The sequence below is a fragment of the Rhizobium johnstonii 3841 genome (assembly GCF_000009265.1).
Classification (GTDB): Bacteria; Pseudomonadota; Alphaproteobacteria; order Rhizobiales; family Rhizobiaceae; genus Rhizobium; species Rhizobium acaciae.
In genome coordinates this window covers 57,672-115,342 of sequence record NC_008382.1, presented here as the reverse complement: position 1 = coordinate 115,342, position 57,671 = coordinate 57,672, and the positions used below count along the sequence as shown (strand labels likewise).

Below are 57,671 nucleotides of genomic sequence, written 5' to 3'. Positions count from 1 at the left end.
TCTCCTGTTCGAAGCCGCAACGGTTATCCTCACGCGAAGCAGTGCTGATAGCAGCCTGCGTTCTTGGGGGGTGAAGCTGAGGGAAAGACTGGGGTTCAAACGTGCCGCAGTCGCAGTTGCGCGCAGACTGTCTGTGATTATGCATGCGATGCTCAAGACTGGTCAGCTTTTTGATCGGGCGATTGGAATGGATCCGGCCAAAGGTTAGCTGTTCCGAACGCGTCCTAGTTTAATCCGAATACTTTCCGCCAGTGTCCTAATGGACCGGCGTCAGAACGTCCCTGCCGGGACGTAGGCACGGTGATTCCGCGCGTTGGGGTGCAACCGCATAAAATGGCGAATTGCGTCGTCCACATTGGAACACTAGACCTGCGAAGGGCCTGTCGCAAATTTTTCCGCTTAACCCTATGTTGACCATCCGCAGAGAATTTGCCGCTCCGAAAGTTGCGGAGCGAACCGATGATTCTGAATGCCATAGCCGAAAAGCTGAAGCGCCAGTCGAAGGATGATTTCAAAGGCAGGCATTTCGAGGCATGGCTGATTGTACAGGCGGTCGCTTGGTACCTTCGTTATCCGCTCAGCTATCGGGATATCGAGGAGATGTTCGGGGAACGCGGCTTCGTGGTCGATCACAGCACAATTAATCGGTGGGTATTGGCCTACGCGCCGATGATTGAGAAGCGGCTGCGTCAGTTCCGCCGGCCACATTGCGGCTCTGTTCGCGTCGATGAGACCTATGTCAAGATCCGCGGCAAATGGCGATACCTATATCGGGCCATCGACAAACACGGCAATCCGATGGACTTCCTGTTGACGGCGAAGCGCGATCTCGACGCCGACAAACGGTTCTTCCGCAAGATGCTCAAAGACGAGCCCTTGTTGTCGCCGAATAAGATCGGGACGGACGGGGCCAACACCTTCCCGTCAACGATCAAAACGTCGGTTGATGATGGGCTTCTACATCCGGACCCCGTCCACTATGTCACCAAGCACCTCCAGCAAGGCATCGAAAGTGACCATTTCCGGGTAAAGAAGAACATGCCAAAAATCGGTGGCTTCCAATCTTTCAACACGGCGCGGCGAACCATCGCGGGTTTCGAGGCGATGCTGTGGCTGAGGAAAGGCTTCGGCCTCTCGGGCAGTTGGACCATTAACGATCAGAACGATCTGCTTGCGCGCCTCTTCGGACTGCAGAAAGTTAACAAAGCATGAAACTGAAGATGCTCAAGGGATAATCGCGCGCTCCGAAAATGTTTGCGACAGGCCCCAAAGCCCACATGCGGCGCAAGTGTTCGCAAGAAAACTCGCCGACATGCCGAGGCTGGGTGCCCATGCCGGATATAAGCGACGATCGCTGTTCCTACGCCGTGACGCAGCGGCATAGTCGCTTGCCGCCGTCCCTTTCCGTGTACGAGGATCGTGCCCGCCTGCCAGTCGATATCGTCAAGATTGAGGGTGGCAACTTCGCTGGCGCGCAAACCGAGCTTGGCGAGGATCATCAGAACGCCATGGTATTACGCCGCCTGAACGGCCCCGGCTTGTCGCTTACGAGCCACCTCAGCTCAGCCAAGAAGAACATGCGAAAGCACGGTTCGTCATCGCCGGGTCCCGTGATTTGGTTCGTCGGCAGCGACCGGATGGAGACGCACCGTCACCCAAGTTTGCGGATTGTCATATCAATGCTCGACTGTGCTGCTTACAAATTTGCCGAGGGAACGTAAATCTTCCATCGCTGCTTCGAGATTGCGCAGTGTCAGCCGCATGGACGAGTTTGCTGCGGCATTACGGAGATTCAGATGCAGCATTCCTCGATCCTTCATCGCGGCGAAAGCGTCCCTTTCGTGCATCGGCGTATCTGCAAGCGGCAGAGTACTTAGCATCTCCGATATTAGCCGCTCCGAGGAATTTAGCCGGTTGGCCGGCACACGTTGGCGCAGAATTGCGGCTGGTATGGCAAGGTTTTCACCAATCAGCAATTCGATGATGTAACGAAATGTGGCAAGTGCCTCGTCGGCATCGAGGGGAGTAAGCATTGTCGGGATCAGCAGGAGATTAGAACTGGCGATCACTGTGTTATTGAGCTCGCTGGATCCATGGTGAGTTTCCACTAGGCAATAGTCGAACCCGCGGCCTGCTGCCTCTTCGTAGGCGACCTCAAGAAGCGGCAACTCGTCCGTGATGAAGATCTCACAAAGTGGATCCCAGGCGTTACGTCGCGTCGCATTTTCTTTCCATTTGCTGAGTGGCCGATTTTCGTCGGCTTCGAAAAGTGCAATTGTCTTACCATCTGCGGCAAGTGCCGAGCAGAGGCCCATCAGCGCTGTTGTTTTCCCAGCGCCTCCTTTAAATGAGCAGCAGGTTACAAGTTGCATTGAAAACTCCTTGGTGCGGCCGCGTCTTCCCCACGAGAATTTGTATGCAAATTGGTCGTTCTATACAAAAACGACCGCCTGAAAGATTGTGAATACAGCACGCAAAAGCGAGAATTATATTGCAACTGTAACCGTACATTCTTGGATGTCGGGGGGCGGTTTGTTTATATCGACAACCGCTCTTCGTGAAAGATGGGCGTCTGGATGCAGTAAGCTGTTTGCCCTAACCGGCGGTCCGCTTGAGACTTGTACTATGACCTATGATGAAAAGCCGGCCTTATCTGAGCTCTTCGCTGCTCCGTCGCACGGGCACAGTCGGCGAGTGGATCCCAATGGCTACAAGGTTGGATCCATCCGGGCGGAAGTTCGCCGAAACCAACGTTCCAGGCAGAAAATCCTACAGCAGGCCATGCGAAGAGCGCAACGGCATGCACGACGATCCAACCGGCCACTGGAACCAATATCAGGAATAGCCACGCCGACGTTGCTCGCGGGCATTCTGCATCAGTCCCCAGGGCGCGGAGGTCATGAGGAATGGACGGGAGCACGACTCGGAAATTGAACACGCTGCTGTTTGCCTTCCTTCTTTCGCTGATAATGGGACTTTTGTTCGCGAGTATTTATGCAAGCTTCTATCGGCACGGCATCAGCCGCGAAACTATCAATCGCTTCGACATCTTCTCCTTCTGGTACGAAACGCCCCTATATGTTGGCTACGCCACACCGGTGTTCCTCCGTGGCTTGACCATCGCCGTCAGTACTGCCGTACTCGCTACAATGGCGGGCGCCGTTGTAATCCTACGAAAGCCGCATCATCACGGCACGGCGCGCTGGGCCGCGCGGCAGGAACTACAGCGAGCGGGCTATATCAGGCCCTTTCGCAACATAACCGGACCGATCTTTGGCAAAACGGTTGGGCCGCGTTGGCCGGGTCGATATCTAACTAACGGCGAACAGCCGCATAGTCTCGTCGTGGCCCCGACGCGCGCCGGCAAGGGCGTTGGCGTGGTCATCCCGACGCTTCTGACCTTCAACGGTTCAATTCTGGCGCTCGACGTGAAGGGGGAGCTATTCGAGTTCACTTCGCGCGCCCGCATGACGCGGGGCGATCGGGTTTTCAAGTTCGCGCCACTCGACAGTGCGGGACGGACCCACAGTTACAACCCTGTGCTTGACATCGTCAACATGCCGCCGGAGCGCCGTTTCAGCGAGACGCGGCGGCTGGCCGTTAACTTGATCGTTGCAAAGGGGAAGGGATCGGAAGGCTTTATTGAGGGCGCCCGAGACCTTTTTGTCGCTGGCATACTCGCCTGCATCGAACGCGGTACGCCGACGATCGGTGCCGTCTACGACCTATTCGCCCAGCCCGGTGAGAAATACAAGCTTTTCGCCCAGCTAGCTGGGGAAACGCAAAATCAAGAGGCACAGCGAATCTTCGATAACATGGCCGGTAATGATACAAAGATCCTGACTTCCTACACCTCTGTCCTTGGTGACGGCGGCCTGAATCTCTGGGCGGACCCCTTAATCAAGGCAGCTACAACGACGTCGGATTTTTCAATTTATGATCTCCGTCGCGATCCCACGTCAATTTTTCTCTGCGTTAGTCCAAACGATCTTGAGGTAATCGCCCCCCTCATTCGGCTGTTCTTCCAGCAGGTGGTCTCCATTCTACAGCGGACACTGCCGAAGAAGGACGAAATCTTCGAGGTGCTGTTCTTGCTGGATGAGTTTAAGCATCTCGGCAAACTCGAAGCCATAGAAACTGCGGTAACTACGATTGCTGGCTACAAGGGGCGCTTCATGTTCATCATCCAGAGCCTCTCGGCTTTGACTGGGGCATATGAAGAGTCTGGTAAGGAGAATTTCTTAAGCAATACTGGCATACAGATCTTTATGGCCACTGCCGACGACGAGACTCCAAACTATATTTCGAAAGCCATCGGCGACTATACGTTTCGAGCCCGCTCCACCTCCTTCAGCCAGCGCAACATTTTCGATACCAATATTCAGCTTTCCGACCAGGGCGCGCCCCGGTGATGTCACGTTGTGAGCGGCTTAACGGTTGTCGGATAATGGGTTGGGATGAACAGTCCTGCCGTCAGCTACAAGAACCACCGCTTTCCACCGCAGATCATCGCCCGTGCGGTCTGGCTGTATTTCCGGTTCCCTTTGAGCCTGCGGATGGTCGAGGAAATGTTGTTGGAGCGCGGCATTGTCGTCTCCTATGAAACGATCCGGCGATGGGGCCGCAAATTCGGAACGGCTTATGCCAGGCAGTTGCGCAGAAAAAAGCCGTCGCGAAAGGATATCTGGCATCTGGACGAGGTGGTGATTTCCATCGGCGGCCGCAAACATTGGCTCTGGCGTGCCGTTGACCAAGACGGTTACGTTCTCGACGAGATCGTTCAAGCCCGCCGCGATACCCAAGCTGCCAAGCGATTGCTGGTCAGGCTGCTGAAGAAACAGGGCCTGACGCCGAAGCGTATCATCACAGACAAACTGCGCTCGTACAGCGCTGCAAAACGAGATGTCATGCCCGCTGTCGAACATCGATCGCACAAGGGCCTGAACAATCGTGCGGAGAATTCTCACGTGCCACTTCGAAAACGAGAACGGGTGATGCAGGGATTTCGATCCGTCGCAGGCTTGCAACGTTTCATATCGATCTTTTCAGCAATCCGAAATCTCTTCGTTCCCCCGCATTGGAAACGTTCAGCCCTTTCCACTCACATCCACCGGATCCGCGCAATGGCGCAGTGGAAAGCCGTGACCGGCGCAACTGCCTGACGTCACAAACAAGCGCCTTGTTCAGGCGTCCATGAAACAACGTGACATCGCCCCTTGATCTTGCGCTCAAGCACGCCTACTCCCTCCAGGGCATCATTGCATTGGGACCTCCAGTTCGCGTGCAGCATGCCGCTTGGCCGGGTCCACAAGCTCATACCTGCGACTGGCCAACAGCGCTTCGTAGCGTGCGCCTTCGAGGTCCCGCTCGATTGCCGCAATGACGTCTCTTCGGGACCGCTCGACTTGATCCGAGGCGAAGATTGCCGCTTCGACAGCACGGTCCGACACCGCTTCTAAAATCTGCATCGCAACGGCGCGATCGACCCTGACGCCGCCAATGCCGGTACAAAGGCCGACACCCACATGAGCATCGCCGCCGCGGCACTGATAGCGATGGGCGTTACCTTATGCGCTGCCCTAAAAGACGTGCATCATTCGGCCACAGCGACCGCATCGCATCAGTCCCGTCAAAAGGGCACGGCCGGCACGCGCTGACTTGCGATCGCAATTCTTCTTCATGTGCGCGTTCTCGGTCAGAAGCTTATGGTTCTCCTCATACTCCCGCCAACTGATGTAACCTTGATGATTGTCGCGCAACATCACGCTCCATTCGTCCCTCGGCTTGCGTACCCCCGTAGCCTTGCGAGCGCGGCCATCGACGATGCAACGCCGGGCCCCTCCAGAATCTACAAGATAGAAAGATCTGAGTTCGCAGCATGGACCAGTTAGCCAAAAACGCGATGGAATTGCGTAATAGTCGCGATCTTGCGTTACGTTTGTAGGATTCACAGAAGAACAAGTAGGGAGAGAAGCAGGGCATTCGCCTCGTTAACTATCTGAATACATGTCGAATTCTGGCTGGCTAGATTTTTCTGATTAACCAGCTGTTAACCATTAAGTACTTGCAAACGAGAGGGGTTGGGGCGGTAAATTTGACGTGATGATAGATTCTAACGTGACCGTCGCGACAAACCCAAACCGTAGGGCGTTGCCCAGCGTCTATGAAACAATTGGTGAGCAGGCTGATTGGCGATGTCACGTTGTTTCATGGACGCCTGAACAAGGCGCTTGTTTGTGACGTCAGGCAGTTGCGCCGGTCACGGCTTTCCACTGCGCCATTGCGCGGATCCGGTGGATGTGAGTGGAAAGGGCTGAACGTTTCCAATGCGGGGGAACGAAGAGATTTCGGATTGCTGAAAAGATCGATATGAAACGTTGCAAGCCTGCGACGGATCGAAATCCCTGCATCACCCGTTCTCGTTTTCGAAGTGGCACGTGAGAATTCTCCGCACGATTGTTCAGGCCCTTGTGCGATCGATGTTCGACAGCGGGCATGACATCTCGTTTTGCAGCGCTGTACGAGCGCAGTTTGTCTGTGATGATACGCTTCGGCGTCAGGCCCTGTTTCTTCAGCAGCCTGACCAGCAATCGCTTGGCAGCTTGGGTATCGCGGCGGGCTTGAACGATCTCGTCGAGAACGTAACCGTCTTGGTCAACGGCACGCCAGAGCCAATGTTTGCGGCCGCCGATGGAAATCACCACCTCGTCCAGATGCCAGATATCCTTTCGCGACGGCTTTTTTCTGCGCAACTGCCTGGCATAAGCCGTTCCGAATTTGCGGCCCCATCGCCGGATCGTTTCATAGGAGACGACAATGCCGCGCTCCAACAACATTTCCTCGACCATCCGCAGGCTCAAAGGGAACCGGAAATACAGCCAGACCGCACGGGCGATGATCTGCGGTGGAAAGCGGTGGTTCTTGTAGCTGACGGCAGGACTGTTCATCCCAACCCATTATCCGACAACCGTTAAGCCGCTCACAACGTGACATCACCGATCAAGGACCTATCCACGCTGTCAACAGCACGCCCCGTTATCGATCGTGGCCGACTCCTGCAGCTCGGGCAAGCCGCACACCAAACCACGCGCCGCCAATCGCGGCTCTCTTCCCGCTCATCTTCCTCGCCTGGATGAGATCATAGAGCCCTAAAGCCTGATCTGCTCTTGCGGCGGAGGTCTGCACGCTTTGGTGAGATCGTGGAGGTTATTATCCCACCTCCCAAGACTGCCTTGCCAGCCGTCAATCGGTGCTGGTTCCCTCTGTCCGCGATCGCCATCGAAGTTCAAGGGCACGGCGGAGTTGAAAAAGAAGATCAATCCGACCAGGTTCTGGAAGGCGCTCGATGACTTTCTTTCCAGCACCAAATACCAGCGATGCTGGGTGCACAAGACAGCCAACATTCTCAACAAGGTGCCGAAATCGGTGCAGGATGGCATGAAGGCAGTCCTGCGCGAAATCTATCTCGCTCCCAGCCGGGCCTCGGCCGAGATCGCAATGCCGTCTTCGTCGAAAAGTATGACGCGAAGTATGCCAAGGCAGTCGACTGCCTGACGAAAGATCAAAATGCGTTGCTGGCGTTCTACGATTTGCCCGCCGAACACTGGGATCATCTGCGAACATCCATCCCATCAAAAGCGTCTTTGCCACCGTTCGCCACCGCACGGTGCGTGCCAAGGGCTCACTATCCTCAAAAACCGCCACGCTGATGGTCTTCAAGCTGGTCATCGCCGCGGCCAGGACATGGCGACGATTGAAAGGACAAAATCAGTTGCCGAAACTCATCGCAAGTGCCAGGTTCCGGATGGCATCGAGATTATCGAAACGAAGCCGCAGAGCGCTGCTTGATCAGCCTCGCCACCCAAATTCCCGCATAGCTCGGTTTCGACTGTCCGATCGCGCAGGGGCGACAAAAGGGGAGCCGTAAGCTTCAATTGTAAGACAACTAACGTTGAATATGCCAGACTTACACACGATGCTCGTGGCGACAAACTCATCCAAGGCAAGGCCTATTCGCAAACCGCTGCGCTCAGTTTTTATAAAAGGGCCCTAGAAATGACCAATCGATCAGGCTTAGAGGCGAATGCCGAAGTCGGCTTAAACAACCCGACTCAGCACAACGTGGACCTGCCAGGAGATGCTCTAGCCGACGTGGCTGTTAGGCTGGTGACTGAAAGTCCTGCTCAAACAGCGTCTGATCTAACAAACTTCAAGCTGGCCGGTGTGATCGCGCGCGACGCGGTAGAGAGTAGTCATGTCGGCCCTTTCCACCGGCGCCTTACCAGACTCGGGGAGGCAGCAAGGCTTTTATTCGATAATACTATTCCTCATACAGAGCAAGTAGCACCACCCTCCAGGCTTAAGAGCACAGGGGCGATCATCGACTATCTGGCTCCGCAGCGTAGACAACGACTCGTACACCAAGTTCTCTCACTGTCGGATGAACAGCGGCAGGCGGAAGCAATGGGCCTCCTCAAGGACAAGCTGTCAATTTTCGATGCTAACGATAGAACACGCTTGATTGATCGAGCCCTGAGCCTTTTCTCCTCTGCTGAACACTCAGACGATCGGATTGGAGGCGCACAGCTCCTCGTCCACGGATATGATTTCCTATCCAATTCGCACAAAAGTCGGATTCTTGATCGTCTTCGAGGCGAAGTAACCGCGGGGGAAATCTATTGGAACGTAGAAGACGATTACAAAAACGCCCAGCGACAGAGCTCGGGTCTATCCTCGCCTGGCGCGGCTCGGTCGGCGGTCGACCATGACGACGAACTATTGAAGACCGAAGGAGCCGTGCGAAATTTGACCGCTGGCGGCTTGGTTCCTGCTGAGCGTTTGGATGACGTGGAAAGAGCGAGCGATGCTCTAGCAGAAGAATATCGAAGCTTGCGGCATGAGCTCTATGCTTCGGTCCGGGTTAGGGAAAATTCCGGTCGCAGTTGATAGGTACGAATTGCGAGCAAATTCGCCCTGATTTTTGAATTCGTGTCGCCCCAAAACCCAAAATCATCCTCCTTAGCATTCATCTGGTGGTCTCACAGATCCCAAGACCGGATTCGGCAACTTGATACCCAGCGCAATTTTGTGAAAATTCCATCAAGAAGAGCAGTGACCTGCCACTGAACTTTCATCCAGCGGCGGTTAGAGCCTCGGCGGCTTTGAATACGCCAAATGGCGCGGTGTGAGCAACCGGCGGAAACGCGAAGCTTTCATCTTGCGCAGCGTTGGAGCCGGTTGCGGCGATGGTCCCGGCATAGTCTGCCGGGGTCTGATATCCGAGCGATGAGTGCGGCCGGAAATGGTTATACAACACGACGACAGAACACCCACAGGACGGAGGTTCGTGAGCTTTTATATCCGTGGCAGGCGATGTCACGTTGTTTCATGGACGCCTGAACAAGGCGCTTGTTTGTGACGTCAGGCAGTTGCGCCGGTCACGGCTTTCCACTGCGCCATTGCGCGGATCCGGTGGATGTGAGTGGAAAGGGCTGAACGTTTCCAATGCGGGGGAACGAAGAGATTTCGGATTGCTGAAAAGATCGATATGAAACGTTGCAAGCCTGCGACGGATCGAAATCCCTGCATCACCCGTTCTCGTTTTCGAAGTGGCACGTGAGAATTCTCCGCACGATTGTTCAGGCCCTTGTGCGATCGATGTTCGACAGCGGGCATGACATCTCGTTTTGCAGCGCTGTACGAGCGCAGTTTGTCTGTGATGATACGCTTCGGCGTCAGGCCCTGTTTCTTCAGCAGCCTGACCAGCAATCGCTTGGCAGCTTGGGTATCGCGGCGGGCTTGAACGATCTCGTCGAGAACGTAACCGTCTTGGTCAACGGCACGCCAGAGCCAATGTTTGCGGCCGCCGATGGAAATCACCACCTCGTCCAGATGCCAGATATCCTTTCGCGACGGCTTTTTTCTGCGCAACTGCCTGGCATAAGCCGTTCCGAATTTGCGGCCCCATCGCCGGATCGTTTCATAGGAGACGACAATGCCGCGCTCCAACAACATTTCCTCGACCATCCGCAGGCTCAAAGGGAACCGGAAATACAGCCAGACCGCACGGGCGATGATCTGCGGTGGAAAGCGGTGGTTCTTGTAGCTGACGGCAGGACTGTTCATCCCAACCCATTATCCGACAACCGTTAAGCCGCTCACAACGTGACATCACCCAATCAATGTGACAGTACCCGCCCGCTTTCTGATTCGCTCAGCCCCCGCTGGCATGTTCAGCCAAGGGTGTGATATGCTCGCCCCATGACGAAGTTACTTGAACATGCGGTTGATACCGTCCGCGCCCTACCCCCCGCGATGCAGGACGATCTTGCACGGCTATTGCTGCAACTCATTGGCGAGGAGCAACCCGTCATTCAACTTAACCCGGAGGAAGCTGCTTCGTTCGCGGAATCCCGCGCCCAAGCTTCACGTCGTGAATTTGCGAACAACGATCAGGTACGCGCTGTTTGGGCGAAGCACAGCCTTTGATTCTCCGCTACACTCCGAAGGCACTTGCCGAGCTTGACGAAATTCTTGGCTACATTGCCGAGCGATCACCACAAGGCGCGCGCAACGTTCAGGCGCGCATTCAGGCAATCACCACGCTTTTAGTGCAACATCCCTACTCTGGCCAGCTCACCAGCGAAAGCGGCTTGCGCCGGATCGTGACGCCGCCCTACCCCTATTTGATCTTCTACGAAGTGACGGCCGAGGATGTTGTGATTATCGGCGTTCGCCATGCGGCGCGGGAGCCGGATCAGCCGCGCGGCTGATGTGCAAAATTCAAGGTGTGAGGGGGCAGATTTTTCGATTTATCCCCCAACAGCGGCAATGGCGATGTCACGTTGTTTCATGGACGCCTGAACAAGGCGCTTGTTTGTGACGTCAGGCAGTTGCGCCGGTCACGGCTTTCCACTGCGCCATTGCGCGGATCCGGTGGATGTGAGTGGAAAGGGCTGAACGGGGCCTGTCGCAAACATTTTCGGAGCGCGCGATTATCCCTTGAGCATCTTCAGTTTCATGCTTTGTTAACTTTCTGCAGTCCGAAGAGGCGCGCAAGCAGATCGTTCTGATCGTTGATGGTCCAACTGCCCGAGAGGCCGAAGCCTTTCCTCAGCCACAGCATCGCCTCGAAACCCGCGATGGTTCGCCGCGCCGTGTTGAAAGATTGGAAGCCACCGATTTTTGGCATGTTCTTCTTTACCCGGAAATGGTCACTTTCGATGCCTTGCTGGAGGTGCTTGGTGACATAGTGGACGGGGTCCGGATGTAGAAGCCCATCATCAACCGACGTTTTGATCGTTGACGGGAAGGTGTTGGCCCCGTCCGTCCCGATCTTATTCGGCGACAACAAGGGCTCGTCTTTGAGCATCTTGCGGAAGAACCGTTTGTCGGCGTCGAGATCGCGCTTCGCCGTCAACAGGAAGTCCATCGGATTGCCGTGTTTGTCGATGGCCCGATATAGGTATCGCCATTTGCCGCGGATCTTGACATAGGTCTCATCGACGCGAACAGAGCCGCAATGTGGCCGGCGGAACTGACGCAGCCGCTTCTCAATCATCGGCGCGTAGGCCAATACCCACCGATTAATTGTGCTGTGATCGACCACGAAGCCGCGTTCCCCGAACATCTCCTCGATATCCCGATAGCTGAGCGGATAACGAAGGTACCAAGCGACCGCCTGTACAATCAGCCATGCCTCGAAATGCCTGCCTTTGAAATCATCCTTCGACTGGCGCTTCAGCTTTTCGGCTATGGCATTCAGAATCATCGGTTCGCTCCGCAACTTTCGGAGCGGCAAATTCTCTGCGGATGGTCAACATAGGGTTAAGCGGAAAAATTTGCGACAGGCCCATTCGAGAACATCCGAGTGAGGCAACGGCATTATTCTCCGGGAACACTCTTGGGTGAGGCAATACGAATCTCATCGAGATTGCCGCTACGCGATCATCACCTCTCCGGCGAAGGGACTGCCGGCAACAGCCGCAATGGCTATGGCCGCAAGACGGTGCTGACGGATAGTGGCTCGCTTGAGCTTGCCATCCCACGCGACCGGCAGTCGAGTTTCGATCCTCAATTGCTGGCCAAATACCAGCGCCGCTTCCCAGGCTTCGACGAGAAGATCGTGTCGATGTATGCGCGTGGGATGAGTACGCGCGAGATCGCCGGGCATGTCCATGACCTCTATGGTATCGACGTCTCTCCCGATCTGATCTCGGCCGTTACCGATGCGGTGCTGGACGAGGTGGCGATATGGCAAGCGCGGCCTCTGGAGCCGGTCTATCCGTTGGTGTTCTTCGATGCCTTGAGGGTCAAGATCAGGGATGAAGGCCACGTCCGGAACAAGGCAGTGCACATAGCGCTCGGCGTGCGCGGCGACGGCACGAAGGAAATCCTCGGCCTCTGGATCGAAACCAACGAGGGTGCCAAATTCTGGCTTCGGGTGATGAATGAGATGAAAAACCGCGGGGTCGAGGACATCCTGATCGCCGTCGTCGACGGCCTAAAGGGCTTTCCCGAGGCTATCAATGCTGTCTTCGCAGAAACGACGGTACAGACTTGCATCGTTCATCTGCTGCGAAACTCCTTGGATTTTGCCTCCTGGAAAGACCGCAAGGACCTGGCCCGTGAGCTGAAGTCCATCTACGGGGCTATCGACGACAAGGCGGCGGAGGCAGCGCTGACGACCTTCGAGAATGGCTTCTGGGGCCGGAAATTCCCAGCCATCGCCCAGATTTGGCGGCGAGCCTGGCAGGAGGTCATCCCGTTCTTTGCCTTTCCCAAGGATGTGCGCCGCATCATTTACACCACGAACGCCATCGAAGCCCTGAATTCCAAGCTGCGTCGCGCCGTCCCAGCGAGAGGCCATTTCCCCAGTGATGAGGCAGCAACCAAATTGCTCTACTTGGTCTTGAACAGATCGGAGAAAGAGTGGAAGATGCCGCCAAGAGAATGGACGATGGCAAAATCGCAATTCGCCATTCTCTTGGCGGACCGCTTTCAGGCCGCAAGGGCGTAAGAGCTAATGTTCAACCGCACGCCCGTACACGAAATTCCTGACACTCCCGGCACTGGATGCCGATAGCGGCGAGATCGTTGCCCATACCCTGACGGATCAGGATGCTGGCGATGTCTCTCAAGTTGCGCCACTCCTCGGCCAGATTGGCGGTCCGATCGGACAGTTACAGCCGACGGTGCCTATGATGGAAAACCTACATACGACGCAGTCATCGATCATAGCGCGGCGGCTATCGTCATTCCGCCTCGCGCCAACGCGGTCGAGCCAAGCGACGAAAGACCTCCCGGCCAACGGAACCGGCATATCGCCGCAATCAACAGTGACGGCCGGATGAAATGGCAGGTCTCTAACGGCTACGGCAAACGCTCGCTGGTTGAGACGGCAATCGGGCGATACAAGTCCATCGTCGGACGGCGTCTGCGGGCCAGGTCGCTGCCTGGTCAGCAGAAGTCGCCATCGGCTGCGCCGTCCTCAACCGCATGCTTGCTTGCGCACGCCCGAAAGCCGTCCGCCGCAAGGCAGCCACCTTATAGTCAGCCGTTTCAAAGATCCACATCCGTTCAGTTCCACATCCGTCCACCAACGCCACTCCGCAGCACAACTTCGAACCCATCGACGCCAGGCGATGGCCGCGTGGGAAGCCCCTGAGTACACGGCCCGCCTGAAAAGTCCAGGCTCGGCCTCACGTGGCCACATTCACTTTTTGCTGCGCCAATTCAGGCACTGCCACTGCACCCGCAGTGTCAGTCAGCCACGAACGTCCTCATCAGCGCTGTCGGTGGGTAACTTTCTTTTCGTTGTTAAAGAAAATGCAAAGAGCCGAGCTAGCAAGTTTACGGCCGAAGGCCCGGGCACTATTGAAACCCAACGGATCAAAATGAGCGAGGGCAATATCGACCAGCCGTCGCGGCATCATGCGCGACGTCGCAACGATAGATAGCGGCTCCTCAACGGAATAGGCCTGCGCGATTTCGGCGAACGAGCCGTTGGACAGCATCAACTCGTAGTCGTCCAAAGCACGCCGCAATATCAGCTGCAGGGCCCGGGCAGGGCGAGACTCGGCACTTAACGCGTCAAAAGTCGCGGAGATGCCGCGGGCGGGAAGCGCCGCTGACAGAAACACCTGCACCTTCGGATCTTCGTCGTGGCGTTCATTCGCAAGAAGAACGGTCCTTCTCGCGGGCAAAGCTTGGGAAGGTACTGTTCTATCGCCCGTCTGGCGACTGGTCGGCTCGATTGGTGCGATCGCTACTCGCGGATTTGAGGAGGCCAGCATACTCTCTTGGAACGACCTCGCCGATTGGCTCGTCGCAAGTCGGCGCGCCTCCTGCGCCGAAACAGCCGGTTTGCGGATACCCACATCAACCCTCCAACGCCTTCTCTACGAAGGCACCGATCATGGCAAGCTCATCCAATGCGCGGCGGTTGTTACGCAACATTAGTCGCATTGCGGGAGCGTGGGACAGATTCGCCACCGTTATATGCAACATCCCCCGCTCCTTCATGGCCGCGAAGGCATCACGCTCATACATGGGCACATCAAACACTGGCAGACGCTCTAGCATATCGTAGGCGGTCTGTTGAGAGACCGTCAGTCTGCCAACGGGAACTCGCTGGCGAAGAATGGCGGTATGCGTTTGCAGTTCCTCTGCCAGTAGCAGCTCGACGATGTAACGATAAGTCGCAAGCGCCTCATCGATGTCCAGAGGTGTCAGCATGGTCGGCACCAGCAGAAAGTCGGAGCTGGCAACAATAACATTGTTCAGTTCACTCAGACCGCCATGGGTGTCGGCCAGCGCATAATGGAAGCCAGCACCTTCAGCCTGTTGATATGCGTCCTCCAGTAGAGGCAACTCATCGGCGACGAACACCTCGCATTGATGATCCCAAGCGCCGTTGCGAAGGGCGTTTTCTTTCCATTTTGTAAGGGGACGGTTTTCGTCACCTTCGAACAACGCAACCCTCCTCTTCTTGGAGGCAAGCCAGGAGCACAGCCCCATTAAGGCTGTGGTTTTACCCGCTCCGCCTTTGAATGAGCAGCAAGTAATCAGTTTCATGTCGTAGTTTTGCCTGCGCCTTGATGCTTCCATAAAATCTACAATCGTTTTGTATTAAGTACTGATTTAATCATGAATCTCGCCTGTGGCAACGAAGTTCCATCCCACAATAGTGAATGCTTCATCGCACTCAGTTACACCTGTAACAATTCGCATACTCCATTTAGCATGGATATCTCTATGATAACGTCTGCTAGTTTCCAGTGTAAAATTGCGTCGACTATTTCTACGAATGCGGGTCAGAGAAATGGCAGAGGACTACTCCCCTAACTTGTTCAGTGATGCTCCTGTTCGTAGAAGACGAAGCGCCGCAATAGTTGACCCGCTCGGCTATAAGATAGTCAGCGTGCGGTTGCGGTTGGCCGAATTTGAATCTTTCTCGGAACAATTGCTGACGCTCGGGCTGACAAGCAATTTAGCTCTCCGCATCGCAGTGCGTCGGATAGCAGGCTTCCTGGAAATTGACGCCTACACTCGCCAAGACCTCCAAGAAATCACCAGCAGCATTGGTCAAATTGCCGATGCGCTCAACGACATGAGCCGGATTGCAAGTCGCGATGGTAGAGTGGATATCGAACGCTTCGAGAGCCATAGGCAGCAGTTTGGCCAAGAATTCGCCGCCCTCGACGCCCTGCTTCGCACAATACTGAACGTTTCCCGACGGCGGCAAGATGGCCGAAGATTATTACAGGAGAGCGAACGGTGAGAGGATTTTCTGGGAACGTCGCTGTCAGGTGGCCAAGATGCCCCCGCAAGCCATCATAAGAATTGTGCCTCGAGGCGGCGCTCGTACCGCACGCCAAATCCGGGATCAGCTGAATTACCTGTCTCGCGAGGGCACCATTGACCTCCTGCGATCCTCGCGTCTTCAGAGTGTTGCGGTGCCATACGATCGCCTTTTCGAGATGGCACGCAGTTGGGCCGAGCAAACCGGCAACTATCAACCTGGCCAGCCAGAGGCAGAAAGCAACCAGGACCTGACCACGCACATAATCGTCAGCTTTCCGCGTGGAACCGATACCAACAACGCACACGCTGCGGGCCGGGCGTGGGCGGAAAACGTATTCGGTTCGGGGCGCCAGGGCGGTACATTCGACTACATCACTGCCTTTCATGTCGACCGGCAACATCCACATTTGCATGTTGTTGTCAATCGCAGGGCGCTGGAAGGCCACTGGTTGAAAATCTCGCGCCGCGATCCCCATCACAATTACAACAATATGCGCGCAGCACTTGTTGATGCCGCGTATGACAACGGTATCGAATTGGATGCGACCTCGCGTGCTGAGCGCGGCATCATGGAGCGACCGATTACCTATGCGGAGTTCCGACGCAGGCAGAGGGCTGGAGAAACAGTTGCGATTCGCCCGCACCCAGAACCCGATGTTCCCGCCACTCCCCGAGGATCATCCAGCCCCCCAAACCTTGGCGACGCCGACAGGGCCCTAAGGCCCGGCGGCGGTCCACATGGACCAAGTCACGGAGACACCCCTAGGCAAGCATCCGGGAGCAACGCTGGACCGGCCACCCGCGACAATACGGTCGATGAAGTTCGTATTGTCGACGATTTTGACTCGAGAAGACGAAGTGATTCCGATGGGCAGGGGCAAGCTGTGGGACACGGTACACAGGACGAGAGCGGTTTCGAGCAACAGCGCCAAACCCGGCGTCGTCGGCGCCCGGAGACGGAAACTGAAGACGGCGGTTCCAATACACACCAGCACCCACGGCAGCGCCGCCGCTACGCCCCCGGCATCATCGAAACCCGGGGCCAGCGAGCGGCCCGTGAACAGCGTGAAGCCGATGAATGCGCGAGGCGGGACGTCCAAAGGCCAGAAGAGCTCGATTCGGAGCGGCCGGAGAAACGTAAGCGTCGTAGCTACGCCCCCGGCATCATCGAAACCCGGGCCCAACGAGCGGCCCGTGAACAGCGCGAAGCCGATGAACGCGCGAGGCGGGACGTCCAAAGGCCAGAAGAGCTCGATTCGGAGCGGCCGGAGAAACGTAAGCGTCGTAGCTACGCCCCCGGCATCATCGAAACCCGGGCCCAACGAGCGGCCCGTGAACAGCGCGAAGCCGATGAACGCGCGAGGCGGGACGTCCAAAGGCCAGAAGAGCTCGATTCGGAGCGGCCGGAGAAACGTAAGCGTCGTAGCTACGCCCCCGGCATCATCGAAACCCGGGCCCAACGAGCGGCCCGTGAACAGCGCGAAGCCGATGAACGCGCAAGGCAGCAACACAGCCGTGAGCCCGACCCTCAAGACGTCGATCCTAATCAACCGCGGCCCCTTCGCAGGGGTCGCGTGGTCGAACGATCGCGCAAGACCCCCGGCGGTTCTCGCTGAGTACGACCACGAGCAATATTGAAACCACAGATGCCAAGGGCCTGTCGCAAATTTTTCCGCTTAACCCTATGTTGACCATCCGCAGAGAATTTGCCGCTCCGAAAGTTGCGGAGCGAACCGATGATTCTGAATGCCATAGCCGAAAAGCTGAAGCGCCAGTCGAAGGATGATTTCAAAGGCAGGCATTTCGAGGCATGGCTGATTGTACAGGCGGTCGCTTGGTACCTTCGTTATCCGCTCAGCTATCGGGATATCGAGGAGATGTTCGGGGAACGCGGCTTCGTGGTCGATCACAGCACAATTAATCGGTGGGTATTGGCCTACGCGCCGATGATTGAGAAGCGGCTGCGTCAGTTCCGCCGGCCACATTGCGGCTCTGTTCGCGTCGATGAGACCTATGTCAAGATCCGCGGCAAATGGCGATACCTATATCGGGCCATCGACAAACACGGCAATCCGATGGACTTCCTGTTGACGGCGAAGCGCGATCTCGACGCCGACAAACGGTTCTTCCGCAAGATGCTCAAAGACGAGCCCTTGTTGTCGCCGAATAAGATCGGGACGGACGGGGCCAACACCTTCCCGTCAACGATCAAAACGTCGGTTGATGATGGGCTTCTACATCCGGACCCCGTCCACTATGTCACCAAGCACCTCCAGCAAGGCATCGAAAGTGACCATTTCCGGGTAAAGAAGAACATGCCAAAAATCGGTGGCTTCCAATCTTTCAACACGGCGCGGCGAACCATCGCGGGTTTCGAGGCGATGCTGTGGCTGAGGAAAGGCTTCGGCCTCTCGGGCAGTTGGACCATCAACGATCAGAACGATCTGCTTGCGCGCCTCTTCGGACTGCAGAAAGTTAACAAAGCATGAAACTGAAGATGCTCAAGGGATAATCGCGCGCTCCGAAAATGTTTGCGACAGGCCCGGTAAGAGCCTCACTGCACGACCTCTACGATTTGCGTCTGCCGCGCGGCATCGGCGAATGGCCCGAACACCAGCGCATTGGCCTGTGTACTGCGCCAGATCTTCATTCGACGCTGCACGGTGGTCCGAATGAGGCCGTCGGGATACACGCCGGGGTATTTGACCTGCAAGCGTTCAAGCAACTCTCGCGAAGTTCGCCAAGGCTCCGCCTCGAACCAATCCTCGAGTTCGGCAGTGACGGCGAGTAGAGGATCGGGCCTCCGCCGCTCTCGCTTGGCCGCTGGCTTGGAGCGGGCAGTCGGTTTCACTTCACCACCACGCCAAGCAATCCGTAAGCCAGACAGAAAGTCTTCGAGCGGTAATGCCTCGCCGTCGGTGGCAGGCGGACCATCAGGCTTGTCAGTAATTTCGACCAATCTCTCTTGTGCCAGGCGTATGTCGCGGAGCAGCCGAACCGGATCGAGCGTCAGGTACATCGCCTTGAGCCGAAGGCATGTATCCTCCGGCGTGCGTGCGTCGTCAAGCAGCCGCTGATAGGGCGTGGCGGGACGATGATAGCGCTTGATCACCTTGGCTCCGTCACGGTGCTTTTCTTTCAGCTTGAATGATGGCTGAAAGAAATTCACGAACAACCGTGGTCTCGTCCATCGAGGTCCGGAATTCCTGGAAGATCCAGTGGACCAGATCCTTGCGCCGCCACCGAACGACACCGTCGATAGCCGGGATCGGACCACGCTCTACAATCTTGGCCAAGGCCTGGCGCTGATCATCATTCAGCTTGAGCCGATTGCCAGGAGCCTTGCCGTTGAGGAGCCCGGCAAACGCGTGTTCATTGAAACGAACGACCCAGTCGCGAACAATCTGCAAGGTCACGCCCCCGATCCGGGCCGCATCTGTACGCGAGCCGCCGTCATAAATTTCCGCCAACGCCAAAAGCCGCCGCGCTTGAGCGGCATCCTTGGTCCCTTTCGCGAACTGCCGCAGAGCAGGACCATCAAAATCATCGCGCAATGCAATCGCCGAACCCATTGCAAACCTCCCGTTTGCTCAATGGATTCAGATTTTCACCGATTCGGGAATCCCAAGAGAGTCGCACTCTGCGCTCGCTGGTATTACTACCGCTTGCGCCAACTCGGGCGCCACCGAGCCGATCATGGTCAGGCGTGCGCCAGCAATCTCGATCTCAATCCGACCTGCGGCGAAGTGGGCGGGCTCCGACGGCAAGCTCTCGGGCGACGTTCGATCGCCAACCACGGTCACCGGCACGAACATCGCCCGCTGCGCGCAGATCTTGGCCGAGCAACAGCCGAGATGTTCACATCAGGTTCCGCGCGCTTTCTGCAAGGATGCGCGCCTTCTCCTCGTCAGTCGAATTCCGCCGCTGGCGACGACCGGTGATCACCTCGATCCGACGATATTTTCCCTCATGCATGGCTTCATGTATGCCTTCATCCATGACTTCAAGCATGGCATCAGCGCGATCTCCAACCATCCCGTTCTGCTCCTATCGGTGAAGGAGCTTATCTCGCGGCCTCGATCACAAAAGGAAAGGTGGGCTGTTCGTAGCGCTCACGGTTGTACTGCTCGAATATCAGCCCGGTCGTGGGCAGGTGCATCCGCAGACTTTCCTTGGTGACTATCGCGGCATCCTGATGAGCGACGGCTATCAGGGCTGGCGCACCCTGAAGGGCGCAACGCATGTCAGGTGTATGGCTCACGCCAGGCGACGCTTCGTCAACGCCTTCAAGGCCGGGAAGAAACAAAGCCGCCCGCCCGCGCAGGCATTGAAGTTCTTCGACCAGCTCTATCGGATTGAAAGGCAGGATGCCGATCGACAACAATTTATTGGAACGCGATATCAGAGTTTTTACCACAGGAAGGAAGAGCTGGCTATTTTGCGACACGGTCGACGGGGCCAAGGCAAGCGCCGTCATCTACAGCCTTATGCTGACCTGTCGCGCCTGTGGCGTCGAGCCATTCACCTGGTTGCGACACGTCTTTACCGAAGCGCCGCAGCGTCCGGAGGGCGCCAATATCGACGATCTGCTCCCATTTAACTTGACCTTGCCCCCAAGTTTTATCCAGTTTTGAGTTCGCTCCAGCGGTTTTTGGTTGCTGTTGTTGGTTCGGTAGCGGCGGGTTGCGGTGCGGAGCCATTTCGGCTGCGCAGCACCGCATCACGTCGCGGGTTGAGTGTCTGAGCGAATTCGGCCGGTGTCAGCCAGCCAAGGCCTGAATGAGGGCGTTGATCGTTGTAATCGCTACGCCAGTTTGAAAGCGCAGACCGGGCGTGAGCAAGCGACGAGAACAGAGTTTCATTCAAGAACTCGTCTCGCAGCCGCCCGTTGAAGCTTTCGATAAAAGCGTTCTGGATAGGCCTGCCAGGCGCAATGTAATGCCAGTCAACCTTGGTCCGGTCCGCCCATTGCAGGATCGCGTTGCTGGTGAACTCGCTGCCGTTGTCGCTGACGATCATCCTCGGCTTGCCGCGCTCCTCGATAATCCGGTCAAGCTCCCGTGCGACGCGAAGACCGGAAAGCGATGTATCGGCGACGAGCGCCAGGCACTCCCTCGTGCAATCATCGACGACGGTCAGAATCCGCAATCTGCGCCCATCGGTGAACTGATCCGACACGAAGTCCAGCGACCAACGATCATTGGCCACCATCGGCACCAGCATCGGCGCTCGCGTGCCTATCGCTCGCTTGCGACCGCCGCGCTTGCGCACCGTCAGTTTCTCCTCCCGATAGAGCCGGAAGAGCCTCTTGTGGTTCACGAGGTGACCCTCCCGCCGGAGCAGCACATGAATGCGCCGATATCCGAAGCGGCGACGTTCATGCGCCAACGCCTTCATTCGCTCGCGAAGCTCATGATCATTGTCGCGCCTGGTCTCGTAACGGACCGTCATTCGGCAAAAACCAATGGCTTTACACGCCCGCCGTTCGCTCATCTCATGATGGCTCATCAGATGCGCGACAGCGTTCCGCTTGGCCGCGGGCGTCACCACTTCTTTCCCAAAAGGTCTTTCAAGGCAGCATTGTCGAGCATCGCATCCGCCAGAAGCCGTTTCAGCTTCGTGTTCTCGTCCTCAAGCGTCTTCAGCCGCTTGGCCTCGGACACCTCCATGCCGCCGAACTTGGCCTTCCATTTATAGATGCTAGCATCGCTGACGCCATGCTTGCGGCAAAGCTCCGAGACCGGCGTGCCTGCCTCGTGCTCCTTCAATATGCCGATGATCTGTTCGTCCGTGAAACGATTGCGCTTCATCCTCTGGTCCTCTCAATGGGCCAGAGCTTACTTCAAAATGGATTATTTCAACGGGGCAAGGTCAAACTTCGCCAAATCCACGGCCGCATAAGCCGCTGCGGGCGTCACAATCCAATGCGTCAACGCGCAGCAAAATGAGCGCTTACCGTCCATCATGGCTGCGATCATCGACATCGACTATCGGGTTTTCCAGTCAAGGTGCGAGTGGCACGCCGCTACTCTTCAACGAACGCGATGTTGCGAAGGTGTTGTATCGCCATATCGATGATGCCTGCACAACAATACATTTTCCGTAGCCGTTTTCGGGCTACCCGTTCGCTGGCCTATTAATGCGGCGCGCCCTGAAGCTTATCGCCCCCCGTATGAGCGTTCTCTGCCTCTCGAGGAAGACGCCAGTTCCACTCGTGCGTTACTGGGGGCCGTGAGGCGGTCCAGTAAAGCCTGTCGGTCGGCGACGAGGGTGTCGAGGTGCAGCGGCGGGCTCCCGGGCCGTTCTCCTTCAGCCAATCGCGCGGCCAGCGCCCTGGTGGCGTCCACGACAAATACCCCGCAATCGTAGCTGTTGTCCTGCTGGGCCATCCGCACTCGATCCAAGCGGGCGCCCAGACGTGCTGCCAGCCCTTGTGCGATGGCGCCGTTCAGGGTGCCAGAGGAGTCGTAATGATAGGCGACCGGCGGGCGCCCGCGTAGATCGACAAGAAGCAGCGACCAGTGGGTTCCCCCCGGGCCAGTCCCGGCATTGTTGACCGGAAGGAACACGAAGCTGGCCGTGCCGCCCCCGAAGTCGGCCCTGCCGCCATCGATGATGTCGTGGAAAATGGCGGCCGCATCGGCCGGGTTCGGAGCCATGCGCAAGAAATGGGCCACCGCCGGCGCCACCAACCGGGTCCGGGCGGCGATGTCGGGACTGGCCCTGTGCAACGCCTTGCCAAGCAGTGTGAAATCGGCCGCGATCTGCTCGTCTTCGAGCCAGAGAGGGATTGGCGCGCTCCCGACCCGCAGGTTGTCACCAATATGTTCAGCATCAAAAACCGTATGTGTGACTGATTGGTACCCCGCCTGGTGCGCGTAGAAAGTGCCAGGACCTGACCTCCGTCGGTTCCCCGTTCCAAAAGCAGCTCTCCTGGTGTCGATGGGCGACAACTCACTGACATCCGCCAGATCGGAGTCGGTTAAATCGGGAAAGTCCTTAGGGCTTGCTTGCGATGACCTCTGCGCCGACGCCGAATGCTCACCCTGCATGCCGCCAAGCGCTGCATCGTTGGCCAATCCCGCGCCTGAAGGGGGGTCCTTTTTCTCAAACGCCTCATTCAATCTGGTCCCATGCAAATTGGGTGCAGCATTGGAGCGAGATCTGGACAGCGCATCGATTGTTGCATCGATTCCTGCCAGCTCGTCCTCTGTAAAATCGGGGAAGTCGTAGAATGTTGGTTCTGACGGACTCAGCGCCGACGCCGAATGCTCGCCCTGCAAGCCGCCAAGCGCTGCATCGTTGGCCAATCCCGCGCCTGAAGGGGGGTCCTTTTTCTCAAACGCCTCATTCAATCTGGTCCCATGCAAATTGGGTGCAGCATTGGAGCGAGATCTGGACAGCGCATCGATTGTTGCATCGATTCCTGCCAGCTCGTCCTCTGTAAAATCGGGGAAGTCGTAGAATGTTGGTTCTGACGGACTCAGCGCCGACGCCGAATGCTCGCCCTGCAAGCCGCCAAGCGCTGCATCGTTGGCCATTCCCGCGCCTGTATTCCGCTTGGAAAACGGGGACACATCGACCAAAAGTTTTGGTAGCAGCAATTTAGCCGCATCAGACACCTGTTGCGGCGATTGATTTACCAGGCTAGCATAATCTGTCCTCTTCCGCTTCACAATGGATGACCGTGGTGGCTCCTGATGGGGAGTGCCCCAGGTTGTATCCTCTTGAGGAGCAAAGGTCGAATCCGATGGTCCTGTTCTAGCAATTGCAGACTTTCCGAGAAACGCCTCTTGTAATATTTTATGGCTTGATGTGATCCTCTCAAGGATATGACTGCTGTAGCAGTACGGCTCACCGAGATTTGCCACTATAAAGTCTTCATCTTGCTTAACATTTCGGACGAACATCTCGGCAATATTTCGCTGATCGTCAGCCGGAATTTTGTATGGATCAAAATCCACTTGATTGTTAAGCGCCAGGCCTATTTCCGCCTTGTAAGATTTTATTGGCAGGTTAGCGCAAGGTAGATGTCGAGCGAACCTATCGCTCTGTTCGAGCTTGTTCCAGATATTCTGAATCTCGTCCCGGTGAGTTTTTCCCAATGGCCTATTACGGGCAATCATAAGTGCCTGCATGACGCCCTGCATCTTCATCGGTCCAGTGAGATCGTTGGCTTGATTATTTTCAAAGATTGTTTCGCCGCTTCGACGAATGATTGCTATTCGATCAAAAGATTCGTAACAAACGGCCGTAGCCGCTATGAATGCCCAAACGGAATAACTAAGATCGTGCGACTTAGCATCTGGAGAGGTGATAGGGGCGATGGAGTCTCGTGACAGCCAGCGGTCATAACGATCATGCATGGCGGTAAAACTAGTGATTCTATCTGTGGCCACGATATTTAGCTCTGTCTTGTAGCCAATGTGACGAGCCCTCTCGAGAAGGATGTAATTAGGAGTATCGCGCGTCTCCAATATGATATTCGATCGATGCCGTATCGCATACTCAATCAATTGATCGCGCCAGTTCAAAACGACGAAGCGATTTATTTCCTCGACTACATGAGATCCCCGGATTCGAGCGCGGTGGTTGTCGGGAAGAAAAGACCTGAGTTCGTTCTCGCTTACCACTTGAGTGTATTCGGGATCATATTTATTCAGTAACTGCCTAATTGCGGAGGTTTTACCCGCTGCCGGTTGTCCGCCTACAACAAGAAAGATGGGATTCTGCAGCCCTCCATTTTCGACTGCCATGCTACCTAAGATTTCACGTTTAAATACTTCGTTCGCTTTCGTTGGATTCAATTTCCTCTTTTTTGCCAGGAACTTATTAAGAGCTTCGACCGATTCCTGTGTTTCCATTTTCGGTTTCCTCGTACCAATCTGCGATGGTTTAAAGTTAGCGCCACATTGCCATCGATACCGACGGGCGGATCTTATGGTCAATCTCACCACCGCTGACATCTCTGTCAATCAGCACTGACATTGACTCCCAACATTCCATGCTTAAACATGGGACTAAACAATTTAGGGCCCGTTGAGATTCAGGGTTTCATCGATAGAGGCATCATGATTCAAGCTCCTTTTGAGGAGTTTGAAGATGATTCGGACTATCTTGACGGACGCCCAGTGGGAGAGGATGGCTCCCCATTGCCTTGGCAAGGATACCGACCCCGGTCGCAGCGGCGGTGACAACCGCTTGTTTCTGGAGGCGGTTCTTTGGAAAGCCCGCACCAACAGCCCCTGGCGGGATTTACCGGATGAGTTCGGCCAATGGAACACGATCTTCAAGCGCTTCGACGACTGGTCGAGGAAGGGCGTGTTCGAGCGGATATTCGAAGCTGTGTCGGATGATCCAGACATGGAATATGCGATGATCGACGCGACGATCGTTCCGGTCCATCGTCACGGACACGGCGCAAAAGGGGGACTCAAAATCAGGCGATCGGAAAATCGAAAGGCGGTTGGACGACCAAAATCCTTGCCCTGACCGATGCCCTCGGCAACCTCGTGCGTTTTCACCTCTTGCCCGGCCAGCGTTACGATACAATCGGCGTCGCTCAGCTAATCGATGGCATCGATTTCGACACGATCCTTGCCGATAAGGCCTTCGACGCCAACTGGATCATCGAGGAGATGAACAAACGCGGGACAAAGATCGTCATCTCGCAGCGCCCGAAACGCAAACATCCCATCCAGATCGACAGGGAAGTCTATAAATGGCGGCATCTGATCGAGAACTTCTTCTGCAAGCTCAAAGAGTTCAAAGCTATCGCCACGCGAAGCGACAACCGCCTGTACAATCAGCCATGCCTCGAAATGCCTGCCTTTGAAATCATCCTTCGACTGGCGCTTCAGCTTTTCGGCTATGGCATTCAGAATCATCGGTTCGCTCCGCAACTTTCGGAGCGGCAAATTCTCTGCGGATGGTCAACATAGGGTTAAGCGGAAAAATTTGCGACAGGCCCCTTGATCTGTCTTTTGCCGATGCAGAAGATGAAGCCGTTCGACGATACGCTCGTTCAACGCCAGCAGTTCGGTCTCATCGAGCGTGTCGATATCGATGTCGGTCATGGCACGGCTCCACCCTAAAACGGCAGTCTTCTTCAAGGACGATCCCGATTATGATAGAAGCTGGTCAGCGACACAATTGCCTGACAAACCGGCATCGCCACCAAATCTGCCCCACGTACCCCGAATTTGGTAACTGGAGCAGATCTGGTGGCAGGGGGGATTGAACGAAGCCGCTATCGCGGCATTTGGAGCGCGGGATTGCATGATGCGCTTCTGATTTGAAGGATTGGGCTGTTTTAGCCCGACCTTTGAACAGGAGATGACGATGACAGAGATAAGCCCGCTACGCCGGCGCATGATCGATGACATGACGATCCGCAATCTTTCGCCAGCGACGCAACGATCGTATTTGCATGCGGTGACGAAGTTCTCGCGCTATTTCGGGCGATCGCCAGACCGTCTTGGACTGGAAGACGTGCGCGCGTTTCAGGTGCATCTGGTCTCATCGGGCCTATCATGGCCGGCCTTGAACCAGACAGTTTGTGCCCTGCGGTTCTTCTTTGGCGTCACGCTTGGTCATGGCGAGATACCGGAGCGCATTGCTTATGCCCGGACACCCGCCAAGCTTCCGACGATCCTAAACGGCGACGAGATCGTGCGGTTTCTGGAAGCGGTTCCGAGCCTGAGGACCCGCACCGCATTGACGACAGCTTATGCGGCGGGGCTGCGCGCCTCGGAAGCTGTCCATCTCAAGGTCCGCGACATTGATGGCGAGCGCGGCATCATCCGCGTCGAGCATGGCAAGGGCGGAAAGGATCGCAACGTCATGCTGTCAGCGCAGTTGCTCGCGATCCTGCGGGTCTATTGGCGGCTGGCGAGACCCGAGGTCTGGCTGTTTCCGGGCCGGGACGAGACCAAGCCCATTGACGTCCAGGTTCTGTATTCTGCCTGCCGTTCGGCGTGCACTGCTGCCGGCATCGACAAAAGGGTGACGGTACATACGCTGCGTCACAGCTTTGCCACCCATCTTCTGGAAAGCGGAACCGACATCCGCATCATTCAGGTTTTGCTCGGCCACAACAATCTGTCCACCACGGCACGCTACACGAAGGTTTCCAATACGCTGATCCGCAGCACGACCAGCCCGCTCGACCGGCTGACGCTAGAGGTGGTGCCGCCAGGCTGAGCATAGCTTCGCTATGGCGGCGGGACTGCAGGTGGCGGACATTTTTCGCCGCCACGGGGAAAGATATCGCCAAACACACGACGCTCATCTCGGGCGTGTCGAACGCCGGGTCATGAGTGCGGTCGAGATGTGCCGGACCGCTCGCCTGGGCGGGCATGTCCAGCAATGTCAGGACTGCGCGGCGTTCCGCATCGCCTATAATTCCTGCCGCAACCGGCATTGCCCGAAGTGCCAGGGACAGGCGAGCCGTGACTGGCTTGCTGCCCGGCAGGCCGACCTTCTGCCGGTCGGCTATTTCCACGTGGTTTTCACCCTACCGCAGCAGATCGCCGCAATCGCCTTCCAGAACAAAAATGCCGTTTACACGATCCTCTTTCGCGCTGTCGCCGAGACGCTGCGCAGGCTTGCTGCCGATCCCAAGCATCTGGGTGCAGAGATTGGCTTCATCGCGGTGTTGCACTCCTGGGGCCAGACGCTCCATTATCACCCGCATATCCATTGCATCGTGCCGGGCGGCGGATTGTCGGCCGACCAGTCCCGCTGGGTTGCCTGCCGGGCAAACTTCTTCCTGCCCGTGCGGGTTCTGTCACGCCTGTTCCGGCGGCTGTTTCTCGAAGAGCTGAAGCAGGCCTACGACCTGGGCCAGCTTCGGTTCTTTGGCGATATCGCCGGCCTGGCCGATCCGGCCGCGTTCAATCGCATCGTCAAAGAAGCGCGGCGTGTCGACTGGGTGGTCTACGCCAAGCCGCCATTTGCCGGACCCGAACAGGTGCTGGCCTATCTCGGGCGCTATACCCATCGCATTGCCATCTCCAATTCCCGCCTCGTCAGCATCGATGGCGATCGCGTCACATTCCGATGGAAGGATTATCGAACGGGCGGCAGGCAAAAGGTAATGACGCTTGATGCCCACGAGTTCATCCGCCGTTTCCTGCTTCACATCGTTCCGGACGGCTTCCACCGCATTCGTCACTTCGGCTTGCTTGCCAATGGCCATCGGCAACTGAAGCTGGATCTGTGCCGAAGCCTGCTCGACGTCCCGCCGCCGGAACACCCGGTCGAAGAACCGGACGCAAAGCCACCACCCTTGGCGCATCGCTGTCCCTGTTGTGGCGGAGCCATGACAATCATCGGCGCATGGACCCCGCTCCAGCCGGTACGCCGGCCAGCATGGAAAGACAGTTCATGATCATATCACGCGCAGCATCATTGCAACGATCAGCGTCGGCATGCCGGGAGCCGCGAGGCGAGTGTTTTGGCCAATGCGTGCCTGAGCGACGTAAACCGCCACAGAACCAAGGGGTCGGCCGATGCAAACCAGCCGACAGGAGCGTCAAAGACACCGCATACCGGCAAGAATCTCCTTCCAGACCTGTCCAGGTGCTCCGGCAAGGCTCGATTCTGCCAAACGCCATCCACCGCTTCGACTAAATCCCCATAGCGCCAAACAACCCGCGCCTTCGCTCAATCCGGCTTCAATGAGGTCCGATCAGTGAATGCCGCACGCATAGCGAACGGACCTCACAGAACCCTCCAGATTCCGATTTTTTGTGAATCATGATTCACTTCCTTTATGACGAAGCGCCGCCTCCCCATGGCCGAGCATGCCGATACGCTGTCGCTGAAGGCGCTGCGCGAGCTCGTGACTGGTCTGGTGGCGCGGGCCGATCGGGCAGAGATCCGGATTGAGGCGCTCGAGGCTGACAACCGAAAGCTTCGAGAAGAAAACGATCAGCTGAGGATCGAGAACACGCGGCTGAAGGTCGACAACCAGCTTCTGCGCGACGAGATTGCGCGACTTAAAAACCTGCCGCCACGCCCACCGTTCAGACCCTCGGGTATGGACCAGGCAACGAGCGACAAGACGGTTGCCGGCAGCCGAAAGCCTGCGCGGCGTCGCGGGCCGAAGGGCGACACGGGGAGCGCCACGCGCGAAGAGGTGCTGCCTGCCAGAGCCCCACCTGGATCGCGGTTTAAAGGCTACAAGGATTGCGTGGTCCGGGATCTGGTTGTGCGGGCCGAAGTGGTGCGCTATCGCCGCGAATGCTGGGTGACACCGGAAGGACGCACGATCATTGCGCCGCTGCCAGCAGGGATAAAGGGCGGCTACGGCGCCAGTCTGCGTCGCTTCTGCCTGATGCTTCATAGCCATGGGCAGGTCACAACGCAGCGATTGACGACCTTGCTGAACGATGTCGGTGTCGAGATTTCCAAACGCCAGGTCATCCGGTTTTTGACAGAGCGGCTGGACGGCTTTCATGCCGAGGATGCCGCCGTGCTGCATGCCGGCCTGGTCTCGGCTCCCTTTGTCACCGTCGACGACACAGGTGCCCGTCATGCCAACCGCAATTTCCATACGACACAGATCGGTGGCGAACATTTCACCGCCTTCCGCACGACGCCGTCGAAGTCGCGGCTGAACTTTCTGGCCCTGCTGCGCGGCAACTATCAGGACTATGTTCTCAATGATGCCGCCTTCACCTTTCTGGAAACCCGTCAGGTGGACCCCGCCCTTCTGGCGCATTTGAAGACATGTGAACCGCGGCGGTTTGCCAATCAGGTTCCGTTTCTAGAGTATCTGGCCGCCAATGGTATCAACATCTTCGACAAGGAAATAATCCGCCCGTTTGCCGAGGCCGGCATCTGGGGCGCCATCCGCCATCACGGTCTGGTCGGCAATGCGGTGATCGTGTCCGACGATGCCGGACAATTCCGTGTCGGCACCCATGCGCTGTGCTGGGTCCACGCAGAGCGTTTGCTGCACAAGCTTATGCCGGCGACGCCCGGCCAAGTGAAACACGTCGAAACCCTGCGCGAGCTTGTCTGGCACTTTTACAAGGCCCTGAAAGCCTTTCAGCGAAGACCTGATCCCCGTGCAGCCCGGGGCCTTCAGGCCCGGTTCGATCGGATTTTTTCGCTGCGCACCGGTTATGGCGACCTCGACAAACTGCTGTTTCGCCTGGGTCGCCGTAAGGCCGAACTGCTGCGGGTTCTGGAGCGGCCTGAAACCCCGCTCCATACCAATGCGTCGGAAAGAGATCTGCGCGGACTTGTCATCAAGCGAAAGATTTCCGGCGGCACGGTCAGTCGCAACGGTCGGCAGGCGCGTGACAGCATGCTCGGCCTGATGAAGACCTGCCAAAAGCTCGGCCTGTCGTTCTGGCACTATCTCGGCGATCGGCTGGGGATCGGTGACGAAGATCATCTTGTGGCACCCCTCGCCTCGATGGTTGCAGCACGCGCCTGAACGCTCTCGGCCTTTGCGCACGAGCACCCTGCGCTGCGTCAGACATGCTGATTGTGTCGGCATGGCCACCAAATCAGCCCCGCTTACCGAATTTGACCATTGTTTCCGTCGGATCGCGGCAGTTAGGCCATTGAATTATAGGCTACTAGAGCGCATAACGGTATTTAACGAGACCTTTGCTTCCGCAACCAACCATGAACCACAGCCGGCCTTCTCACCATCGATAAGTACTGGTTATCGATGGTTATTGATCTCGAGGCGCAAATCACCGTGTCAGCCATCCTAGATGACCGGAAACGCTTTGTTTTCCGGCCTTTCGAGGAGATTTCGGCTAGGTTCGGGGGAAACGTCTCTGCTCTGCAGACCACTCAGAGCAGCCCTGCCCTGCCGATGAGCGCAGAATTCTCCATCGTCTTTACACTCAAACGGGTTTTCCTGGCCCTCCCCTCCTCCGATCTCCTTATTTTCAGGCATTTCCGCCGCAGATGGCCAACAGAGCGCGTTTCATGTTGGTTACGACCGGATGCTCGTCCGATGCGGTTTTTCGAGTCTGGTGGGGCTGCATTTGGATCATAAAACACGCTTGCAACTGGTCATTTTCTCACGCATCCCTTATCTGTACAATGTACCGGAGAATGCTCGAGAAAATCATGGCAAAGCGGCAAGCCATCAACACATCGCCAGCGCCGAAGCGCCTTATCGGCTATGCACGCGTTTCGACTGACGACCAGGTCCATGACGCTCAGATGGACGAGTTGCGTGCCGCCGGCTGCGAGCGGATTTTTCAGGAGCACGGTTCGGGCGCATCGCGGGCGCGCCCGGTTCTGACGAGACTGCTCGGCGAGCTCGCAGACGGCGACGTGCTGGTCGTCGTCCGGTTGGATCGCCTCGCCCGATCGGTCAGCCATCTTCTGCAAGTGATCGAAGATCTCGAAGAGCGTGGTGTCCATTTTCGGTCGATCCGTGATCCGATCGATACCTCCACGCCACAGGGCATGTTTTCCCTCCAGGTTCTCGGCGCGGTCGCGCAGCTCGAGAGAGCGCTGATCGCCGAACGCACCAAAGCTGGCATCAAGGCGGCCAAGGCGCGCGGCAAACTTCCCGGAAACCCCGGCCTGCGAGAACGGCGACCGGAGGCGATCAAAGCGGTGTCGCAAGCACGCGAGAAACTCTATCTCGATGAACTCATCGCGTCGGCGCAGACGTGGCTGCCGTTGGTGCGGCAACTCAGGCCCCAGCACAGCTGGGACAATGTGGTTCGGGTGCTCAATCGTCGCGGCCACGATTGGACCGTCGAGCGCCTTCGCCGCGCGGTTCATCGCATGGTCCGCGAGAAGCTTGCTGAGAAGGAGCTCCTTGCCCGGTCCCCCCGTCGCGCGCCGGAGGACCACCTGATGAAGCTTGTGGCGGCTATCGCCATTGCTGACCCCGATTTATCGCTTCGCGATATTGGCGCTCAATTGGACCAGATGGGAGAACGTCCAGCGCGAGGCGGCAAGAAGTGGCAGCCCTCCTCCGTCCGCGACCTCTTGGACGAAGCGTACCGGTTTGGACTTATCCCCCGCTGAGGGCACGGTTCATCAGGCGACCGATGGCACGGTTCTTTTTCCTGCCGGTGTTCGATGGCATGTCCTTCCAAGCTAGGCTTTGAGGAGGTCCAGCCCAGCCGCCGGTAGGCGTCTATTCCCAAGAAGGTTTTTCACCAACGCTGCGACCAGTTCCTTATTTTGGAGCACCAAACCAGTTCATGTGGGTGGCACCGTCGGAACCCAATGGGACTGATCACATCGCGTTATTCTGCGCTTTGCTATTCGATCTGACCCACAAAGCTGAGACTTTTACGGCCCCCATGCTGAAATACATGGCCACGCCACGCGTCTCTTATTCTCACGGCGTGCAGCTTAATGTTTCAGACCCGAGCGAAGAAAGGCCAACCGAGGTGATCAAACGTCAGTTCGAGTTCAAGGACGGTAATGACGTGACGATCCCGGTCGCCAAGTCTGACGCGCCTTCATGATCGAGGCTTAGCAGACGAGGGTTGAAGTCGGGTCTGAGAGCGCTTCCGCTCTTCAGGACTTCGGGTACAGCACCGATCCATACCGTGCTCCTGAATTCACTGCCGCTTGAAGGAGGCGTCAGGAACAACAAAATAACAAAGGTGCGCCAGAAAGCTTTCACCGGTCGGCTCCAGGGCTCACGAGGGAGCCCTCAGTCTGAAATACTGCTGCGCCATCTGCTCCCATTGCGTCAGCTTTTCGGCGGGAAGTCCATGCAGAAGCAGGGTCGAGCGAAGCCAAGCGAAATGCTTGATGAGGTCACCGCACAGAACCTCCTTGAGGATCGTGAGCGGCGGGGCACCATCCGGATGTTCGAGATCCGGATGCGTCAGCCACCACAACCAGTGGGTCATAAGGAAAGGCGTCGTTGCTGGCGGCGCGAAAGAGCGGGCAGATTCATGAACTGCGATACCATAAGGTGGCGCGGCGGGCCCTCCCCTCGATACGCCTGAATGATTGCCGGCCCGAAAGCGACACGGCTGAGTGCCTCCTTGTGCTTTTCGCGTTTGCCGGCAGCGAGACCCGCAGCGATCGCTTCGCCGCGGTAGACCGGACCGAAGGCAATACCGCCACGAAGAAGGACCTTGTTCTGAGGGTCAGGAGTAGAAATGAATATCGATGAGAGATCGATCATCACCGACCTCACGACCTGTTCAATGTCAGATTGTGCGGGGAGAGAATGAAAACCCCGTCGTTGATTGGTAGCGTCTCGATAGATGTCTTCTTTGCTATTGCATGCTCCACCGCCATGTGGAGTCGAACCAGCGCGTTGGCGGGCTGTTTCCAGAGAAACAGACATAAGGTGTCCCGCTCCCATGAGGTCGATCCAGGCCACGTAGACATTTTCCGCGCGGGCGATCTTGCTGGAGTCGAAACGGTACCGTTCACGCTGACGTCGAGCGTAAATGCGCACTTACTCTTCGGGGCCGGGTCCGCTCCTCGGCGGCTTTTCAACAGTCATGGGTGCCTTCGATCCTCCGTGCGGTTCCAAATGACGTCGCTTTATACACGCTGCCCGAAAATCCGCCCCTGGGCATGATCACAACAACTGGCATAGGCGGTCAGGTTTAGGCTCTTCGCAGGCGGGATCCGGCTTCGTGACATTTGGGCAGAAGCAGCGATCGGACAAACACCATCAGCTATTCATGAGTGAGGAATAGCCGCGCCTTATTCTCCTCAACAACATCCGCGTTGGAGCTTGAAGGTAATCGAGCCTCAATCAGCCGAATTCCCCCAGCGACCAAGGCGTGCCGGGAGTTCGATTTTAACCAACGCAGGCGCGGCCTGCGCCGGCGGCTTCACCGATATCCGCGAAAAGTGGCTCAAGTCTTCCTTCCGACCGAGAACGGCAAAGCCGTCCGGAAAGATTGCGCCTCCGGAACGCTTCGCTGCTCGATGAGATCCGCAGGGAACTCCGGAAGCTCTCCCATGAGATCCAAATCCCTTCGCTCGACTCGATCAAAGCAAAGACACGCCGAGCAACTTCCATGTCCAGCGCCATACCATTCACAAATCGCACCGGTCCCGATTTGAAATCAGGTGCTTTTCCCCAGTGACGACCAACGGCTCCCACTCGGCGTCTTCTCCGACAATCCACGTCCGGTCAAGCCAGTCAACGGTGGTGAAGGTCTGCTCGGAAGGTCTCCAGCGGCGATCGCGCGCTGCCTCTCCGATGTCAGGCCCAAACAGGAGAGTCAGGACGCCGCAATAGCTGCCGAACCGCACGCTCCGCGGATCAGAATTTTCGGAAGGGTCCTCCCCGTTACCGGATGACGAACCTGAACTCACCGTGTGGTCGATGAATATCTCGGCCTTCTTCACCGACTTCATCCAGCTGCCGACGGCATAGCCATGCGACGCGATCCAGGTGCCGATCTTGCGGCCCAGATAGGGCTCGACTTGTCCGTGATATCCGTCCCTGACAGTTTTTGTGAAAGCGGCCCGGGAAGCTCCCTTGGTCGCTTTGGACTCTGCAAGGGCGACGAATAGATCTCCTGTGCGACTGAAGACATAGTCCGGCGACCGGGTGGTTGGCGGCTTGCCATGGACGGCGTGGTTTTCGAAATGATCTACCCAACGGTATCCATCTCGAACCATCTGAAGATAGGCGATGCCGTCACCAACGAGACCGGTCATGGCTTTTCCGACATAGTCCTTCAGGGTCCGGGCAGTATCCAACAAAGCGAAACGATCATTCTTGTCATCGACGTGCCTGGCGATGAGATGGCGGCACATCTGAACCTGAGCTCTCGCCGCATGCTGATCCATCTTCGCTCTGCTGGAGCACTGCGCCATAGCACCGTAAAGTTCGGCCGCCGTGAACAGCATTTCGGTGTTCTCGGGTGCTCGACCGACGATCAAGCGGTTCCTATTCGCAACATGACCATTGATTTGCTCAACACTCAGTTGCTTTTCCTTCGCCTTCCACATCACCCCGGTTCCCGCTGGAAATTTGTTCTTCAACGCGAATAACTCACTGTAACAGAAGAGGAAATGATGAAAAAAAACGGCTGACAAGTTATGCCTGTTCCCATGAAACAAACAGAATCGGTTTCTACGAAGCTCCTAACGTCCGACTAAGCGGTTCTTCGCTTTCCTTCGTCATTGACCTTCATAAGAGCCATCAGCATCGGCCCGAGGGAAAACTCCCCGCGCTGAGAGCGCTTGGTGAGATCCCGAAGATAACCACCGGCAGAAGTTATCAAAGTCGATCGTTCGAGAATGCATGCCATTGCCACCGCAGCATTTTCCGGCCCCATCGCGTTGCAGGCCTCCTCGTAAGCTGACGGACTGACGCCCAGCATGGAACGCACCCCGACGGCCGCTTTCATGAGCTCACGCCAGTGTTCTATGCGCCCGCCTGGACCATAATCGGCAATCTGCGGGCAGGCACGAAGAACCATTCCGAGCGGAAAGGCCTTGATCGGCTCAGGCCTAGCCTTCGGACGTCCTTCCGTCTCACTCTCGGTCTGAGCTCTTTCCGCCGAGCCTTCACCCAGCTTTTGTCCAGAGCTAGGTTCAAGTTCATGGATAGATTCGGGTTTTGAATTCTGTATGTGGCGGTCATTCTGAATGGCATTGCCAAGCAAATCTTCAGTATTTAGCTGAGTTTCCAGAATGTTGAGCGCCTCTTCGCGCAGAAGCTCCATTTCATCGAGAGTCAATTCGACCTGTGCTCTGTTCGGATAGCGAGGAAGTCGCGCGAGGATATCGATATACGCCGTTTCCACCTTACCCCAGTTACCAAACGCACCCTCCTCGACCGCAGCCGAGATTAGCTTGCGGACATCGCGTCGGCATATCGTGAGAGCTTCTTTTGCTCTCCGAAAGCGCATGCGTTCTGCGGCGACGTCCTGTGCCAAGATTGCTAGCTCGCTGGCGCGAACCAAGAGCGGGGCTAGATCAAAACCGTATGCCTGCTCGATTTCACCCTCGCGATTGCGATGTGCGTAACGCTTGCCGTTCGGACTATCTCGGCGATGGATAAGCCCGGCATCGACAAGCGCCCCAAGCTGCCGGCGGAGTGTCGATTCCGTAATCCCGTGAGCTCGTACGGATAGCTGCGCATTGGACGGAAACACGACAAGTCCATGTTCAGCGTCGAGCTCTCCATTGGGATAAAACGTCAAAAGCGCATCGAGAACGGCCAGTGCTCTGTCCTGAAGGCCGAAGCGTTCGCGCGCCTCGCAAACGTCTCGAAACACTTTCCACTTTTCAATACGTGCGTTTGGCTTTGAACCCGCGATCGCCAATTGCCCTTTCACCAAGGCAAGCTTCGCCGGCCGCCGCCCAAAGGGCGTCGTTACATGTCCCGTCTGCATTTTTCTCTCACCTTTCTTCAGGCAAAAGAAATCCGCTCACCAAATCGGTGCCAAGACTCTTGACTGTGATTCCGGGAAATGCGATTCTCAATCCTGCGAGAGATACGAGAGAGGCTTCCACGGTTTACCGTTTGGGGGCCTTTTTCTTTTGCGGTTCAGTCTCCGTTGTTTTCCTGCTTCGATCCTCTGTACTCGTCGTACAAACGATCCATTTGGGCTGAAAGCCACTCGCTGAAGGGCTTCGCTTCGACATTCGAAAGTTCGATCGCAACCTTCTTCGATTTGGCGTTCATTACAAAATTCAGTGAAGCGTCACTCGATGTCCAATCCTTCCCGGGCGCGCTGGCCTGGGGCTTCTTTGCAGCCGATTTGACCTTGTACCGCTTCAGGTAGTCATGAAGTTCATCGAACCTCTTGTCCTCAGCCAGCGCAACGAACTCCACGGCTGCCGCACGCTCGATGGCAACTTTCAAGAGGGCGGGGGCGAGAAGTAATTGGCGGAGGCTCAACCACCTGTCACGCCCAATCTTCTTGGACGCTCCGAGCACCTTGAGGATCGACGCTGGGACCGTCTCCACGACACCGAGCATCTTTGAGAGCATCGCGTCATCGATCGCGAGTGATGATCGAACCACTTCCTTCGTCATTCCGGACGCGAGCAGGTTCTGTGCAAAATACGCACGCTCGATGAACGACAGGTTTGATCGAGCGGAATTTTCCTGCCCCTGTGCGATAGCGGACGTGATGTCGTCCATTTTTTTGACAACTGCCTTGACCGGAACTCCGAGCTCTTTCGCCACCCTTAAACGCCGATGACCGAAGACAACCATAAAGCGTTGACTATCTGACGAACTGGGTCGAACCAGAATAGGCGTCGTCTGGCCGGACTCGCTAATCGCCTGCTTAAGCTCCTGGTACTCCTCGCCATCGTCGGAAAGACGATCGGCGACAAAGGAAACGTCAATTACCCGTGGATCCAGGTCCACGATCACCTCGCCTTCCATAAGCTTCTTGGTATTCTCGGCCAAGTCCTCGATCGACCGAACGACAGTCTTAGCTGCACCCGTCATACCGTAGCCAGGCTTCGTCGGTGTCTGGTTAGACGCGATTGAAGCCATGTCCAGTTTTGCAAATGGATTTTCACGTGCCATAGCCGGCCTCCAAAATCGCTTTCAACGTCAACAAAGGTTTGAAATCTCTTACAAAACTCTGCAAAAAAACGGCTGACAAGTGCGTCATTTCCGCCCCCATGCGCCGTGGATTAGTTCCATGATTTCGCCGTTGGCTGCGTTCAGGCTTTCCATGGCACGGTCGTAGGTGGAACGAACGAAATCGCCTCGCTCGACCTCATACAAGGTCTGCTTCTTTATCGAAGCATCGGAAATTGCAGTCGACTTCAGGACGTGATTTCGCAGCATTTGTTGGGCAAACATGGATTGCATGAACCCGACCATCTGCGCTTGCGGGATGTCGGTCGGCTCGAAGCGCGTAACAAGATAGCGGAACCATTCGACACGCATCTCGGCGCCAGCTTCTGCGACCGGCCCCATTATGCCGCCCAACATCATCAGGAACTGGCTCATCGACATGATGTCCAGCATCTGGGGATGGATAGTGATCAGGATGCCTGTGGAGGCCATAAGCGCCGTGATCGTCAGGTATCCTAACTGTGGCGGGCAATCTATGACGACCACGTCGTATCTGTCGTCCACCTGCTTCAGCGCATTGAAAATGCGCATATAGAACAACCGGCCGTCCTCACCCTTCTTGGACGAGATTGCCAGGGGAACATCATACTCGTATTCCTGCAGAACCAGATTTGCTGGAACCACGTCCAGGCCGGGAATGTTCGTTGGTTGGATGACTTCCGCGATAGACTTGCGCTCATCATCGAAGCGAAGCGCCTCGTAGAGAGAGGCTGTATCATCGAGTTCAGGTTGAATTCCAAACAGGGACGTCAGCGATGCCTGCGGATCGAGGTCGACCGCCAGTACGCGATGGCCGGTGAGGGCGAGGTATTGCGCAAGGTGCGCGGCGGTCGTTGTCTTTCCGCTTCCGCCCTTAAAATTCACGACCGATACGACCTGCATCGGCTCACCTTCACGACGACGAGGAACGTAGTATCTCTTGTCAGATTTTTTATTGGCCTCCAGATAGTCGCGAAGCTCCAACATCTGGTCAGCCGTATAATAGCGCCGTCCACTGACCGATTCGATCTCAGGGCCCTTCCCCTCCGAATGAATTTGTCGAAGATGGCTTTGGGTGACGCCGATGAAGTCGGCGACTTCCCCCAGTTGAAATTTGCGCAATCCCTTGCGAGCATCGGGGGGATATTGCTGGCTGCGGAGCATATGCAACGCATTTGAGATCTTTGCCCCTTGCTGGGCAATCTCGATATCAAATCGGTTGGGCTGCGAATGGCTCATTTGGCAAACTATTCCCCGGGAGACTAAACTTTCGAAAAAATGGCCCCATAGCGCCATTTTTCGCAACTATCTTCCGATTCTCGCATAGCCGCAAGAGATTTAAGGTTAACAAAGGGTTAACGCAAAATCGACGTGTTGCACGTTTGCAAATTCTTTTTCTTGCATTTTCATGTATTTAACAAGCGAAATGGCCTGCCGCGTTCATGCTCTGTTTTACTGTGAATCCTACAACTCGCCCGCCTTTATGTGGGCGCACAAGGGCGCGCTTGATCGCTCTTTGTCGCTTGTCATGGCCGACTCACGCGAGTGCGCCTTGTAGGATTATACAACTGCCGACCTGTCAAAATCTGTGCTGATTTCCCGCCGACAACAACGACGGAGAAAATCATGCAGGTTCTCGCGCTTTCGACGCCCCGGACGCTCCAGGATGCACATCTCCTACACATGCACTACCAGCTTCGTGCGCGGGTCTTTTCCGATCGTCTGGGTTGGGAAGTCGATGTATCGGCGGGGTGCGAGTCGGATGGTTTCGACGCGCTTCGGCCGACCTATGTTTTCGCCGTCGCTGGGACCGGCCAACCGGCGGGGTGCGCGAGGTTTCTTCCTACGCTTGGTCCGACAATGGTGGCCGATGTTTTCCCGTCGCTTCTCCCCGACGGTCAACTCAACGGTCATGCCGCTATGATCGAGAGTTCTCGCTTCTGCGTCGACACGACTCTAGCGGAGGGGAGGGGCAACGGCTCGGTTCATGAAGCCACGCTGACCATGTTCGCTGGCATCATCGAATGGTGCATGGCAAATGGCTATACCGAGATTGTCACGGTGACCGATCTTCGGTTCGAGCGAATCCTCGCTCGCGTCAGATGGCCGCTGCAGCGGTTGGGCGAACCCAAAAAGATCGGCGTGACGATGGCCGTGGCGGGCACACTGCGCGCCAATGCGGACACGTTCCTAAGGCTCCGCCCATGGGAGGAAACGTGTGCAATCTTTACCGGGTACTGAGCAATCAGGAGGCCATTCGCGCGATTACCAGCGCGATGATAGACAGCACCGGTAACATGGAGCCGCTTCAAGAAGTCTGGCCCGATTATATGGCGCCAATCGTCCGCAACACGCCGGCCGGCCGCGAGCTTGCCAACGTGCGCTGGGGCCTTCCGAGTTCGTCGCAGGGCCTGGAGCCCGAGACATCGGAATGACTGGTGCGACGGATACCTCCAAGGACCACCACCAACCGCCAAAACCACCGGGCATCAACCGCCGGCACTGTTTTTCGCATTTGGTTCGTCGTCATTTGGGAGGCCAGCTGTCCTAAACAGTGCCCCAATTCCTAAAATCAGTGCAGCCAGTGCGGGAACGCCCAAGACAACTCCAAAATAAATTTCCACTGGAAGGTCATGAATTCCAATAAATAGTTCCTGTCCAGCACACTTATCAGCCATGTACCCTTTGAAAGGTTTACACTTTCCCGCGTCAGGGAATAAAAAGAATTGGACTCGCGCTGAGTTCTCGCTAGACCGAACATGCCTCACGAGCAAAGACGAACTCAACGCTATTGCTGACCACCAATGCGAGATAGATCGATCCGTGTCCCCGCAGTGCCAATTTTCTTTTCGTCCGAAGGTTCTGCCTCAGTCTGCAGCAGAGCCCCGGGATCGACTGTATCCGCCTCCGATTTATCGGTCCGCGGTTCCTCTTGGTTGGCTGGTGCCCCGCCGGGATCCTCCGCCTGAAACACGCTCACGCCCTCGAACTCACCGGTCTTCCATGCGTAAACCCCATCCTCGAAAATCTGCGGGAAGACGTCTTTGCTCGTGGGGTTGCCATACCATTTCGCAACGATCCGGAGGACCTTGGCGAACATCGCCGTGCCTTTGCGAAGGTTTTGGCAGGCATCGACAAGGTCGGGTTTCAAATCCGCCGGTTCCTTCACTCCCACGCCAGCGGGGAACTGGGTCAGCCCAACGCGAACGACGGCCTGACCAACATGTTGCCGTATGATCGCCATCGCCTCCTCAGTCGATGCCGCTTTCGGAACGAGGATCAATCGGCCGCCTGATTTGACGGTGACAGCGAGGGGATCACCGGAGCCGGCGGCGGTCACGAACTGCTCGACGATCGCGGGCTTGAGGGAAGGGTCTGCGCATTCTTTTATCATGGCGGCGTCGAGCATGGTGTCCCCTTGGCACTCAGGTGTTGAAGGCTGTGACGAGTGATTTTGCGAAGAGTTTTGCCCATGCGGTGGTGACGGCGCGCTGGATGGGGACGATCGACGTCCCATCGGTCCACCAGCCGTTTCCGACGGCAATGATGAAGTCAGGATCGTGCAGCATGGACTGAAGCACCGGCCAAACGATCAGTTGTTCGTAGCAGATCAGTGGTGCAGCCCGGCCGGCACCGATGGAGACGACTGGGTTCGCGAAGAAATCCGCCCGGGCGCCGCCATTCTCCCCAAACCAGGATCGCCACGGCTGCCACATCGAACCGGGAACCGGCATACGTTCGCGATAGAGGATGCGGCCGCGCCTACGGTCGATCGCGACGAGGACATTGTCGTAACCCTTTGGATCGACCATTACTGCGCCGACGATGACCGTCGCATCGGTATCGCCGGACGCGCCTGTCCAAAGCCGCGCCACGGTCGGTGTCCAGAAACCAAGCGCACTTTCCGGCAGCACCACAAAGCGAACGCCATCGCTGGCTGCGCCACGCACCGTTGCGATCATGTCACGCTGGCGTTGAAGTCCGGCCTCACGGCCGAGCGAAGCCCCCATTTCCAAATCGACGCCGCGCCAGCCTTCCGGTAGTTTCGCGTCGGTCCAGATCGCGGCGGACCACAGCCAAAAGCCTATTAAGGCGATGGCGACAGCTGGCCACGTGCGGGTTACGAGGCCGGCAAGGCCAGCTGTCATAAGCCCTAGTCCGCACCATCCCCATCCCGGAAACAGAACACCAGCAGCCGTGACAGGATGCGCCCAGCCGGTGATGCCGAACGGCGGAATGAACATGACGATCGCTGCGAGGAGATAGCGAAACGGACGAACGTTCGGGTACTTCGTCCAGAGGACGGAATGGACGGTAACGAAACTCATAGACGCACCCAGCCAGAGCAGGAGGCCCGGCCAGATATTGGACGAATAAAAGGCGGCCACGCCTTGGGGCAAACCCCGTGATGCGGCCAGGAAATATGCGGCGGAGACAAGTGCCGCTACCGATCTCGATTGCGAGGTCGACCAGAGAACGGGAAACCCCAGCGCGACGGGTAGAAGCAACACATGCCCGCTCCAGCCCACCACGCCGATTACGATCGAAGCGAAGATCAGCAGCGTCGACCGAATGTAATCACGGCGCATAGGTGAGGACCTCCTGCGCCAGGCCGAGAATGGCGGAAGCTGGCACCGGACCGAAGTATTGGGAGTCGTAGGAGCCGGGGAATGCGGAATGCAGGAAGACATATCCTGGCGGTATAATGGCGCTCGGAGAGGGCGTCAGCGGCCGGCCTTTTCCATCTCGTTGTGCGAGACTGGAAGAGGAAACCCCCCGCCCATCCACGCTCACGCTGTCGCCGATTTCGACATGCTGTCCTGCAACGGCCATCACTGTCTTAATCAACGGTGCAAAGCCGCCCGGGCAGGAACCAGAACGGAGATAGCCTCGTGCCCTCGCTTCCCGCATCGCCGCCGTTTCCGGTGGGCAGATGAACAGGAGGTCGTCGACTGCTGCCGGTCGATCAAGCGGGATGATGCGCCACAGACCGAGCGGCTCGCTCGGTGTCAGATTGATGCGGTAGCCGCCGGCGACGGCAGTCACCGCCAGCAGGATGGCGGCCACCGCCGCCACGGACATAACCACAATGGCTCGTCGTTGCTGCGTGGTCATCGACCGGCGGGTTGCAGCCCCGGTCATTTCAGCGAGAGCCCTTGGCTCTTGGTTTGCCGCAGCATCTCGGCCTGCTTGAGCGCTTCCATCGTTCGTTCATAGGCGGCAAGCTGCTGGACCGTACGCATGGAGTTCCACGCAGATTGGACCTCCGCCTTCTGGCCGGCCGTCATGCCTGATGTGACGGCCTCGAAAGTCTTGCCACTCGTGTCTTTCGCAGCCAAAGGCAGGAAGGTCCGTTCCCCGAAACGTTCGGCAACCGCCTTGGCGAAACCTTCGAGTTCTGCTTTCACCATTTTGTCGGCGAGCGCGTATTCGAGGCCAGCCGGAAGATCGTTGCGATCGATCGCATCGCGCACGCGTTCGAGCGTTTGCTTGGCGGCTGGAGAGAGCGCCGGGATGTCGACGGAAACCTTGAGCCGGACCGCGCGCTCCTCCTTCTCATGTTTGAATTCGGCCTCGGCCCGCTCACGAAGGTAGCGTTCAAGATTTCGGGCGAGCGCCGGCACATTGGCAATGGCTTTTTCCCGGTCCTGCCTGTCGGCACGGCTGGCGAGAACACCGGTCTTGCCCTTCAGCGCACCGAAGCTTTCGGGGGCGCCGGCGACTTTTGCGAGGGTGGACTGCGCGACCGACTGATCCTTGACCATGCCGTCGACATTGATCGCCTTGAAGGCGGCTTCCGGCTGCGCGTAGACGAGATGGAAGCGGGTCGAGACGTCCTCCCATTGCTTCTTGAGCGCGGGATCGGCGGCGAGCTTGTCTTCGACAGCCTGGTCGAGCGATTTCGGGAAGGTGGTGATACCTGACACCATGGGCTTGGCCTCCTTGATCGTGTTCGGGGCGGTTTGTTTGTTGCTGCCGCGGGCCAGCCCGATCGCTTTGCCGATGGCGGCTAGACGGGCGCCGAGGTCGGCGAGTTTCTGTTTTTGCCGAACGGCCCATTGGAGGCGATCGTGTGCGATCGTGCGGGCGACGTTGACAAGATGAAGGCCCCGCGCTTCCGCGAAGCGCAGCGCCTGGCGATAGAACGACGCCTTCTCGTAATCGAGGGTCGTTTCCTTGGCGTTACGGCGCGACAGGATCTGGATGAGGCCGCCGGATTTTGCGAAGGAGCGACTGCCGTAGTAGACAGTGAGATCCTCACGATGGCGCGTCATGGCCACATAGGTGAGATGGCGATCCAACGAGAGGGAGGCAAGCACCTTCACCCGGTCGACGGTCGCGCCCTGGCTCTTGTGGATCGTCGTCGCATAGCCGTGATCGAGGCTGTTATAGAAGCGCTGCTCTACCGTGACCTGCCGACGATGCTCGCCTTCGCCAACCTCGGCGACGATACGTCTAGGCGCGGCCTCAAGCACCTTTGCCAGCATGCCGTTCTTGACGCCAAGGCTCCCCTCGTTCTTGAGGAACACGATCTGGTCGCCGGCCGCGAACATGCGGGGTCCGTCCTCTGTCTTGAACGCAAATCCGTTTGCGACGACGCCACGCTCGACCAGCTTGGCTCGGGCCATATCGTTGAGCATTCGGACGTCGCGGCGAAGGTGTGCGAGGATCAGGCTGGTCTTCGAAGGATCGTAGTCGCGGTCCCACGCTGCGATCAGGCTCTCGACCGCGTCGTCCTTCAGTCTCAAACCAATCATTCGACCATGGGCGGTGTAGGCGTCGACAGCCCTGCGGATATTGCCACGAGCGAGATCGAGCGAGGCATCGCGCATCCATTGCGCGCGCTGGCGATAGATCGTCTCGAGTTCGGCGTAGCCGACGCGATCGGCAACGGCGCGGAACGCAGCGCCGGCCTCGATTGGTTGAAGCTGTTCCGGATCGCCGACAAGGACGAGTTTGGCGCCGGCCTTGGTGACTGCTTCGACCAACAGCGCCATCTGCCGTGACGACACCATGCCGGCCTCGTCGAGTACGAAAACGCATCTGTCGTCGAGCTGATTGCGACCCTGGTTCCAGCGCAGCTCCCACGACGACAGTGTGCGGGAGCCGATGCCCGCTTCCTTCTCCAATCCCTCGGCCGCTTTACCCGCCAACGCTCCGCCGACCACACGATAACCGGCCGTTTCCCACGCCTCGCGTGCAGCCTTCATCATCGTCGTCTTGCCGGCCCCGGCGCGGCCGATGACAGCGGCAATCCGCGTGGCCCCGGCGACATGCTCGATCGCCGTTCGCTGCTCATCCGACAGACGAGAATGGCGCGCAAATGTCGCTTGCAGCACCGTCTCACGGACCCCACGGGAGGCGCGACCGGAGAGCCAGATCGCACGGTTGGCCATCTCGGCTTCGAGCCGGATCATCTCGCGCGTGGAGTATTTCGCCGCCTCCCGGACCCCGGTCGCAAGATTAATCCGCTCGCGTTCGAGCCGGAGCGCTTCCGGGCTCTGCAGTATCCTCACCATCAGGCTTTGGAAAAGCCGGGCATCGTCGATGTACCGGTACAGGACCTTCGCTACATCGCGCTCGTCAAAGACGCTCTTCTCCCGCGTGATCAGCTCAAGCACGATCTCGGGACGACGCCGGATGCGTCGAGCATTCTCACTGCGGCGCTCCTCCTGAAGCTCGACGCGTTCGAGTTTGGGAGTCGAGGTCTCCGACTTGTGGTCGGATTGCTCGGCCTTGCGCTCGATGGCTTTGGCGCCGACGCCGAGGTGAATGGTCGGCTCGAGGTCGATACCCTGCTTTTCGAAGGAACGGCCATCGATGCGGATATCGAGGCCGGCAAGAGCCAGATGTTTGTTCTGGCAGGCAAACCAGCCGTCGCGAAACGCATTGAAATCCTCAGTGCTACCGGCCCACAGCTCATAGACGATTTTGCCTGCGTCATTTCGGATTGGCTTGCCGTCCGGGCCGAGCACGGCGACCTTCTTCGAACCGAAACCGTCTTCGGTCAGCGGGCGCAATGTGGTCATGAGGTGGACGTGAGGATTGCCCGGGGCGTCGTGATAGACCCAGTCCGCGACCATGCCCTTCGCGGTGATGTGGCCCGCCACAAAGTCGCGCATGAGCGCGATGTTCTGCTCGGCAGACAGCTCGAGCGGCAGGGCTATGGTAACGTCCTTGGCGAGCTGCGCGTCGGATCGCTTCTCGAAGCCCTCCACCTTGTTCCAGAAGGACTCGGATGCGCCGGCGACCGAGCGATCGGCAGTCATGCTGCACACCCATTCCGGCGCGTCGGCAGGGATCACGAACTCCTCATGCAGGAGCCCCTGCTTTCGCGTGTAGTCGATCGTCCGGGCTTCCCGCTCGAACTCCATCTTGGCGCAGTGCCGGTAGGCCGCCGACAGCACCGCGCTGCGGCCGGAGCCACGCGCGACGACGCTGACGGAGAAGTGAGGGACGGCCACGGCGGAGTTCTCTCCCGGTTGCGAACGAAATCAAAAGGCTCGTCGGGAGCGGCCGCCCCACGAGGCTCTCTCAGCAACACGTCGCGCCAGCGACGTATAATTGCGCCCTTGGAAGCCGCTCCTTCGGAACGGCCGGGATCATTCCCGAAAGCATCGCCCTTGGCGATTGTAGGATTCACAGTAGTGCGTTCCGCACTCCGGTCCGAAAAACTGGGTTCGAAAGACAAGCTTTCGCACCCAGGGAGACAGACGGACATGAAGAAGCCATCCGCGAAACTTCGCGACGAAATCGCCAAGCTGCAGGAACAGCTCAAGATCGCCGAGACCCGGGAAGCGGAACGCATCGGACGGATCGCGCTCAAGGCGGGCCTTGGCGAGATCGAGATCGACGAGGCGGAGCTTCAGGCAGCGTTTGAGCAACTGACCAAGCGATTTCGCGGAGGGCAGGGCGCTACGGCCGGAAAAGAAAGGGGAGGGGCAGCCGTCGTCTCGCAGCAAACCGCGCCGGTCACGTCTGGCGCGGGCGCGGGCAGCGCTGGCGAGGCTTGAACGCATGGCGAGGACGATGACATCCGACGCCCGCAAGAAGGACACGCGAGAAAAGATCGAGCTCGGCGGACTGATCGTCAAGGCCGGTCTGCGCTACGAGAAGCGAGCGCTGTTGCTGGGCGCGCTGGTCGATGCAGCGCGCCGCATCAAGAGTGACGATACCGAGCGGTCCAGGCTCACGGCAATCGGCGTGGAGGCCTTCGGCAATGACGATCAATAGGGCGATGTCACGTTGTCGGCAACTTAACGGGTGGCGGATAATTCGGTTGAGATGACCTCATCGACCATCAGCTACAAGAACCACCGCTTTCCACCGCAGATCATCGCCCGTGCGGTCTGGCTGTATTTCCGGTTCCCGTTGAGCCTGCGGCTGGTCGAGGAAATGTTGCTGGAGCGCGGCATCGTCGTTTCTTACGAAACGATACGGCGGTGGTGGCGCAAATTCGGGGCGGCCTACGCCAAGCAGTTGCGTAGAAAGAAACCGTCGCGGAAGGATATCTGGCATCTGGACGAGGTCGTGATTTCCATAGGCGGCCGAAAACATTGGCTTTGGCGCGCCGTTGACCAGGACGGCTACGTTCTCGATGAGATCGTCCAGACCCGCCGCGATACCAAGGCTGCCAAGAGATTGCTGGTCAGGCTGCTGAAGAAGCAGGGCCTGTCACCGAAGCGCATCGTCACCGACAAACTGCGCTCATACGGCGCGGCAAAACGGGATGTGATGCCCGCTGTCGAACATCGATCGCACAAGGGCCTTAACAATCGCGCAGAGAATTCTCACGTGCCGCTTCGAAAACGAGAGCGGATGATGCAGGGCTTTCGATCCGTCGGAGGTTTGCAACGTTTCATCTCGGTCTTTTCAGCAGTCCGAAATCTTTTCGTCGCGCCGCACCAGAGACACTCAGCCCTAGCCACCCATATTCATCGCATCCGCGCCATGGCGCAGTGGAAAGCCGTGACCGCTGCAATTGCATGAGTTTACCGACAAGCGACTTTACGGCCGTTGATCAAACAACGTGACATCGCCGGTACGGCTTAGTTATAAAGTCGTCAGCTCCCGCATCAAGAAGCCGGATGCATTCCATTATGCCAGCCTGCCCCGACACCATGACAATCGGCGTCGGATCAGATCGCTTCCTGATGCTACGGAGGATGTCTTCACCGCTACAGTCCGGCAGCACATAGTCGAGAAGGATACATCCGAAAGAGCCCGAAAGCACTAACTCCTCCGCGAAAGCCCCGGTCTTTGCCCACTCGACCGCAAAGCCCTTAGCCCTGCAAATTGTGACGATGGTAGTTCCCTGGGCTATATTGTCTTCAACGAGTAGAATATTCACATCGGCTCCTCCCTGCCCGCTCCGCTTTATTGGACTAAGCTGACGATAGCCTGAACGGCGATCCTATCAGACGCAGAGCCCGACGGAGGCATTGTCGTCCATGCGTCACGCCCGCCCCTTCCAGGGATAGGCAAAATTGACGCAACCGGCTCAGGCTGCAACGGAAAAACTGTCGGATCGACTTTGTCTGAACTCCGAGTCTGTGTAAGCGGCAAGCTGAGACCGTTCAGCCCGCGTAATTCCACGGCATGAGTGCATCGAGATCGCTGCTGGGCCAGCCGTTGGCTATGCGCTCGAGGGTCTGGGTGAGCCAGGCCTGTGGATCGACGTTGTTCATCTTCGCTGTTTATGCCGACCGTCGAACTATGCCGATTAATCAACTTTTTGCCAACGTTTCCGGCATCATAGCGGGCAGCTAGTCGGCATAGTTTAGGGTCTCTCCGTCGCAGTTGACGCGAAGGAGAGGACACATGAACGCAACTGACTATTTGAATCGCAGCGCCCTATACCGGAAGCTGGTCTATGGTCCGTATCGGGAGTTTGCGGGCGTTTACGCCGCCAAAATGTCGAACGAAGGTTTGAGTCGGCATTGCACGTGGCGCTCGCTGAGCCTGTTTCGGGATCTGATGGACTGGCATGTTGGCAATGGACATGCTCCGCAGGATTTAAGCGAGGTTCACGTCGACCGCTTTCTTGAGCATCGTTTCAAGCACTGGAAGCCCGACTCGGGCGATCGATCGGCACTCCGCCGCTTGCTTTTGGCGTTACGGGAGAAAGGCTTAATACCAGCCGCACTTCCGATTCTGCGCAGTGAGCACGAGAAGATCGTCGATGCATTCGGGCAATATCTCTCGACTGAGAGAGGGCTCGCCGCCGCGACTATGGGGAGCCACAAGCTTCTGTCGCTTCGATTTCTCCGGGAGGTGTGCCCTTTAGGCGTAGACGGGTTTGCAGCGCTCACCCCGCAGACCGTGATCGGTTATGTCGAGCGACATGCGCTCGATGGTTCCGCCGACAGTGGCAAAGCCATGTGCGGGGTTGTGCGTGCCTTCCTGCGCTATTTGCATCTGAAGGGTTTCATCTCGATGCCGCTCGCTGGCTGTGTGCCGTCCATCCGCCGCTGGCGACTTGCCGGCCTTCCAACATTTCTCCCGCCCGAGAAAGTCCAGAAGGTTCTCGATGCCTGTGATCGGACGACGGCAATGGGTCGTCGGGACTACGCGGTTCTGATGATCCTCGCCAAGCTCGGTTTGCGCGCCAGCGAAGTTTCCAACCTCAATCTTGACGATATCGACTGGCAGTCGGGCACGATCCTCGTACACGGAAAGGGACGACGCCAAGCGACTATGCCGCTGCGTCACGACGTCGGAACAGCACTCGTCGCTTATATCCGACATGGGCGTCCAGCCTCGGCATGTCGACGACTTTTCCTACGAACACTCGCCCCGCACGTGGGTTTTACATCTGGCAGCGCCATCACGTGGATCGCTAAGCAAGCACTCGAACAGGCCGACATTGAAGGCTATGCGCATCACGGCGCCCATCTTTTCCGCCACAGCCTTGCGACTGACCTTTTGCGATCGGGCGCCAGCTTTGCTGAGATCGGCCAACTGCTCCGCCATCGACGACCGTCTTTTGCGATCGCCGCTATGTGCTTGTCTCTTTGATCAGGTGGCCCTGTGTCACCATTGCTTTCCACCGCCGTCGAACGCGGTGGAATGACGACGTTCGCGGTTGCGCTGTGCTGCAGGACCGTCTGATAGGTTGGCTTGCCATCATAGGCTCCGTCGGCTATGAACTGGTCAATCTCGCCGTCGATCTGGCTGAGCAACGGCTCCACCTGGGAAGGATCATCCGTGCCCTGGTCGGTCAGCCTATGGGCAATGATCTCGCCACTATTGGCATCCACTGCCAGATGGAATTTGCGCCAGTTGCGGCGTGATCTGGCGCCATGTTTCTCCTCAAGCCATTGCCCGGCGCCGTACACCTTTAACCCCGTGCTGTCGACCAGCACATGCAGCGGGCCGTCCGGCAGAGGCGGGTTTCGTTGGGCCGGCAGCTTCCACGTTTGTGCCCGACGGCTCAGCGTCGTATGATCGGGGACGGGTATCTCAAGTCCCATAAGATCGAACACCGAATTCATGAGCCCTTCGCTCTGGCGCAGCCGCATTCCGAACACACAGCCCAGGGTCAGGGCCGTTTCGATGGCAAGATCGGAATAGCGGGGTTGACCACCTCGCGTTTTTCGCCGTGGTGCATGCCATCCCGCCAATGCTTCCGGCGTCATCCACAGTGTAAGACTGCCCCGCCGACGCAGGCCTGCCTCGTACTCCGGCCAATTCGTCACCCTGAAGTTCATCTTTGCGATGTGATGACGGCGATCGGCGTTGTGTTTGTACGGCATGGCACTCGGATCAAGCTGATTGCGATCCTGTTTGCCTATCGCCGAACCGTTCAGAAACTATTCATGCACCAAAGCCTTGAAGAATCCAACGACATCGTCCCGGCGAAGCCCGCGGCGGCACACGATCGCGCCAGCACCATTGACTCCGTGAACCTGAAATACCTGCTTAGCGATATCCAGACCAATTGTGGTAACCTTCTCCATGGACGCCTCTCCTGATGTGGCTTCGACTGCCACACTTTGGCATATTGCGATGCCGGGAGCGGAGGCCGTCCACCACATCAGGTCAAGATATCTGCGGATGGCGTCTTTCGCTGGCCTTTCATCCGTTAAGTTTACGATGCCAACGATACCTGCATATTGTGAGACGGGTCACCCGGTCCCCAGGCGAACATTTAGTCTAGACTAGTGCCCGTCCATAAACGCCTGTTTTTCCGGGTTTTTCAAAGGTTGTTTGCCGGCTGAGGCGTATTTTTGGAGGACGTGCTGGCACAAGGCGATGCAGATTGAGGCCGGAAGAGCGATTTGGCGGCAATGGGATCATGGAGTATCGGCCGAGGCTTGCCGGGCGTGCTGTGAGCGCTGCCAGATGAGGGGCGTCAGGTCGGCCTGAGGCGGGCGAAGAGGGCGAGATTGTAAGCGACCACCGAGGACCAGACATAAGCCTTGAAGTGGTCGAGCCCACGCCAGGTGCAGCGCCCCAAGCCATAAGCGCGTTTCAGGCAAGAGATGCCGGCCTCGATGCCGGCGCGGAAGTTTCTGAGCTTGCGATAGACCCAGCGGCTCTTGACCATGTCTTCGATCTTGAGGCCGCACTTCTTGTGGAAGGCCATGTCGCGAATGCCCCAGGCTTTGGCCTGGCTCAGATTGGTGCGGCTGGCATAGCCGCCGTCGGCGGCCGCCTGACGTGGCGCCGCGCCATAGAAAGCGATGTGGCGTTCCAGCATTGGCTGCAACCGTTCGCTATCGGCCGGGTTGCCGGCTTCCACGACGAGGTCAAGGATCAGTCCGCTTCTGCCGGTGGTCAGATTGAGTTTGTGGCCGTAGTCGACATCACGGCTGCCCTTGACGATGATGTCGGCATGCGGCTCGAACAGGCTCACCAGTTTCTCGCCAGCCGGCACCGCCTCGCCGGCCAGGACCCGCCGTTCGGTCTGGGCGATGATCCGCTCGATCAGCGGCCGGTAGCGGCGGAGCTGGGCCTGCCATAGCTCGCCGGCCAGGCCCGCCGTCAGGGGCAACTGTTCACTCGCCTGCTGCAGATAGCTCAAGGTGGTGCGCGTGATCTTGAGCAGTTCGCGGTAGTACTTGATCCGTTTGGGACGGCCGCGGGTATATTCGATCGCCCGGGATCGCTTCTTCGCCGCGCGGCGGTGGTCGTGCCATGGGATGGCACTACCCAGTGCATCTGCCTGCTGCAACAGCCGCACCATTACCCGTACGGCGTCCCATAACAGGCTGCTGTCACTCGGCTCATGGATCAGTGCGGCGGTGACGGTGCTGTCCACACGCAGGACCTTGCCACTTTCCAGCTTCTCCTGCCGGGCGCTCGCCAGCAGTACCCGGTTGATCTCTTCAAAGGTTTGCGCCCGGATCGCACTGATCGTCTTGTGCAAGACCGACTTCTTCGGGCTCCACCCCCACGGCAGCCGGGCAAAGGCTCGGAACGAGGCGGAGTCTTCGAGATGGAAGGCCAACTCCTGATAACTCAACTGGCGATGCTGCTTGAGCAGCGCGCAACGCAGCACAGCCTCGGCCGGCAGCCCCTCGCGGCCGGTCTCCTTGAGACCATGTCGGCGCAGGTCCCGCGTCACCAGCCCGAGCAAATCGCCATGCTCATCCAGCCATTGCGACATCGCCCTCAGTTCACGACCGATCTCGTGTTCGGCGAAAAGATCGAATACACTGGTTTGGACCGTGCGTTCTTGGCGCATTGTCGGCTCCGGCGGTTACGGGTTTGTCCTTAGAATCAGTAGCTTGATCTAAAGTATACCTGAAACCGCCGGGCTTTGCCCGCGGAGATTGCGCGATTCCCGCAATAATTTCAGCAGTTTACCGTTTATGGACGGGCACTAGACTAGCGAGCGCAATTCAGTGCCGTAGAGACACTACCGCTCCTTGGTAATAGCTATGCGAAGAATTCCCAAATCAACAATAACTTGAATGTAATCGGGATCCTCTATAATCTCGATACCGACCATGACTCCGGTAATCCAATGGGTATCAAAAAACACTTTTGCTTCTCCAAGTATTTTTAGTCACACTTTGCACCGGTCGCCGGAGGCGACGGTTGCAGCAGTATCCACTGCGACGTCCACGGATGTATCCCTGCTTGCGCCATGTCTGAATCAGCGGCAGCGCCTGGCGTTGGTGCACGGATGTGGAACTGAACGGATGGGGATCTTTGAAACGGCTGACTATGGTGTGGCTGCCTTGCGGCGGACGGCTTTCGGGTGTGCGCAACCAAGCATGCGGTTGAGGACGGCGCAGCCGGTGGCGACTTCGGTCTGCTGACCAGGCAGCGACCTGGCCCGCAGACGCCGCCCGATGATGGACTTGTATTGCCCGATGCCGTCTCAAGCAGCGAGTGTTTGCCGTAGCCGTTAGAGACCTGCCATTTCATCCGGCCGTCACTGTTGATTGCGGCGATATGCCGGTTCCGTTGGCCGGGAGGTCTATCGTCGCTTGGCTCGACCGCGTTAGCGCGAGGCGGAATGACGATAGCCGCCGCCGCGCTATGATCGATGACTGCGTCGTATGTAGGTTTTCGATCATAAGCACCGTCGGCTGTGAACTGTCCGATCGGACCGCCAATCTGGTCGAGGAGTGGCGCAACTTGAGAGACATCGCCAGCATCCTGATCCGTCAGGGTATGGGCAACGATCTCGCCGCTGGCGGCATCCAGTGCCAGATGCCGCTTTCGCCAACCTCGGTGGGATCTGGCGCCATGCTTCTCCTCCAGCCACTGGCCCGCGCCGTAAACCTGCCGGCCGGTGCTGTCCACCAGAGCATGCAACGGTCCAGCAGGTGGAACCTGATTTCCGTGCCGCTTCTCGGCAGATCGCCATGCGTGCGCCCGACGGCTCAGCGTGGTGTGATCGGGGACGGCAAGCGCTAAGCCCATCAATTGCAGCACCGATTCCACCAAGCCTTCTGCCTGGCTCAGAACGCTACGTTCCGTGCACCAACCACAGGCCCTAATCTCTCTCGACAGGAAGTGCGAATACATAGCCGCGTCCTCGCTGGGTTAATATCATTCGTGGCGAGCTCGCATCCAATTCGAGTTTTTTTCGGAGCCGCAAGATCTGAACATCAACGCTCCGGTCAAAAATGTCTTCATGAACCCGAGTTGATTGTAGCAGATGCTCGCGAGCCAACGGAATCTGAGGTTTATCTAAGAAGGCCACGAGCAACGCGTGTTCGACTTTAGTCAGCCGAACCGCCTCGCCTCTAGGATTATGGAGCTCGCGAGACTTGGCGCGAAGTTTCCAGCCACCAAACCGGTAGGTAACCCCAACTCGCTTCCGACGGCTATAGTCGCTCTCTTGGCGCCTAAGCACGGCGTTTATCCGAGCTAGAAGTTCTCGAAGGCCGAAGGGCTTTGCAACGTAGTCGTCAGCGCCAAAATCGAGCCCTTTGATGCGATCGATCTCTTCCTTGCGCTGCCCGCTGGCAATAATTATCGGCACGTCAGATCGTTCGCGAAGTTCCCGTAGTACTTGAAGCCCGTCTTCAGAACCGAGCACAAGATCCAAGAGAATCAGATCAGGTGTTCTAGCCTCGACAAACCGGAGCAGTCCTCGTCCGGTTGCCGAAGAAAGGACGTTCATACCCTTCTCCCGAAGATAGTCAGATACCATAGCAACCACGTGGGTGTCATCATCTACAATCACAATCGTTGGCGCAGCCTGAATGGACATTGTAGCAAATCCTTCTAAAGTTCACTCTCGGATGACATCACCTGATGGATAGGTGGGTTTTGGCAGAATTGGAGCGGCGTCTGCAGTCCGAGTGGCTGTCGCGGTGTCACCGATAGCTAGACAGCTGGATCTTCGTGACGTTCCGCGATCTTGCCATCCGGTCGTTCCCGTACCCTGCCGCGCAGGGCCCCTTTCAATTTCGTTTTTGCGTCGAGTGTCGGCCTCTGCCGACGCTCTTTTCAGACCTCCGCAGCGAGCAGTTGCTGCAAGGTAAGAACAATTCAAAAATAGTGCCTTTGCCCAAACTGCTGTGAACGTCGATGGCACCACCCCAGGACCCGACGGCACGCTGCACCAAGGCCAGTCCCAATCCTGAGCCGCCCTCCCTCGATTTTGTCGTAAAAAATGGATCAAAAATACGTTCTAAGAACGAAGGGGAGATGCCAGGACCTGTGTCAGAGACACTCAACCGCGCATATTCGCCGCGCTCTAGCCGTCCACTAGACAAGTCGCGCGCAGAGATCTGTTCAACATTGCGAAGGTTAACTGTAACTGTCCCGCCTGCCTTCATAGCTTCGCCAGCGTTCTTGCAGAGATTAATCACAACCTGTTGTAGGGTAATCTCTCTCCCGTCTAGCCAGACCGCGCGATTGGGAAGATTGGTTTGAATCCGACAAGAAGACGGAATGCATAAATGCAGGTCTGGGAGGATCTCTCTGATGGCCGCTGCGGCGTCGAAGCTACTGAATCCCTCATCCCCCATGTCTGACATCAGGATCCGTTCAACGGCGCGTTTTGCTCGATCACAAGCGTCACGAATTCGCTCGACGTACATGCGCGAGGACGATCCCGATCTCAACGCGTCTGCGGCCATCTCTGCATAGCCGATAATCGGCGTTAGAAGATTGTTAAACTCGTGGACCAGAAGCCCCGCGAGTACATGCCCGTCTGCGAATGCCTCTGCCGCCGCCGTGATGTCGGCTTGCGCTCGCTTTGAAGAGAAGTGTGGTCTCGATGAGATGTTCTTCACGTTTCGCCTCTCCGCCATCATTGATCCGGTGACCTGCGACTGAACTATCATCCAGCAGCAACTTGAGCCCCGGCGGTTTTGAATACGCCAAGTCGCGCGGTGTGAGCTACCGTTTGACAGGATCGGCGCACGCGTGCCGACAGCATGCAGCGGGCTTCACGTTTGCCGACAGAAAGACCTTTCTCGCGATGGATCCGGTGGACGCGATTGGTACTGTACGGCTCTCCATCCCAACGAAGTAGGATGAACAGACGCCGTATTTGGCTTTCCGTTTGTAAAACATAGCTTCTGAAATTTCGTGCTTGCGGCAGAGATCGGCCATCTGGCTCCGGCTTCTTGCTTTTTCAGCGACGATGAGAGCCCCCCGAGGGGTCTGCGACGGACGTCTCTGAAAAACAATAATTGATCTGAGGTGTCCGTAGTTCGTCCCGACTTGCTTCCTTGTCCACTCTCTTCAGTGGGGGCATCAAACTGGTCGTGAAGCATACACAGACTCTCCTCCCTACCTGACGTGTAGCACGTCAATGGCACCATCCTGAAAAGGTATTGGAATTATAATATAAAATATATGGTGTAGCTCCTCTGTCATCGGTGAATGAAACTGATTTTCACTATTTGAAATTGCGTATCACCAATATATCTTCAAATATCCATGTCGCTCATCTTGTGTCAGATCAAACACCCTGCGAGCCTTGGCAAAGGATACTTGGGGGGGCCTGTCGCAAATTTTCTTAGTTTACCCGTCTGTTGACGCTCGCCGGAGAAATTCTCGCTTCGAATTTGTGGAGCGAGCCTGTGATTCTGAATACCATTGGTGAGAAGCTGAAGCGCCGGTCGAAAGATGATTTCAAAGGGCGGCATTTCGAGGCATGACTCATTGTGCAGGCGGTGGCCTGGTATCTGCGGTATCCGCTCAGCTACCGAGACCTTGAGGAGATGTTCCAAGAACGCGGCTTCGAAGTGGACCACAGCACGATTAACCGCTGGGTACTTGCCTATGCTCCGATGATCGAGAAGCGGCTGCGCCAGTTTAGGCGCCCGCAGGTCAGGATCGACGAGACCTACGTCAAAATCGGCGGCAAGTGGCGTTACCTGTACCGTGCCATCGACAAGCACGGAAACCCAATCGACTTCCTTCTGACTGCAAAGCGCGATCTTGATGCCGCCAAGCGCTTCTTCCGCACAATGCTGAAGGACGAGCCTTTGTTGTCACCGGCAAAGATCGGCACGGACGGCGCCAACACCTTTCCGTCGGCGATCAAGACGTCAGTCGACGATGGGCACCTGCATCCGGATCCGGTTCATTATGTCACCCAACATCTCCAACAAGGCATTGAGAGTGACCATTTCCGCGTGAAGAAGAACATGCCGAAGATCGGCGGATTCCAATCCTTCAAAACCGCGCGTCGAACTGTCGCAGGGTTCGAAGCGATGCTGTGGCTGCGAAAAGGGTTTGGGTTCTCCGGAGAGTGGACCGTCAATGATCAGAACGAGCTGCTCGCGCGTCTCTTCGGACTTCAAAAGGTTAAACAAGGCGTGAAGAGCAGAACATATTTCAGCTCAACGCGTTCGGTCGACCGCTTTGCGACACGCCCGATAATTCTCTCGTCGCCTTCTCGCGAAGCAACTCCTCTCATCTGTCACCGGGAGCAGCATCCGGCACTCCCATATTTTATTCAAGAACCGTGGTCATCCGAGTGCATGGCTCCTGGCGCCAGTTCACCTGTTTGCCAAGCATTCGACCGCCTCTGCAGATCGATGATCCGGTCAAGAAGTGCCCGCTGGGCGGCAAGAGCCTGTAGTTCCTCCTCGCTCAGGTGATCGTCGCTGACCCGGTCCGGTCCGTAGACGTCGTGCGCATATTCGACATCAGCGTATTTTCCGCCCGCATCCGAACTGGCCGCGCCCCCCGCCGGAAAGTCGCTGAATGCGTGGTCTTTCACCGGGACCTCGGCAAAATCGGGCAACGCGGCCTGCAAGGCGTCCTCCGATTTCGCTTCATCCGGTAGCGATTCCGCGGCAACGAGCAGCGTCGCGGGCGCTTGTACGTAAGTGGTCGCAAGGTGGAGGGGTTCTGGCTCCGGCAAGGCGCCAGACTGGTTATCGAAAATCCGCTTCAGCACGCGGTCGGAATAATATTTCACCTTTTTTAGCCGGAGCGGCGGTTGCCCTTTGATCAGCACGATCTCCATGTCGTCGTCGATGAGGCGCACTTGCTCGGACCGCAACAGCGGCGCGCCCTGGTCGGAAAGCTGAATATTGGTATCGAAAATGTTGCGCTGGCTGAAGGAGGTGGAGCGGGCGCGAAACGTATAGTCGCCGATGGCTTTCGAAATATAGTTTGGAGTCTCGTCGTCGGCAGTGGCCATAAAGATCTGTATGCCAGTATTGCTTAGGAAATTCTCCTTACCAGACTCTTCATATGCCCCAGTCAAAGCCGAGAGGCTCTGGATGATGAACATGAAGCGCCCCTTGTAGCCAGCAATCGTAGTTACCGCGGTTTCTATGGCTTCGAGTTTGCCGAGATGCTTAAACTCATCCAGCAAGAACAGCACCTCGAAGATTTCGTCCTTCTTCGGCAGTGTCCGCTGTAGAATGGAGACTACCTGCTGGAAGAACAGCCGAATGAGGGGGGCGATTACCTCAAG

The 57,671-nt window shown here is 57.3% G+C and carries 43 protein-coding genes and 20 pseudogenes (2 of these 63 cut by a window edge); 27 read left to right on the top strand and 36 right to left on the bottom strand.

Annotated features, from left to right (window positions below; translation table 11 throughout):
* Positions 1-208: the 3' end of an IS110 family transposase gene (locus RL_RS24970; protein ID WP_011654602.1), read on the top strand. Its footprint begins 827 nt before the window's first position; the window shows 208 of its 1,035 coding nt (coding positions 828-1,035); its start codon lies beyond the left edge, outside the window; it ends in the stop codon at positions 206-208.
* Between the two features lie 251 nt (positions 209-459).
* The gene (locus tag RL_RS24965) at positions 460-1,212 is read left to right on the top strand and encodes an IS6-like element ISRle7 family transposase (RefSeq protein WP_011654541.1); all 753 of its coding nucleotides are present in this window, start codon (positions 460-462) and stop codon (positions 1,210-1,212) included.
* Here the strand turns inward: RL_RS24965 and RL_RS38055 are convergent.
* Together RL_RS38055 and RL_RS24960 are read right to left on the bottom strand one after the other, a co-directional pair.
* Positions 1,158-1,499, bottom strand: a complete 342-nt coding sequence (locus tag RL_RS38055) for a tyrosine-type recombinase/integrase (protein ID WP_244432380.1) — start codon at positions 1,497-1,499, stop codon at positions 1,158-1,160. The genes RL_RS24965 and RL_RS38055 overlap by 55 nt on opposite strands.
* 177 nt (positions 1,500-1,676) lie before the next feature.
* Complete coding sequence (locus RL_RS24960) at positions 1,677-2,372, bottom strand: conjugal transfer ATPase VirC1 (RefSeq protein ID WP_011654600.1); 696 nt, start codon at positions 2,370-2,372, stop codon at positions 1,677-1,679.
* A gap of 534 nt (positions 2,373-2,906) precedes the next feature.
* On the opposite strand from RL_RS24960, the pseudogene virD4 (RL_RS24955) reads away from it, so the two are divergent.
* Positions 2,907-4,432 (top strand): annotated as a pseudogene (virD4, locus tag RL_RS24955) (type IV secretion system ATPase VirD4); the annotation flags it as partial.
* Positions 4,412-5,162, top strand: a pseudogene (locus tag RL_RS24950) (IS6 family transposase). The pseudogenes virD4 (RL_RS24955) and RL_RS24950, both read left to right, overlap by 21 nt.
* 53 nt (positions 5,163-5,215) lie before the next feature.
* Here the strand turns inward: RL_RS24950 and RL_RS39315 are convergent.
* Together RL_RS39315 and RL_RS24940 are read right to left on the bottom strand one after the other, a co-directional pair.
* Positions 5,216-5,825: pseudogene (locus RL_RS39315) on the bottom strand (zinc ribbon domain-containing protein); the annotation flags it as partial.
* A gap of 417 nt (positions 5,826-6,242) precedes the next feature.
* A pseudogene (locus RL_RS24940) lies at positions 6,243-6,993 on the bottom strand (IS6 family transposase).
* A 336-nt stretch (positions 6,994-7,329) separates the two neighbouring features.
* Between RL_RS24940 and RL_RS24935 the strand changes: the two are divergent.
* Both RL_RS24935 and RL_RS24930 read left to right on the top strand, forming a co-directional pair.
* Positions 7,330-7,848 (top strand): annotated as a pseudogene (locus RL_RS24935) (transposase); the annotation flags it as partial.
* 207 nt (positions 7,849-8,055) lie between these two features.
* Complete coding sequence (locus RL_RS24930; protein WP_011654596.1) at positions 8,056-8,946, top strand: hypothetical protein; 891 nt, start codon at positions 8,056-8,058, stop codon at positions 8,944-8,946.
* 184 nt (positions 8,947-9,130) lie between these two features.
* Here the strand turns inward: RL_RS24930 and RL_RS38040 are convergent.
* Both RL_RS38040 and RL_RS24925 read right to left on the bottom strand, forming a co-directional pair.
* Positions 9,131-9,310: pseudogene (locus tag RL_RS38040) on the bottom strand (IS3 family transposase); the annotation flags it as partial.
* Between the two features lie 110 nt (positions 9,311-9,420).
* A pseudogene (locus tag RL_RS24925) lies at positions 9,421-10,171 on the bottom strand (IS6 family transposase).
* An 89-nt stretch (positions 10,172-10,260) separates the two neighbouring features.
* On the opposite strand from RL_RS24925, the gene RL_RS24920 reads away from it, so the two are divergent.
* Together RL_RS24920 and RL_RS24915 are read left to right on the top strand one after the other, a co-directional pair.
* A complete protein-coding gene (locus RL_RS24920) occupies positions 10,261-10,488 on the top strand; it encodes a hypothetical protein (RefSeq protein ID WP_011654594.1) in 228 nt (75 codons plus the stop codon).
* Positions 10,467-10,772, top strand: coding sequence for a type II toxin-antitoxin system RelE/ParE family toxin (locus RL_RS24915; protein WP_011654593.1), 306 nt, complete (start codon positions 10,467-10,469; stop codon positions 10,770-10,772). Before RL_RS24920 ends, RL_RS24915 begins: the two co-directional genes overlap by 22 nt.
* A gap of 245 nt (positions 10,773-11,017) precedes the next feature.
* On the opposite strand, the gene RL_RS24910 is transcribed toward RL_RS24915, so the two are convergent.
* The gene (locus RL_RS24910; RefSeq protein ID WP_011654541.1) at positions 11,018-11,770 is read right to left on the bottom strand and encodes an IS6-like element ISRle7 family transposase; all 753 of its coding nucleotides are present in this window, start codon (positions 11,768-11,770) and stop codon (positions 11,018-11,020) included.
* A gap of 174 nt (positions 11,771-11,944) precedes the next feature.
* Here RL_RS24910 and RL_RS24905 point away from each other — a divergent pair.
* A pseudogene (locus RL_RS24905) lies at positions 11,945-13,018 on the top strand (IS256 family transposase); the annotation flags it as partial.
* 49 nt (positions 13,019-13,067) lie between these two features.
* Positions 13,068-13,551 (top strand): annotated as a pseudogene (locus RL_RS38035) (transposase); the annotation flags it as partial.
* Between the two features lie 233 nt (positions 13,552-13,784).
* On the opposite strand, the gene RL_RS24900 reads toward RL_RS38035, so the two are convergent.
* Together RL_RS24900 and RL_RS24895 are read right to left on the bottom strand one after the other, a co-directional pair.
* Positions 13,785-14,378 carry a conjugal transfer protein VirC2 gene (locus RL_RS24900; RefSeq protein ID WP_011654591.1) on the bottom strand — a complete coding sequence of 198 codons (594 nt, stop codon included), beginning with the start codon at positions 14,376-14,378 and terminating at the stop codon, positions 13,785-13,787.
* Position 14,379: 1 nt separating this feature from the next.
* Entirely contained in the window at positions 14,380-15,075 is a 696-nt protein-coding gene (locus RL_RS24895) for a conjugal transfer ATPase VirC1 (protein WP_011654590.1), read from the bottom strand.
* Positions 15,076-15,322: 247 nt separating this feature from the next.
* Between RL_RS24895 and virD1 the strand changes: the two genes are divergently transcribed.
* The 3 genes from virD1 (at position 15,323) to RL_RS24880 (ending at position 18,293) form a co-directional block, all read left to right on the top strand.
* Positions 15,323-15,781: a T-DNA border endonuclease subunit VirD1 gene (virD1, locus tag RL_RS24890; RefSeq protein ID WP_011654589.1), complete on the top strand. Its 459-nt coding sequence runs from the start codon at positions 15,323-15,325 to the stop codon at positions 15,779-15,781.
* On the top strand, positions 15,747-17,420 hold the full coding sequence (locus RL_RS38030; RefSeq protein WP_122330889.1) for a relaxase/mobilization nuclease domain-containing protein: 1,674 nt from the start codon (positions 15,747-15,749) through the stop codon (positions 17,418-17,420). Before virD1 ends, RL_RS38030 begins: the two co-directional genes overlap by 35 nt.
* A gap of 120 nt (positions 17,421-17,540) precedes the next feature.
* Positions 17,541-18,293, top strand: coding sequence for an IS6-like element ISRle7 family transposase (locus tag RL_RS24880; RefSeq protein ID WP_011654541.1), 753 nt, complete (start codon positions 17,541-17,543; stop codon positions 18,291-18,293).
* Positions 18,294-18,358: 65 nt separating this feature from the next.
* Here the strand turns inward: RL_RS24880 and RL_RS24875 are convergent.
* From RL_RS24875 to RL_RS40700, 3 genes and pseudogenes are all read right to left on the bottom strand, one after another.
* Positions 18,359-18,982, bottom strand: a pseudogene (locus RL_RS24875) (transposase); the annotation flags it as partial.
* A complete protein-coding gene (locus RL_RS24870) occupies positions 18,927-19,376 on the bottom strand; it encodes a helix-turn-helix domain-containing protein (RefSeq protein WP_122330888.1) in 450 nt (149 codons plus the stop codon). The pseudogene RL_RS24875 and the gene RL_RS24870, both read right to left, overlap by 56 nt.
* 286 nt (positions 19,377-19,662) lie before the next feature.
* The gene (locus RL_RS40700) at positions 19,663-19,839 is read right to left on the bottom strand and encodes a hypothetical protein (RefSeq protein ID WP_011654586.1); all 177 of its coding nucleotides are present in this window, start codon (positions 19,837-19,839) and stop codon (positions 19,663-19,665) included.
* An 82-nt stretch (positions 19,840-19,921) separates the two neighbouring features.
* Between RL_RS40700 and RL_RS38020 the strand changes: the two are divergent.
* Positions 19,922-20,438: pseudogene (locus RL_RS38020) on the top strand (transposase); the annotation flags it as partial.
* Here RL_RS38020 and RL_RS24850 read toward each other — a convergent pair.
* Positions 20,425-21,614 (bottom strand): IS3-like element ISRle4 family transposase gene (locus RL_RS24850; RefSeq protein WP_122330883.1). Its coding sequence is split into 2 segments (ribosomal slippage): positions 20,425-21,365 and positions 21,365-21,614, totalling 1,191 coding nucleotides; the frame shifts between segments, so codons are not numbered across the junction. The pseudogene RL_RS38020 and the gene RL_RS24850 overlap by 14 nt on opposite strands.
* A gap of 348 nt (positions 21,615-21,962) precedes the next feature.
* Complete coding sequence (locus tag RL_RS36960) at positions 21,963-24,668, bottom strand: zeta toxin family protein (protein WP_011654584.1); 2,706 nt, start codon at positions 24,666-24,668, stop codon at positions 21,963-21,965.
* 238 nt (positions 24,669-24,906) lie between these two features.
* Between RL_RS36960 and RL_RS38015 the strand changes: the two are divergent.
* Positions 24,907-25,595: pseudogene (locus RL_RS38015) on the top strand (IS5 family transposase); the annotation flags it as partial.
* Here RL_RS38015 and RL_RS39305 read toward each other — a convergent pair.
* Together RL_RS39305 and RL_RS39900 are read right to left on the bottom strand one after the other, a co-directional pair.
* Positions 25,596-25,691 (bottom strand): annotated as a pseudogene (locus RL_RS39305) (IS6 family transposase); the annotation flags it as partial. It lies immediately after the preceding pseudogene.
* Between the two features lie 45 nt (positions 25,692-25,736).
* Entirely contained in the window at positions 25,737-25,880 is a 144-nt protein-coding gene (locus tag RL_RS39900; protein WP_157865235.1) for a hypothetical protein, read from the bottom strand.
* A 265-nt stretch (positions 25,881-26,145) separates the two neighbouring features.
* On the opposite strand from RL_RS39900, the gene RL_RS24825 reads away from it, so the two are divergent.
* From RL_RS24825 to RL_RS24805, 5 genes are all read left to right on the top strand, one after another.
* The gene (locus RL_RS24825; protein ID WP_011654197.1) at positions 26,146-27,006 is read left to right on the top strand and encodes a tyrosine-type recombinase/integrase; all 861 of its coding nucleotides are present in this window, start codon (positions 26,146-26,148) and stop codon (positions 27,004-27,006) included.
* 13 nt (positions 27,007-27,019) lie between these two features.
* Positions 27,020-28,195 carry an IS91 family transposase gene (locus RL_RS24820; RefSeq protein ID WP_011654196.1) on the top strand — a complete coding sequence of 392 codons (1,176 nt, stop codon included), beginning with the start codon at positions 27,020-27,022 and terminating at the stop codon, positions 28,193-28,195.
* A 384-nt stretch (positions 28,196-28,579) separates the two neighbouring features.
* Positions 28,580-30,253: an IS66 family transposase gene (locus tag RL_RS24815; protein WP_011654579.1), complete on the top strand. Its 1,674-nt coding sequence runs from the start codon at positions 28,580-28,582 to the stop codon at positions 30,251-30,253.
* Positions 30,254-30,903: 650 nt separating this feature from the next.
* Positions 30,904-31,821 (top strand): recombinase family protein, encoded by a 918-nt coding sequence (locus tag RL_RS24810; protein WP_011654577.1) that lies wholly within the window; start codon positions 30,904-30,906, stop codon positions 31,819-31,821.
* Between the two features lie 179 nt (positions 31,822-32,000).
* Positions 32,001-32,270 (top strand): hypothetical protein, encoded by a 270-nt coding sequence (locus RL_RS24805; RefSeq protein WP_011654576.1) that lies wholly within the window; start codon positions 32,001-32,003, stop codon positions 32,268-32,270.
* Positions 32,271-32,447: 177 nt separating this feature from the next.
* Here RL_RS24805 and RL_RS24800 read toward each other — a convergent pair whose 3' ends face one another.
* From RL_RS24800 to repA, 6 genes are all read right to left on the bottom strand, one after another.
* A complete protein-coding gene (locus RL_RS24800) occupies positions 32,448-32,663 on the bottom strand; it encodes a hypothetical protein (RefSeq protein ID WP_011654575.1) in 216 nt (71 codons plus the stop codon).
* Positions 32,660-33,223, bottom strand: a complete 564-nt coding sequence (locus RL_RS39745) for a hypothetical protein (RefSeq protein WP_129557810.1) — start codon at positions 33,221-33,223, stop codon at positions 32,660-32,662. Before RL_RS39745 ends, RL_RS24800 begins: the two co-directional genes overlap by 4 nt.
* A 593-nt stretch (positions 33,224-33,816) precedes the next feature.
* Positions 33,817-34,827, bottom strand: a complete 1,011-nt coding sequence (locus RL_RS24790; protein WP_011654572.1) for a hypothetical protein — start codon at positions 34,825-34,827, stop codon at positions 33,817-33,819.
* 59 nt (positions 34,828-34,886) lie between these two features.
* Entirely contained in the window at positions 34,887-36,131 is a 1,245-nt protein-coding gene (repC, locus tag RL_RS24785; RefSeq protein ID WP_011654571.1) for a plasmid replication protein RepC, read from the bottom strand.
* Between the two features lie 155 nt (positions 36,132-36,286).
* Positions 36,287-37,282 (bottom strand): plasmid partitioning protein RepB, encoded by a 996-nt coding sequence (repB, locus tag RL_RS24780; RefSeq protein WP_011654570.1) that lies wholly within the window; start codon positions 37,280-37,282, stop codon positions 36,287-36,289.
* A gap of 84 nt (positions 37,283-37,366) precedes the next feature.
* Positions 37,367-38,557 (bottom strand): plasmid partitioning protein RepA, encoded by a 1,191-nt coding sequence (gene repA, locus RL_RS24775; protein WP_011654569.1) that lies wholly within the window; start codon positions 38,555-38,557, stop codon positions 37,367-37,369.
* Between the two features lie 387 nt (positions 38,558-38,944).
* Here repA and RL_RS24770 point away from each other — a divergent pair, with 387 nt between their 5' ends.
* Both RL_RS24770 and RL_RS37990 read left to right on the top strand, forming a co-directional pair.
* Complete coding sequence (locus RL_RS24770; protein WP_011654568.1) at positions 38,945-39,559, top strand: acyl-homoserine-lactone synthase; 615 nt, start codon at positions 38,945-38,947, stop codon at positions 39,557-39,559.
* Positions 39,535-39,753 carry a hypothetical protein gene (locus RL_RS37990; protein WP_244432385.1) on the top strand — a complete coding sequence of 73 codons (219 nt, stop codon included), beginning with the start codon at positions 39,535-39,537 and terminating at the stop codon, positions 39,751-39,753. The genes RL_RS24770 and RL_RS37990 overlap by 25 nt, the downstream gene beginning before the upstream one ends.
* Positions 39,754-40,106: 353 nt before the next feature.
* Here the strand turns inward: RL_RS37990 and RL_RS24760 are convergent, their stop codons facing one another.
* The 4 genes from RL_RS24760 to traA are packed head-to-tail and all read right to left on the bottom strand — an operon-like array spanning position 40,107 to position 45,783.
* Positions 40,107-40,727 (bottom strand): TraH family protein, encoded by a 621-nt coding sequence (locus RL_RS24760; RefSeq protein ID WP_011654566.1) that lies wholly within the window; start codon positions 40,725-40,727, stop codon positions 40,107-40,109.
* Between the two features lie 16 nt (positions 40,728-40,743).
* A complete protein-coding gene (locus tag RL_RS24755; protein ID WP_011654565.1) occupies positions 40,744-41,907 on the bottom strand; it encodes a conjugal transfer protein TraB in 1,164 nt (387 codons plus the stop codon).
* On the bottom strand, positions 41,897-42,400 hold the full coding sequence (gene traF, locus RL_RS24750) for a conjugative transfer signal peptidase TraF (RefSeq protein WP_244432387.1): 504 nt from the start codon (positions 42,398-42,400) through the stop codon (positions 41,897-41,899). The genes RL_RS24755 and traF overlap by 11 nt, the downstream gene beginning before the upstream one ends.
* 56 nt (positions 42,401-42,456) lie before the next feature.
* Positions 42,457-45,783 (bottom strand): Ti-type conjugative transfer relaxase TraA, encoded by a 3,327-nt coding sequence (gene traA / locus RL_RS24745; protein WP_011654563.1) that lies wholly within the window; start codon positions 45,781-45,783, stop codon positions 42,457-42,459.
* Between the two features lie 255 nt (positions 45,784-46,038).
* Here traA and traC point away from each other — a divergent pair, with 255 nt between their 5' ends.
* The 3 genes and pseudogenes from traC to RL_RS24730 all read left to right on the top strand — a co-directional run bounded on the left by traC (position 46,039) and on the right by RL_RS24730 (position 47,308).
* A complete protein-coding gene (gene traC / locus RL_RS24740; protein ID WP_011654562.1) occupies positions 46,039-46,332 on the top strand; it encodes a conjugal transfer protein TraC in 294 nt (97 codons plus the stop codon).
* A 4-nt stretch (positions 46,333-46,336) separates the two neighbouring features.
* Positions 46,337-46,552, top strand: coding sequence for a type IV conjugative transfer system coupling protein TraD (traD, locus tag RL_RS24735; protein WP_011654561.1), 216 nt, complete (start codon positions 46,337-46,339; stop codon positions 46,550-46,552).
* Between the two features lie 4 nt (positions 46,553-46,556).
* Positions 46,557-47,308 (top strand): annotated as a pseudogene (locus RL_RS24730) (IS6 family transposase).
* Between the two features lie 31 nt (positions 47,309-47,339).
* Here RL_RS24730 and RL_RS24725 read toward each other — a convergent pair.
* Both RL_RS24725 and RL_RS37980 read right to left on the bottom strand, forming a co-directional pair.
* Positions 47,340-47,669, bottom strand: coding sequence for a response regulator transcription factor (locus RL_RS24725; RefSeq protein WP_049778427.1), 330 nt, complete (start codon positions 47,667-47,669; stop codon positions 47,340-47,342).
* A gap of 226 nt (positions 47,670-47,895) precedes the next feature.
* Positions 47,896-48,006: a transposase domain-containing protein gene (locus RL_RS37980; protein ID WP_244432384.1), complete on the bottom strand. Its 111-nt coding sequence runs from the start codon at positions 48,004-48,006 to the stop codon at positions 47,896-47,898.
* 133 nt (positions 48,007-48,139) lie between these two features.
* On the opposite strand from RL_RS37980, the pseudogene RL_RS41170 reads away from it, so the two are divergent.
* Positions 48,140-49,243 (top strand): annotated as a pseudogene (locus tag RL_RS41170) (tyrosine-type recombinase/integrase); the annotation flags it as partial.
* A 16-nt stretch (positions 49,244-49,259) separates the two neighbouring features.
* On the opposite strand, the pseudogene RL_RS37975 reads toward RL_RS41170, so the two are convergent.
* The 7 genes and pseudogenes from RL_RS37975 to RL_RS39285 all read right to left on the bottom strand — a co-directional run.
* Positions 49,260-50,073 (bottom strand): annotated as a pseudogene (locus RL_RS37975) (IS5 family transposase); the annotation flags it as partial.
* 69 nt (positions 50,074-50,142) lie between these two features.
* Positions 50,143-50,277 (bottom strand): annotated as a pseudogene (locus tag RL_RS39290) (IS110 family transposase); the annotation flags it as partial.
* A 395-nt stretch (positions 50,278-50,672) separates the two neighbouring features.
* Complete coding sequence (locus tag RL_RS24705; RefSeq protein WP_011653555.1) at positions 50,673-52,007, bottom strand: ISNCY-like element ISRle10 family transposase; 1,335 nt, start codon at positions 52,005-52,007, stop codon at positions 50,673-50,675.
* Between the two features lie 483 nt (positions 52,008-52,490).
* Positions 52,491-53,239, bottom strand: a pseudogene (locus RL_RS37970) (IS5 family transposase); the annotation flags it as partial.
* Positions 53,240-53,270: 31 nt separating this feature from the next.
* Positions 53,271-53,993: a response regulator gene (locus RL_RS24695; RefSeq protein ID WP_011654554.1), complete on the bottom strand. Its 723-nt coding sequence runs from the start codon at positions 53,991-53,993 to the stop codon at positions 53,271-53,273.
* 193 nt (positions 53,994-54,186) lie between these two features.
* Positions 54,187-55,023: an ATP-binding protein gene (locus RL_RS24690; protein WP_122330894.1), complete on the bottom strand. Its 837-nt coding sequence runs from the start codon at positions 55,021-55,023 to the stop codon at positions 54,187-54,189.
* A gap of 117 nt (positions 55,024-55,140) precedes the next feature.
* A pseudogene (locus RL_RS39285) lies at positions 55,141-55,280 on the bottom strand (IS3 family transposase); the annotation flags it as partial.
* Positions 55,281-55,818: 538 nt separating this feature from the next.
* Between RL_RS39285 and RL_RS37965 the strand changes: the two are divergent.
* Positions 55,819-56,550 (top strand): annotated as a pseudogene (locus RL_RS37965) (IS6 family transposase); the annotation flags it as partial.
* Positions 56,551-56,699: 149 nt separating this feature from the next.
* Here RL_RS37965 and virD4 (RL_RS24675) read toward each other — a convergent pair.
* Positions 56,700-57,671, bottom strand: the 3' end of a protein-coding gene (gene virD4 / locus RL_RS24675; protein ID WP_011654552.1) for a type IV secretion system ATPase VirD4. Its footprint extends 1,083 nt past the window's final position; only the last 972 of its 2,055 coding nucleotides appear in the window; its start codon lies off the right edge, out of view — the gene reads right to left on this strand; it ends in the stop codon at positions 56,700-56,702.

Coding starts and splice junctions, on each gene's coding strand:
- RL_RS38030 (WP_122330889.1), top strand. CDS start 15,747: ATGGCCGAAGATTATTACAGGAGAGCGAACGGTGAGAGGATTTTCTGG.
- RL_RS24815 (WP_011654579.1), top strand. CDS start 28,580: ATGACGAAGCGCCGCCTCCCCATGGCCGAGCATGCCGATACGCTGTCG.
- RL_RS37980 (WP_244432384.1), bottom strand. CDS start 48,006: ATGAACAACGTCGATCCACAGGCCTGGCTCACCCAGACCCTCGAGCGC.
- RL_RS24820 (WP_011654196.1), top strand. CDS start 27,020: ATGGCGGCGGGACTGCAGGTGGCGGACATTTTTCGCCGCCACGGGGAA.
- RL_RS24960 (WP_011654600.1), bottom strand. CDS start 2,372: ATGCAACTTGTAACCTGCTGCTCATTTAAAGGAGGCGCTGGGAAAACA.
- RL_RS24760 (WP_011654566.1), bottom strand. CDS start 40,727: ATGCTCGACGCCGCCATGATAAAAGAATGCGCAGACCCTTCCCTCAAG.
- RL_RS24880 (WP_011654541.1), top strand. CDS start 17,541: ATGATTCTGAATGCCATAGCCGAAAAGCTGAAGCGCCAGTCGAAGGAT.
- repB (WP_011654570.1), bottom strand. CDS start 37,282: ATGGCACGTGAAAATCCATTTGCAAAACTGGACATGGCTTCAATCGCG.
- RL_RS24755 (WP_011654565.1), bottom strand. CDS start 41,907: ATGCGCCGTGATTACATTCGGTCGACGCTGCTGATCTTCGCTTCGATC.
- traF (WP_244432387.1), bottom strand. CDS start 42,400: ATGTCCGTGGCGGCGGTGGCCGCCATCCTGCTGGCGGTGACTGCCGTC.
- RL_RS24770 (WP_011654568.1), top strand. CDS start 38,945: ATGCAGGTTCTCGCGCTTTCGACGCCCCGGACGCTCCAGGATGCACAT.
- repA (WP_011654569.1), bottom strand. CDS start 38,557: ATGAGCCATTCGCAGCCCAACCGATTTGATATCGAGATTGCCCAGCAA.
- RL_RS24825 (WP_011654197.1), top strand. CDS start 26,146: ATGACAGAGATAAGCCCGCTACGCCGGCGCATGATCGATGACATGACG.
- RL_RS40700 (WP_011654586.1), bottom strand. CDS start 19,839: ATGGTTGGAGATCGCGCTGATGCCATGCTTGAAGTCATGGATGAAGGC.
- virD1 (WP_011654589.1), top strand. CDS start 15,323: ATGGCAGAGGACTACTCCCCTAACTTGTTCAGTGATGCTCCTGTTCGT.
- traD (WP_011654561.1), top strand. CDS start 46,337: ATGGCGAGGACGATGACATCCGACGCCCGCAAGAAGGACACGCGAGAA.
- RL_RS24930 (WP_011654596.1), top strand. CDS start 8,056: ATGACCAATCGATCAGGCTTAGAGGCGAATGCCGAAGTCGGCTTAAAC.
- RL_RS24705 (WP_011653555.1), bottom strand. CDS start 52,007: ATGCGCCAAGAACGCACGGTCCAAACCAGTGTATTCGATCTTTTCGCC.
- repC (WP_011654571.1), bottom strand. CDS start 36,131: ATGCAGACGGGACATGTAACGACGCCCTTTGGGCGGCGGCCGGCGAAG.
- RL_RS24965 (WP_011654541.1), top strand. CDS start 460: ATGATTCTGAATGCCATAGCCGAAAAGCTGAAGCGCCAGTCGAAGGAT.
- RL_RS24810 (WP_011654577.1), top strand. CDS start 30,904: ATGGCAAAGCGGCAAGCCATCAACACATCGCCAGCGCCGAAGCGCCTT.
- RL_RS24800 (WP_011654575.1), bottom strand. CDS start 32,663: ATGACCCACTGGTTGTGGTGGCTGACGCATCCGGATCTCGAACATCCG.
- RL_RS24910 (WP_011654541.1), bottom strand. CDS start 11,770: ATGATTCTGAATGCCATAGCCGAAAAGCTGAAGCGCCAGTCGAAGGAT.
- RL_RS24870 (WP_122330888.1), bottom strand. CDS start 19,376: ATGGGTTCGGCGATTGCATTGCGCGATGATTTTGATGGTCCTGCTCTG.
- RL_RS24895 (WP_011654590.1), bottom strand. CDS start 15,075: ATGAAACTGATTACTTGCTGCTCATTCAAAGGCGGAGCGGGTAAAACC.
- traC (WP_011654562.1), top strand. CDS start 46,039: ATGAAGAAGCCATCCGCGAAACTTCGCGACGAAATCGCCAAGCTGCAG.
- RL_RS36960 (WP_011654584.1), bottom strand. CDS start 24,668: ATGGAAACACAGGAATCGGTCGAAGCTCTTAATAAGTTCCTGGCAAAA.
- RL_RS24920 (WP_011654594.1), top strand. CDS start 10,261: ATGACGAAGTTACTTGAACATGCGGTTGATACCGTCCGCGCCCTACCC.
- RL_RS39900 (WP_157865235.1), bottom strand. CDS start 25,880: ATGACCGACATCGATATCGACACGCTCGATGAGACCGAACTGCTGGCG.
- RL_RS24695 (WP_011654554.1), bottom strand. CDS start 53,993: ATGTCCATTCAGGCTGCGCCAACGATTGTGATTGTAGATGATGACACC.
- RL_RS24805 (WP_011654576.1), top strand. CDS start 32,001: ATGTGGGTGGCACCGTCGGAACCCAATGGGACTGATCACATCGCGTTA.
- RL_RS38055 (WP_244432380.1), bottom strand. CDS start 1,499: ATGATCCTCGCCAAGCTCGGTTTGCGCGCCAGCGAAGTTGCCACCCTC.